This window comes from Pseudomonas sp. B21-009, from assembly GCF_024749345.1.
Classification (GTDB): domain Bacteria; phylum Pseudomonadota; class Gammaproteobacteria; order Pseudomonadales; family Pseudomonadaceae; genus Aquipseudomonas.
The window spans coordinates 1,175,755-1,232,528 of sequence record NZ_CP087199.1 but is presented as its reverse complement, the minus strand read 5'-3'; the positions used below and the strand labels follow the sequence as shown (position 1 = coordinate 1,232,528).

52 protein-coding genes (2 of these 52 only partly in view) are annotated in these 56,774 nt (G+C 63.7%); 17 read left to right on the top strand and 35 right to left on the bottom strand.

Annotation, left to right across the window (positions count from 1 at the left end):
• Positions 1-307, bottom strand: the 5' portion of a protein-coding gene (locus LOY34_RS05565; RefSeq protein WP_045193694.1) for a YaeQ family protein. Its footprint begins 233 nt before the window's first position; only the first 307 of its 540 coding nucleotides appear in the window; the start codon lies at positions 305-307; the stop codon falls past the left edge of the window.
• Between the two features lie 130 nt (positions 308-437).
• Between LOY34_RS05565 and LOY34_RS05560 the strand changes: the two genes are divergently transcribed.
• Together LOY34_RS05560 and LOY34_RS05555 are read left to right on the top strand one after the other, a co-directional pair.
• Positions 438-1,637, top strand: coding sequence for a CaiB/BaiF CoA-transferase family protein (locus LOY34_RS05560; protein ID WP_195885798.1), 1,200 nt, complete (start codon positions 438-440; stop codon positions 1,635-1,637).
• Between the two features lie 44 nt (positions 1,638-1,681).
• Positions 1,682-2,569, top strand: coding sequence for a TIGR02285 family protein (locus LOY34_RS05555; RefSeq protein ID WP_093386805.1), 888 nt, complete (start codon positions 1,682-1,684; stop codon positions 2,567-2,569).
• Between the two features lie 159 nt (positions 2,570-2,728).
• On the opposite strand, the gene LOY34_RS05550 is transcribed toward LOY34_RS05555, so the two are convergent.
• On the bottom strand, positions 2,729-3,025 hold the full coding sequence (locus LOY34_RS05550; protein ID WP_093386810.1) for a DUF3509 domain-containing protein: 297 nt from the start codon (positions 3,023-3,025) through the stop codon (positions 2,729-2,731).
• 138 nt (positions 3,026-3,163) lie between these two features.
• On the opposite strand from LOY34_RS05550, the gene LOY34_RS05545 reads away from it, so the two are divergent.
• Positions 3,164-3,826: a response regulator transcription factor gene (locus tag LOY34_RS05545; RefSeq protein WP_045193697.1), complete on the top strand. Its 663-nt coding sequence runs from the start codon at positions 3,164-3,166 to the stop codon at positions 3,824-3,826.
• 7 nt (positions 3,827-3,833) lie between these two features.
• Here the strand turns inward: LOY34_RS05545 and LOY34_RS05540 are convergent, their stop codons facing one another.
• The 9 genes from LOY34_RS05540 to xerD all read right to left on the bottom strand — a co-directional run bounded on the left by LOY34_RS05540 (position 3,834) and on the right by xerD (position 18,785).
• Complete coding sequence (locus LOY34_RS05540; RefSeq protein ID WP_195885797.1) at positions 3,834-5,054, bottom strand: EAL domain-containing protein; 1,221 nt, start codon at positions 5,052-5,054, stop codon at positions 3,834-3,836.
• 84 nt (positions 5,055-5,138) lie between these two features.
• Positions 5,139-8,735 (bottom strand): transporter substrate-binding domain-containing protein, encoded by a 3,597-nt coding sequence (locus LOY34_RS05535; RefSeq protein ID WP_408980901.1) that lies wholly within the window; start codon positions 8,733-8,735, stop codon positions 5,139-5,141.
• 89 nt (positions 8,736-8,824) lie between these two features.
• Positions 8,825-10,234, bottom strand: a complete 1,410-nt coding sequence (thrC, locus tag LOY34_RS05530) for a threonine synthase (RefSeq protein ID WP_045193698.1) — start codon at positions 10,232-10,234, stop codon at positions 8,825-8,827.
• Positions 10,235-10,339: 105 nt separating this feature from the next.
• Entirely contained in the window at positions 10,340-11,644 is a 1,305-nt protein-coding gene (locus LOY34_RS05525; protein ID WP_093386830.1) for a homoserine dehydrogenase, read from the bottom strand.
• A gap of 79 nt (positions 11,645-11,723) precedes the next feature.
• On the bottom strand, positions 11,724-12,452 hold the full coding sequence (dsbC, locus tag LOY34_RS05520; protein WP_195885796.1) for a bifunctional protein-disulfide isomerase/oxidoreductase DsbC: 729 nt from the start codon (positions 12,450-12,452) through the stop codon (positions 11,724-11,726).
• A 173-nt stretch (positions 12,453-12,625) separates the two neighbouring features.
• Positions 12,626-12,934, bottom strand: coding sequence for a hypothetical protein (locus LOY34_RS05515; protein WP_258664354.1), 309 nt, complete (start codon positions 12,932-12,934; stop codon positions 12,626-12,628).
• 222 nt (positions 12,935-13,156) lie between these two features.
• Positions 13,157-13,459, bottom strand: a complete 303-nt coding sequence (locus tag LOY34_RS05510; RefSeq protein ID WP_195885795.1) for a hypothetical protein — start codon at positions 13,457-13,459, stop codon at positions 13,157-13,159.
• A 1-nt stretch (position 13,460) separates the two neighbouring features.
• Entirely contained in the window at positions 13,461-17,783 is a 4,323-nt protein-coding gene (locus LOY34_RS05505) for an RHS repeat-associated core domain-containing protein (RefSeq protein WP_230090925.1), read from the bottom strand.
• A gap of 105 nt (positions 17,784-17,888) precedes the next feature.
• Positions 17,889-18,785 carry a site-specific tyrosine recombinase XerD gene (gene xerD / locus LOY34_RS05500; protein ID WP_195885794.1) on the bottom strand — a complete coding sequence of 299 codons (897 nt, stop codon included), beginning with the start codon at positions 18,783-18,785 and terminating at the stop codon, positions 17,889-17,891.
• A gap of 76 nt (positions 18,786-18,861) precedes the next feature.
• On the opposite strand from xerD, the gene LOY34_RS05495 reads away from it, so the two are divergent.
• A complete protein-coding gene (locus LOY34_RS05495; RefSeq protein WP_045196559.1) occupies positions 18,862-20,658 on the top strand; it encodes a sodium:proton antiporter in 1,797 nt (598 codons plus the stop codon).
• A gap of 74 nt (positions 20,659-20,732) precedes the next feature.
• On the opposite strand, the gene LOY34_RS05490 is transcribed toward LOY34_RS05495, so the two are convergent.
• The 6 genes from LOY34_RS05490 to ffh all read right to left on the bottom strand — a co-directional run bounded on the left by LOY34_RS05490 (position 20,733) and on the right by ffh (position 24,794).
• Positions 20,733-21,140 carry an acyl-CoA thioesterase gene (locus LOY34_RS05490; protein WP_045196557.1) on the bottom strand — a complete coding sequence of 136 codons (408 nt, stop codon included), beginning with the start codon at positions 21,138-21,140 and terminating at the stop codon, positions 20,733-20,735.
• A gap of 95 nt (positions 21,141-21,235) precedes the next feature.
• A complete protein-coding gene (gene rplS, locus LOY34_RS05485; protein ID WP_038996821.1) occupies positions 21,236-21,586 on the bottom strand; it encodes a 50S ribosomal protein L19 in 351 nt (116 codons plus the stop codon).
• Between the two features lie 43 nt (positions 21,587-21,629).
• A complete protein-coding gene (gene trmD / locus LOY34_RS05480; RefSeq protein ID WP_045196554.1) occupies positions 21,630-22,382 on the bottom strand; it encodes a tRNA (guanosine(37)-N1)-methyltransferase TrmD in 753 nt (250 codons plus the stop codon).
• Positions 22,383-22,385: 3 nt separating this feature from the next.
• The gene (rimM, locus tag LOY34_RS05475; protein ID WP_093386845.1) at positions 22,386-22,922 is read right to left on the bottom strand and encodes a ribosome maturation factor RimM; all 537 of its coding nucleotides are present in this window, start codon (positions 22,920-22,922) and stop codon (positions 22,386-22,388) included.
• A 5-nt stretch (positions 22,923-22,927) separates the two neighbouring features.
• Positions 22,928-23,179: a 30S ribosomal protein S16 gene (rpsP, locus tag LOY34_RS05470; RefSeq protein ID WP_028942918.1), complete on the bottom strand. Its 252-nt coding sequence runs from the start codon at positions 23,177-23,179 to the stop codon at positions 22,928-22,930.
• Positions 23,180-23,417: 238 nt separating this feature from the next.
• Positions 23,418-24,794: a signal recognition particle protein gene (gene ffh / locus LOY34_RS05465; RefSeq protein WP_195885793.1), complete on the bottom strand. Its 1,377-nt coding sequence runs from the start codon at positions 24,792-24,794 to the stop codon at positions 23,418-23,420.
• Between the two features lie 196 nt (positions 24,795-24,990).
• Here ffh and LOY34_RS05460 point away from each other — a divergent pair, with 196 nt between their 5' ends.
• The 3 genes from LOY34_RS05460 (at position 24,991) to LOY34_RS05450 (ending at position 28,603) form a co-directional block, all read left to right on the top strand.
• Positions 24,991-25,803: an inner membrane protein YpjD gene (locus LOY34_RS05460; protein ID WP_045196549.1), complete on the top strand. Its 813-nt coding sequence runs from the start codon at positions 24,991-24,993 to the stop codon at positions 25,801-25,803.
• Between the two features lie 13 nt (positions 25,804-25,816).
• Entirely contained in the window at positions 25,817-27,031 is a 1,215-nt protein-coding gene (locus tag LOY34_RS05455; protein ID WP_195885792.1) for a transporter associated domain-containing protein, read from the top strand.
• A 267-nt stretch (positions 27,032-27,298) separates the two neighbouring features.
• Positions 27,299-28,603: an MFS transporter gene (locus tag LOY34_RS05450; protein ID WP_093386854.1), complete on the top strand. Its 1,305-nt coding sequence runs from the start codon at positions 27,299-27,301 to the stop codon at positions 28,601-28,603.
• Between the two features lie 59 nt (positions 28,604-28,662).
• Here the strand turns inward: LOY34_RS05450 and purT are convergent, their stop codons facing one another.
• The 5 genes from purT to LOY34_RS05425 form a co-directional block, all read right to left on the bottom strand.
• Entirely contained in the window at positions 28,663-29,844 is a 1,182-nt protein-coding gene (gene purT / locus LOY34_RS05445) for a formate-dependent phosphoribosylglycinamide formyltransferase (protein WP_093386859.1), read from the bottom strand.
• A gap of 88 nt (positions 29,845-29,932) precedes the next feature.
• On the bottom strand, positions 29,933-30,400 hold the full coding sequence (locus tag LOY34_RS05440; protein WP_093386864.1) for a VUT family protein: 468 nt from the start codon (positions 30,398-30,400) through the stop codon (positions 29,933-29,935).
• Positions 30,401-30,463: 63 nt separating this feature from the next.
• Positions 30,464-30,667, bottom strand: coding sequence for a DUF1289 domain-containing protein (locus LOY34_RS05435; protein ID WP_045196539.1), 204 nt, complete (start codon positions 30,665-30,667; stop codon positions 30,464-30,466).
• Positions 30,667-31,191 carry a gamma carbonic anhydrase family protein gene (locus LOY34_RS05430; RefSeq protein WP_045196537.1) on the bottom strand — a complete coding sequence of 175 codons (525 nt, stop codon included), beginning with the start codon at positions 31,189-31,191 and terminating at the stop codon, positions 30,667-30,669. Before LOY34_RS05430 ends, LOY34_RS05435 begins: the two co-directional genes overlap by 1 nt.
• Positions 31,192-31,234: 43 nt before the next feature.
• The gene (locus LOY34_RS05425; protein WP_010220257.1) at positions 31,235-31,834 is read right to left on the bottom strand and encodes a CoA pyrophosphatase; all 600 of its coding nucleotides are present in this window, start codon (positions 31,832-31,834) and stop codon (positions 31,235-31,237) included.
• A gap of 134 nt (positions 31,835-31,968) precedes the next feature.
• Between LOY34_RS05425 and LOY34_RS05420 the strand changes: the two genes are divergently transcribed.
• The 4 genes from LOY34_RS05420 (at position 31,969) to LOY34_RS05405 (ending at position 39,452) form a co-directional block, all read left to right on the top strand.
• A complete protein-coding gene (locus LOY34_RS05420) occupies positions 31,969-32,523 on the top strand; it encodes an NUDIX hydrolase (protein WP_195885790.1) in 555 nt (184 codons plus the stop codon).
• A 21-nt stretch (positions 32,524-32,544) separates the two neighbouring features.
• On the top strand, positions 32,545-33,102 hold the full coding sequence (locus tag LOY34_RS05415) for a murein L,D-transpeptidase family protein (RefSeq protein ID WP_045196533.1): 558 nt from the start codon (positions 32,545-32,547) through the stop codon (positions 33,100-33,102).
• Between the two features lie 151 nt (positions 33,103-33,253).
• Entirely contained in the window at positions 33,254-34,951 is a 1,698-nt protein-coding gene (locus LOY34_RS05410; protein WP_195885789.1) for a ShlB/FhaC/HecB family hemolysin secretion/activation protein, read from the top strand.
• 28 nt (positions 34,952-34,979) lie between these two features.
• Positions 34,980-39,452, top strand: coding sequence for a hemagglutinin repeat-containing protein (locus LOY34_RS05405; protein ID WP_258664346.1), 4,473 nt, complete (start codon positions 34,980-34,982; stop codon positions 39,450-39,452).
• Between the two features lie 13 nt (positions 39,453-39,465).
• Here LOY34_RS05405 and gspN read toward each other — a convergent pair whose 3' ends face one another.
• The 12 genes from gspN to LOY34_RS05345 are packed head-to-tail and all read right to left on the bottom strand — an operon-like array spanning position 39,466 to position 50,106.
• Positions 39,466-40,113, bottom strand: coding sequence for a type II secretion system protein N (gene gspN, locus LOY34_RS05400; RefSeq protein ID WP_195885787.1), 648 nt, complete (start codon positions 40,111-40,113; stop codon positions 39,466-39,468).
• Entirely contained in the window at positions 40,110-40,496 is a 387-nt protein-coding gene (gspM, locus tag LOY34_RS05395) for a type II secretion system protein GspM (RefSeq protein WP_195885786.1), read from the bottom strand. The genes gspN and gspM overlap by 4 nt, the downstream gene beginning before the upstream one ends.
• On the bottom strand, positions 40,493-41,602 hold the full coding sequence (locus LOY34_RS05390; RefSeq protein ID WP_195885785.1) for a type II secretion system protein GspL: 1,110 nt from the start codon (positions 41,600-41,602) through the stop codon (positions 40,493-40,495). The genes gspM and LOY34_RS05390 overlap by 4 nt, the downstream gene beginning before the upstream one ends.
• Positions 41,602-42,189, bottom strand: coding sequence for a prepilin-type N-terminal cleavage/methylation domain-containing protein (locus LOY34_RS05385; RefSeq protein ID WP_195885784.1), 588 nt, complete (start codon positions 42,187-42,189; stop codon positions 41,602-41,604). Before LOY34_RS05385 ends, LOY34_RS05390 begins: the two co-directional genes overlap by 1 nt.
• On the bottom strand, positions 42,186-42,554 hold the full coding sequence (locus LOY34_RS05380; protein WP_258664344.1) for a type II secretion system protein GspI: 369 nt from the start codon (positions 42,552-42,554) through the stop codon (positions 42,186-42,188). The genes LOY34_RS05385 and LOY34_RS05380 overlap by 4 nt, the downstream gene beginning before the upstream one ends.
• Entirely contained in the window at positions 42,551-42,985 is a 435-nt protein-coding gene (locus LOY34_RS05375) for a prepilin-type N-terminal cleavage/methylation domain-containing protein (RefSeq protein ID WP_195885782.1), read from the bottom strand. The genes LOY34_RS05380 and LOY34_RS05375 overlap by 4 nt, the downstream gene beginning before the upstream one ends.
• 2 nt (positions 42,986-42,987) lie before the next feature.
• Positions 42,988-43,422: a type II secretion system major pseudopilin GspG gene (gspG, locus tag LOY34_RS05370; protein ID WP_195885781.1), complete on the bottom strand. Its 435-nt coding sequence runs from the start codon at positions 43,420-43,422 to the stop codon at positions 42,988-42,990.
• A gap of 14 nt (positions 43,423-43,436) precedes the next feature.
• Positions 43,437-44,639 (bottom strand): type II secretion system inner membrane protein GspF, encoded by a 1,203-nt coding sequence (gene gspF / locus LOY34_RS05365; protein WP_195885780.1) that lies wholly within the window; start codon positions 44,637-44,639, stop codon positions 43,437-43,439.
• 3 nt (positions 44,640-44,642) lie between these two features.
• The gene (locus LOY34_RS05360) at positions 44,643-46,091 is read right to left on the bottom strand and encodes a GspE/PulE family protein (RefSeq protein WP_195885956.1); all 1,449 of its coding nucleotides are present in this window, start codon (positions 46,089-46,091) and stop codon (positions 44,643-44,645) included.
• A gap of 5 nt (positions 46,092-46,096) precedes the next feature.
• Positions 46,097-48,049 (bottom strand): type II secretion system secretin GspD, encoded by a 1,953-nt coding sequence (gspD, locus tag LOY34_RS05355; RefSeq protein ID WP_195885779.1) that lies wholly within the window; start codon positions 48,047-48,049, stop codon positions 46,097-46,099.
• 3 nt (positions 48,050-48,052) lie between these two features.
• Positions 48,053-48,478 (bottom strand): pilus assembly protein PilZ, encoded by a 426-nt coding sequence (locus tag LOY34_RS05350; protein WP_093386916.1) that lies wholly within the window; start codon positions 48,476-48,478, stop codon positions 48,053-48,055.
• A complete protein-coding gene (locus tag LOY34_RS05345; protein WP_195885778.1) occupies positions 48,475-50,106 on the bottom strand; it encodes a lipoprotein UxpA in 1,632 nt (543 codons plus the stop codon). The genes LOY34_RS05350 and LOY34_RS05345 overlap by 4 nt, the downstream gene beginning before the upstream one ends.
• Positions 50,107-50,343: 237 nt before the next feature.
• On the opposite strand from LOY34_RS05345, the gene LOY34_RS05340 reads away from it, so the two are divergent.
• Positions 50,344-52,392 carry a PhoX family phosphatase gene (locus LOY34_RS05340; RefSeq protein WP_093386927.1) on the top strand — a complete coding sequence of 683 codons (2,049 nt, stop codon included), beginning with the start codon at positions 50,344-50,346 and terminating at the stop codon, positions 52,390-52,392.
• Between the two features lie 24 nt (positions 52,393-52,416).
• Here LOY34_RS05340 and gspK read toward each other — a convergent pair whose 3' ends face one another.
• Positions 52,417-53,382 carry a type II secretion system minor pseudopilin GspK gene (gene gspK, locus LOY34_RS05335; protein WP_195885777.1) on the bottom strand — a complete coding sequence of 322 codons (966 nt, stop codon included), beginning with the start codon at positions 53,380-53,382 and terminating at the stop codon, positions 52,417-52,419.
• A 143-nt stretch (positions 53,383-53,525) separates the two neighbouring features.
• Here gspK and tatA point away from each other — a divergent pair, with 143 nt between their 5' ends.
• The 5 genes from tatA to LOY34_RS05310 form a co-directional block, all read left to right on the top strand.
• A complete protein-coding gene (gene tatA / locus LOY34_RS27365; RefSeq protein WP_195885776.1) occupies positions 53,526-53,750 on the top strand; it encodes a twin-arginine translocase TatA/TatE family subunit in 225 nt (74 codons plus the stop codon).
• Positions 53,750-54,028 carry a Sec-independent protein translocase protein TatB gene (gene tatB, locus LOY34_RS05325; RefSeq protein ID WP_195885775.1) on the top strand — a complete coding sequence of 93 codons (279 nt, stop codon included), beginning with the start codon at positions 53,750-53,752 and terminating at the stop codon, positions 54,026-54,028. The genes tatA and tatB overlap by 1 nt, the downstream gene beginning before the upstream one ends.
• On the top strand, positions 54,028-54,807 hold the full coding sequence (gene tatC, locus LOY34_RS05320) for a twin-arginine translocase subunit TatC (protein ID WP_093386934.1): 780 nt from the start codon (positions 54,028-54,030) through the stop codon (positions 54,805-54,807). Before tatB ends, tatC begins: the two co-directional genes overlap by 1 nt.
• Before the next feature lie 92 nt (positions 54,808-54,899).
• Positions 54,900-56,411 carry a Fic family protein gene (locus tag LOY34_RS05315; protein WP_195885774.1) on the top strand — a complete coding sequence of 504 codons (1,512 nt, stop codon included), beginning with the start codon at positions 54,900-54,902 and terminating at the stop codon, positions 56,409-56,411.
• Between the two features lie 80 nt (positions 56,412-56,491).
• A protein-coding gene (locus LOY34_RS05310) for a GntR family transcriptional regulator (protein WP_123565693.1) crosses the window boundary here: on the top strand, positions 56,492-56,774 show its 5' end (the start). 449 nt of this gene lie beyond the right edge of the window; only the first 283 of its 732 coding nucleotides appear in the window; the start codon lies at positions 56,492-56,494; its stop codon lies beyond the right edge, outside the window.

Below are 56,774 nucleotides of genomic sequence, written 5' to 3'. Positions count from 1 at the left end.
TGGTGCGCTCGGTGCGACGCGAGCACCAGGTCAGACGATCGGCATCGGGCTGGCCGACTTCGATCCAGTGCAGGATGCGGTCGTCCAGGCTTTTTTCCCACACCGCCGCTTCGTCCACGTCCGACAGACCGCGGCCAAAAGACAGTTGCTCGTTGTACCACAGGGCGTAGGCCAGCAGACGCACGGCCATGCGTTCTTCGGTTTCCGACGGGTGACGGGCGATAGTCTGCTTGACGCTTTCGTACACGCCGCGGTCAAGGTCGGTGAGGTTCAGTTCAAACTTGTAGGTGGTGGATGGCTGGGCCATGGACGGGCTTCTTGCGGCAAGGAAAGTCGCCCAGTCTAACCGATCCGCATGTTCCTTGCGCCGCAGCAGTATCTGGGCGCGCCCAGCTATGATAAAAACGGGGGCCCTGACCCGCTGCCACGGACGCCTCATGCCTACGCCCAGCAAACCTCTCGCCGGCCTCAAAGTCATCGAACTCGGCACCCTGATCGCCGGCCCGTTCGCTTCGCGCATCTGCGCCGAATTCGGCGCCGAGGTAATCAAGGTCGAGTCGCCCGATGGCGGCGACCCGCTGCGCAAGTGGCGCAAGCTGTACGAAGGCACGTCGCTGTGGTGGTTCGTCCAGGCCCGCAACAAGCAGTCGCTCACGCTCAACCTCAAGCATGCCGAAGGGCTGGATATTCTCAAGAAGCTGCTGGCCGAGGCCGACATCCTGATCGAGAACTTCCGCCCCGGGGTGCTGGAAAAACTCGGCCTGGGCTGGGACGTGCTACACGCCCTCAACCCGAAGCTGGTGATGGTGCGCCTGTCCGGCTTCGGCCAGACCGGGCCGATGAAAGACCAGCCGGGGTTTGGCGCCGTCGGCGAATCCATGGGCGGGCTGCGCTACATCACCGGTTTCGAGGACCGCCCGCCGGTGCGTACCGGCATCTCCATCGGTGACTCGATTGCGGCCTTGTGGGGCGTGATCGGGGCGTTGATGGCCCTGCGTCATCGCGAAGTCAACGGCGGCCAGGGCCAGGTGGTGGATGTCGCCTTGTATGAGGCGATCTTCGCCATGATGGAAAGCATGGTGCCGGAGTTCGACGTGTTCGGCTTTATCCGCGAGCGTACCGGCAACATCATGCCCGGCATCACCCCCTCCTCCATCCACACCAGCGTCGATGGCAAGCACGTGCAGATCGGCGCCAATGGCGATGCGATCTTCAAGCGCTTCATGCAGGCCATCGGCCGCGATGACCTGGCCGACGATCCGGCGCTCGCCAGCAATGACGGCCGCGACCTGCGCCGCGATGAGTTGTACGGGGTGATCGACCGCTGGGCGCGGACCTTGCCACTGGATGCGCTGATGCAGGTGCTCAATGAGGCCCAGGTACCGGCCAGCCGCATCTACAGTGCCGAAGATATGTTCAGCGACCCGCAATTTCTCGCCCGCGAGATGTTCCTGCAAGCCAAGCTGCCCGACGGCACGCCGTTCAAGATGCCGGGAATCGTCCCCAAGCTCTCGGACACCCCCGGCTCCAGCGAATGGGTCGGGCCGGAGCTTGGAGCCCACACCGAGCAGGTACTGGCCGGGCTGGGTTATGACACAGCTGCGATTGCCCGGCTACGCACGCAAGGCGCAGTCTGAACACGGCACTACTCAAGTTGCGTGGCAACGGTGGAGACCTGGACATGACCCATCACTGGCAAGCGAGCATGCGTCGTGGATTGCCGCTGTTGCTAGGTCTGTTGCTTTGCCTGGGCCTGCCCGCTCCGGCCTCGGCCAAGGAGCGTTTGTTCTGGTTGTTGCGCGACTTGCCGCCGCTGACCATTTTCGAAGGCACCGGCAAGGGCCAGGGGGTGATCGACCGCTTGCTGCCGCTGCTGATCGAACAGATGCCCGAATACGATCACAGCATCGTCCGGGTCAACCGCGCCCGCGGCATCCAGATGCTCCAGGCGCCCACCTTCACCTGCGACCCGACCCTGCTGTGGACCCCGGAGCGAGCGCGCTATGTGCATTTCTCGATCCCCAGCCTGGGCGTGCTCAGCAGCGGCCTGGTGGTCCGGCGCAAGGACCAGCACCTGCTTGACCCCTACCTGCACAACCAGCAGGTCGACCTGCAGACGCTGCTCGGCAGTACCGCGCTCAAGCTGGGTGTGGTGGCTCAGCGCAGCTACAGCCCGGCGGTTGATGAACTGCTCAAGACCCTGCCCGACACTACCCTCAGCCGCCACTACGGCAATGACGCAGTGACCAGCCTGCTGCAAATGCAGCAGCATGACCGCCTGCAACTAGTGCTCGGCTACTGGCCGGAAGTGCGCTACCTGCTGCAACAGCAAGGCTGGCCCAGCGACGACTATGCCTTCTACCCGATCCAGGGAGTCGAGCAGTACCAGTTGCTGCGGGTCGGCTGCTCCGACACGCCGCTGGGGCGCGAAGCCATCAGCCATATCAACAAACTGCTACTGCCGCTGCGCAACGACACCTTGCCCGACCTGTACGCCCAGTGGCTGGCGCCGCAAATGCGCGAACAGTACCTGCACGACAGCCTGCACCTGTTTGGCGAGCACCCCTGAGGCCCGATCGCAGGCAAAAAGAAACCCCGAACGGTGGGGAGGCCGCCCGGGGCTAAACAAAAGCCCATAGGGCTTCGCACGACAGCTTCACGACATCGGAGCAAAATCCCGATCAGCTGTCCTTGTTAGGTCTGATTGCCTTGCCCGGCAAAGGTTCCGTCACACCCCGGCGCTGATCGAGCGGCCTTGCTGCAGATGGCGCTGCGCCGCGATGACGCAAGGCTGCAGGCGGCCCTCTACAATCAGCAGGTCACGCTGCAAGCCATCGACCAGGTCGACCAGCAGGCGCTGGTCCTGCAACTGGCTGGGCTTGACCGTGCGCTGCAGCACGCTGCGGTTGGTTTCGTCGGTCAGGCGCAGGTCGAAATCACAGCCGGTGCTCAGGCGCACCAGCCTGACCCGGTACGGTGCCAATGCTTGACCAAGCAACAATCTGATACATTCCATCTCATTCATTGTTCACCTACCTGTCGAGAAGGGGTCTTTCACTGACCCTGAGGCAGCCGGAAAAGTTCTCTCAGTGCGATTTCCTTTACCCAGCATGCCCGGCAAAAATGACAGATTGAAATCCAGCACGTTGAGCGGAGCCTGCCTGTGACAGCCCCTGCCCCCAGTGAACTGCGCATCATCCTGGCCGATGACCACCCGATCTTTCGCATCGGCCTGCGCGCCGTGCTCGAGCAGCTTCCGGGCATTCGCGTAGTGGGCGAAGCCGGCGGCCCGCTGGAGCTCACGACCCTGCTGCAAAGCCTGGAATGCGACGTGCTGGTGACCGACTTCATGATGCCGCTGGAGCAGCAGAACGATGGCTTGAAGCTGCTCGAACAACTGCGCCGGCACCATCCGCAGTTGCCGCTGCTGGTGGTGACCATGCTCAACAATGCCGGGCTGTTCCGGGCCATGCTGGCCCTGGGCGTCAATGGCCTGCTGAGCAAGGCCAGCCTGGCCGACGAATTGCCCCAGGCCATCGCCCGCCTGCGCAGCGGCAAGATTTACCTGGCCGATTCGGTGCAGCAGTTGCTGTTGCAGGACGGTGCCGTGCGTGAAGACCTGGCTCGCGACCAGACGGCGTTGTCGCCGCGCGAGCTGGAAGTCGCCCGCCTGCTCGCCGGCGGCCACACGGTCGGCCAGATCGCCACCCTGCTCAACCGCAGCAAGCAGACAGTGAGCAGCCAGAAGGTCAGTGCCATGCGCAAGCTGGGCCTGGCCAATGACGCCGCGCTGTACCTCTATTTGCAGGAGCACGGCCTGGGCTGAAGGCTGTTCACGCCCTGCGCCGCAGCCTGGCCTCGGCCGGCTCACGCTCGAGCATCCACCGGCGCAGGTCCTGCCCCGCCATCGGCCGGGCAATGAAATAGCCCTGCATGATCGGGCTGCCCAGGGCCTTGATCGCCATCAGGTCATCCACCGTCTCGACGCCCTCGACCACCACGTTCAGGTCCATGCGCCGGGCCATGATCAGCGCCCCCGCCACCACCGCCGCCTTACGGCCATCATCGGCCATGCCCCGGACAAACTCGCTGGGCAGTTTCAACTCGCTGAATGGCAGTTCGAGCAGGCGCTGCAGATTGGACACGCCCATGCCGAAATCATCGATCGACAGTTGGCAGCCCTGGATGCGCAGGTGCAACAGCCCTTCGAGCTGGTTGCTGTCGAGCTGGCAGCTGTGGGTTTCGATGACCTCCAGGGTCAGGGCGCTGGCCGGCACGTCATGGCGCTTGAGGGCCGCGACGACCTGCGCGGCGAAATCATCGCGGGTGAGCATCAGCGGGGCGATGTTGACCGCCACGGGTAATGGCTGGCCACTGGCGAGCCTGGCCTGGGCACTGAACGCCAGGGCCTGGTCGAGTACGTGCCAGCTGAGTGCCTCCAGCAACCCGGCGCCTTCAATCAAGGGGAAGAACTGCGCCGGGCTAAGCAAGCCAAGGCTCGGGTGTTGCCAACGTACCAACGCCTCCACCCCGACCAGGGCACCGTCGAAAGCCACCTTGGGCTGGTAATGGGCCTGCCACTGCGCCTGGCTCTGCGCCAACTCGGCAGGCGACATGGCCAACAGCTCGGCATGGGCCGGTGCGGCGAGCGCCTGGGGCGAATCGCCGGGCTCGTCGAGGTAGCGGCGCATCAGCTTGTGCAGGGAAACGCTGCAAGCCGGCTTCTGCAGACTGCCGAGCACCCGCAAGCCCAACTGTCGCGCCAGGTCGGCAACGCTATCGAGCACACCACGTTCGGCGCTGCTGAGGATAATCAAGGCCGCCGCCAGGCCGCTGTCAGCCAGGTGACGGATCAGCTCCAGGCCGTCCTGGCCGTCCATGTGCAGGTCGCAGATGGCGATATCGACCCGCCCGCGCCGGGACAGCGTCTGCCGTGCGCCGTCGACCGACTCTGCCGTCAGCACATCGAAGACGCCATTGGCATTGAGCATCTGATGCAAGGCCATCAGTTGGAAAGGATGATCCTCGAGAATCAGAACCTTAAGTGAGCGCATGAAAATTTCCCCGCAGTAGCCGATCTGAACGACAGCACTGTGCAACTCTAGGAAAATTGACCTAGGACGCCCATAGGACATGTCCTAAAGTTGAGGTGACATTTTCCACAGCTCTTGTTCAATGTCCTGATTCAACTGGTCGATTGCCGCCTGCAATGCTGCCCATCCCGGGTCGGCAGCCTGCGTCGAGCGCACCTGGCTGGCCTTTTCCAGTTGCGCGCACGCCTGCGCCAGGGGCAGCGCATCAATCAGGCAGGCGACGCCCTTGAGGCGGTGCAATGCCACGCCAATGGCTTCCCAGCCTTGGGTCTGGACGGCAGAGGCGAGCAAAGCGGACTCTTCCCGCAGGTTTTTGCGCAACTCCTCAAGCATGCGCCGCAGTACCGCATTGTTGGCCTGGGTCATCTTCTGCAGGGTGTCCATCCTGAAGCTGGGCCGCGCGGCCAGCCTGTCGATCACCGCGACAAGCTGGGCCAGCGCAACCGGCTTGACCAGACATTCATCCATGCCGGCCTCCAGGCAGCGGGCGCGCTCCTCTTTCATAGCGTTGGCGGTGCAGCCAACGATGGCGATGGCTGGGCGCTGGCTGTCGTGCTCCAGGCGGCGGATGCCACGGGCCAGCGCATAGCCGTTCATCACCGGCATGTTGCAATCGCTGAGCACCAGGTCGAAATCGCCGTCCTGCCAGGCCTGCAAAGCACTCTGGCCGTTCTCCACAGCCAGCACCTCATGGCCAAGGAATTCCAGTTGCTGGCTGAGCACCAAGCGGCTGGCCGATAGGTCATCAACCACCAGAATCCGCCGCGCCGGCCCGCCCGCCAGCCCACGCGTCGGCGCTGGCGCTACAGGCTCGGCAGCCAGCGCTTCGAGGGTCAGCTCGACACTGACCTCGGTACCCTTGCCCGGCACGCTACGCAGGGCAATGTTGCCGCCCATCAACTCGACCAACTGCCGGCAAATGCTCAGGCCCAGGCCCGAGCCGCCATATTCGGCACCTGCGCCTGCCTGGGCAAAGGGCTGGAACAGCGCGCTTTGCTGTTGCTCGCTGATACCGATGCCGGTGTCACGCACACACAGGCGCAAGCCAATGCCCTGCAAACTGTCGCAGCCCGTGCAGCTGACCTGCAGCTCTACCAGGCCCAGGTGGGTGAATTTCAGGGCGTTGCCCAGCAGGTTGGTCAGCACCTGGCGCAAGCGCAGCGGGTCGAACCAGTACACCCCTTCTGCCTCGCTGGCCAGTTGCAGGCGCAAGTCCAGGCCCTGAGCCAGGGCCTGGGCCTGGAACTGCTCGACGATAGCCTTGAGAAACGGCGCCAGTGCCCGGGCCTGGGGCTCGAGCTGCAGGCTGCCGGCCTCGATCCGGGCAAGGTCGAGGCTGTCACCGATCAGCGCAATCAGCTCACGGGCTGATTGATGGGCGGCTTCCAGCCGCCGGGACGGCTGCTCGCCGCGGTCCAGGGTGGTTTCCCGCTCAAGTTCGAGCAGGCCGATGATCACCGCCATGGGCGTGCGAATCTCGTGGCTCATGGTCGCCAGAAAGGTACTTTTGGCCTGGTTGGCCTGCTCGGCCTGCTGCCGGGCTTCGACCAGCGCCACCTCCAGTTGCTTGCGCTCGGTGATGTCGATCCAGCCCCCCAGCAGGCCTTGCAGCTGCCCGTCGGCACTGTAGAACGGCACGGTCCACTGGTAGGCATCGGTGCGCTGGCCGTCAAACTCGATACAGCGGTCGGCGAACACCGGTTGCGGATCTTCGAGCAGGCTCAGGTAATCGGCATGCAGTTGCCTGGCCAGCGCCTCGGGAATGACATCGATGTCTGTCAGCCGCCGGCCCTTGACATCTTCCAGGCGCATCGAGAAGGCCTGTTCGTAGCTTTTGTTGCAGGTGATCAGCCGCCCTTCCAGGTCGCGCACGTAGATCGGGTTGGGGATCCCGTCGAGCAGTGCACGCTTGAACGCCAACTGGTCGTTGAGGGCTTGCTCAGCCTTTTGCCGCTGGTTGATCTGCGCGCGCAGGCGACTGCTCCAGACCAGCGACACCAGCCCGAACAGCACCGCTGCCGCCACGGTCCAGTAGATCCATGGCGCAATCCGCTGCCAGGCCGGCGCGGGTGGCGCCAGCGCGCCCAGCCACTTCATGCGCACGGTGCGCAACTCGGCAACCGGGAAGGCTTCCAGAGCCTTGTTGAGGATGCTTTCCAGCTCCGGAGCGCTGCGCCGTACCGAGAACCGGTCCGGTGCCCACTTGCCCTCGACTCCACGCCCGACCTTGAGCACCGGGTCGTTGCCGATCACGCTGTAGGCGCCGATTTCGCTGTCGATGGTGGCCAGGGCTTCGCCGTTGCGGACCTTTTCCCGGGCTTGCTCCAGCGAGTCCACCAACAACAGGCGAATACCCGGGTGATCCTCGCGAAGGGTGCTCTCCAGCGCATGCTGCGCCGGCAGTGCCAGGGTCTGCCCGGCCAGTTCGTCCAGCGACGCCAGGCCCAGTTGCGGCGCACGAACGATGAACACCCAGCTCTGCCCGCCAATGGAATGAGTGAACCCGAGAAACTTGCGGCGCTCCGCGGTTTCACTGAGGGTTGTGCTCATGTCGGCCTGCCCGCTCCTGAGCAGCTCCAGGCTCTGGGCAATCGATTCGGACGGCGCATAGTCAAACTGCAGGCCCGTCATCTGCGCAATGGTCGCCAGCACATCGCTGTTAAGCCCCACCCAGGCGCCCTGGCGAGTGCGGAACAGGTAAGGCGGATACTGGCTACCAACCACGGTCACCCGCGGATGGCTGGCGATCCAGCGGCGCTCGGCGACGCTCAGCTCGACCCGGTGATGAGCCACGTCCGAGCCCAGGCCGGAGGTCCAGCGGCCAAGAATTTCGCGGCGCACCGACTCCTCGATACTGGCCAGCGCCTGGTTGAACATCTCCTGCAGTAGCCGGTCTTCGGCACGCACGGCAAAGGCGAAGCCAATCGGCGGCAAGGCGCTGGGGCCGACCACCTGCAGGCCCAGGTACGGACGCAGCGCGTTGAAGGCGCGGATGATGATCTCGTTGCCGACAAACGCATCCACTTCCCCCTGGTTGAGCGCCTCCAGGGCACTGCTGAGGTTGGGCGCCAGCAGCACCTGGCTGTCGGGATAAACCTGGTGCATGACCCGGGTGTCGGCATAACCGTCGAGCAGGACCACTTTCTTCCCCGCCAGCGACTTTGGCGGCACCGGCGCGCCGCCACGCACCACGACCATGGAGCGGTCCGGAATGTAATCGTCGGAGAACGCCAGGCCCGCCACGCTGCGTTCAAAGCCGTTGGCGCTGGTCAGGACATCGATGTCGCCATGGCGCAAGGCCTCGATCGCCTCCTCGCGCTTGGCGAAGGCCAGCACCTGGGTTTTCACCCCCAGGCGTTCGGCAACCAGGCTCAGGTAGTCGGCGCTGATGCCCTGGTAGCGGTTGCGGTCGATGGTGATGTCCACCGGCTCGTAGTCGGCAAACGAGATACCGACCCGCAACACCCGCGCCGGGCCCAGCCATTGTTGCTGGGCCGCGGTCAATGGCATCGGCCCAAGCTCGGTGAACGGCGGTACCAGGGTAAAGGGCAGGCTCTGGGCGGCCTGGGCCCAGGGCCCGATACCCAGCCAGAACAGGCAGGCCAGCAACAGCCCTGTTGTGCGTCGATGTCCGGTGCTCATTGATACCCTTGATCCGTTGCTGCAAACCATTGCCAGTGTAGAAATAAAAAAGCCCGTCAGAGACGGGCTTTGTTGTGCCGATCAGTCGATCAGAGCGGTTTGCCGCGATTACCGTGCTGGCTGACGAAAGCCTGAACGGCTTTCAGGTCATTGGCCAGTACCGTGCACTTCTCTTCGCGGGCGAACAGGTCAGTCAGGTGCGCCGGCAGTTCCAGAGCCTTGCCGACACCGGCCTTCTCCACCGCTTCCGGGAACTTGACCGGGTGCGCAGTGCCCAGCACCACCATCGGCGTGTCCAGGCTGCGGCGGCACTCGCGTGCGGCCTTGACGCCGATCGCGGTGTGCGGGTCGAGCACCTCACCGGTCTGGGCAAAGACGTCGGCGATGGTTTCGCAGGTTTGCGCATCATCGACCGCCAACGAATCGAACAGCTTGCGCGCTTCGGTCCAGCGATCCTGTTCGACGCTGAAACCGCCGCCCTGCTTGAAGTTGTCCATCAGCCCGGCGATAGCCGCGCCATTGCGACCGTGCAGGTCGAACAGCAGGCGTTCGAAGTTCGACGAAACCATGATGTCCATGGACGGCGACAGGGTTGCGTGCAAGGTTTCCTTGACGTACTGGTTGCCACTCATGAAGCGGTGCAGGATGTCGTTGCGGTTGGTGGCGACGATCAGCTGGCTGATCGGCAGGCCCATGTTGCGCGCCAGGTAGCCGGCGAAGATGTCGCCGAAGTTGCCGGTCGGAACCGAGAACGCCACTGAACGCGCCGGGCCGCCCAACTGCAGGGCTGCATGGAAGTAGTAAACGATCTGGGCCATGATCCGCGCCCAGTTGATCGAGTTCACTGCCACCAGGCGGGTGCCCTTGAGGAAGCCCTGGTCAGCGAAACTGGCCTTGACCATTTCCTGGCAGTCGTCGAAGTTGCCTTCGATGGCGATGTTGTGGATGTTCTCGCCGAAGATGGTGGTCATCTGCCGGCGCTGAACTTCCGACACGCGCTGGTGCGGGTGGAGGATGAAGATATCGACGTTGTCGCAACGGCGGCAGCCTTCGATGGCGGCGGAACCGGTATCACCACTGGTGGCGCCGATGATCACGACGCGCTCGCCACGCTTGGCCAGCACATGATCAAGCAGGCGGCCGAGCAGTTGCAGGGCGAAGTCCTTGAACGCCAGGGTTGGGCCATGGAACAGCTCCAGCACCCATTCGTTGCTGTTCAGCTGACGCAGCGGTGCAACCGCGGCATGGGCGAACTCGCCGTAGGTTTCTTCGAGAATCTTCTTGAAATCAGCATCGGCGATGCTGCCGGTGACGAACGGGCGCATCACCCGGAAGGCCAGCTCGTGGTACGGCAGGCCGGCCCAGGAAGCGATTTCTTCCTGGGTGAAACGCGGCAGGTTTTCCGGCACGTACAGGCCGCCGTCGCTGGCAAGGCCAGCCAGCAGCACGTCTTCAAAGTTCAGGGCCGGTGCCTGGCCGCGGGTACTGATGTAGCGCATTTTTGCAAACCTTCGGTTTGAGCTTCAAGCTTCAAGCTTCAAGCTGCAAGTCACCGCAGTCCCGCGGTGATCTTGCCGCTTGCAGCTTGCCGCTTGCCGCAGTTGTCAGTTGAGTTGTTCGACGCGGATACGCACGACGTTGCCGACCACATCCTGCAAGGCTTCCAGGGCGGTGATGGCGTCGTTCATGCGTTGCTCGATCACTCGATGAGTGAGCAGGATCATGGGCACCAGGCCGTCCTGTTCCTCGACTTCCTTCTGCATGATCGATTCGATATTGATGCCGCGCTCGGAAAGGATGCTCGCCACCTGGGCCAGCACGCCCGGGTGATCCTTGGCCTGGATGCGCAGGTAGTAGGCGCTTTCGCAGGCTTCGATCGGCAGGATCGGGTGGGCCGACAGCGAGTCAGGCTGGAAGGCCAGGTGCGGTACGCGGTTCTCCGGATCAGAAGTCATGGCGCGAACCACATCGACCAGGTCGGCAATCACCGACGAAGCGGTAGGCTCCATGCCGGCGCCAGCCCCGTAGAACAGGGTCGAACCGGCAGCATCACCGTTGACCATCACGGCGTTCATCACGCCGTTGACGTTGGCGATCAGGCGGTCGGCCGGGATCAGCGTCGGGTGCACACGCAGCTCGATACCGTTGGCAGTGCTGCGGGCCACGCCCAGGTGCTTGATGCGATAACCCAGCGCTTCGGCGTAGTTGACGTCAGCGGTGGTCAGCTGAGTGATGCCTTCGGTGTAGGCCTTGTCGAACTGCAGCGGGATACCAAAGGCGATGGACGCCAGGATGGTCAGCTTGTGCGCGGCATCGATGCCTTCGACGTCGAAGGTCGGGTCGGCTTCGGCGTAACCCAGGGCCTGGGCTTCGGCCAGCACGTCGGGGAACGCACGGCCTTTTTCACGCATTTCGGTGAGGATGAAGTTGCCGGTACCGTTGATAATCCCGGCCACCCAGTTGATACGGTTGGCCGACAGGCCTTCACGGATCGCCTTGATCACCGGGATGCCACCGGCCACTGCCGCTTCGAAGGCGACGATAACGCCCTTCTCACGGGCCTTGGCGAAGATCTCGTTGCCGTGCACGGCAATCAGCGCCTTGTTGGCGGTGACCACGTGCTTGCCGTTGTCGATGGCCTTGAGCACCAGCTCGCGGGCAATGGTGTAGCCGCCGATCAGCTCGATGACAATGTCGATTTCCGGGTTCGTTGCGACCTCGAACACATCAGCGGTAATGGGGGTACCGGTAATCTGGCAATTCGGGTTTGGCGAACGCATGGCAATCTGTGCCACTTCAATACCACGCCCGGCACGGCGGGCGATCTCCTCGGCGTTACGCTGAAGTACATTGAAGGTACCGCCACCGACGGTCCCCAACCCACAGATGCCTACTTTGACCGGTTTCACTGTGAACTCCCCATGAAACGACCGGCTGGCAGCCGATCGTGAAACTGCCGTCACCCCAAGGCAACGGCTTGCGATTGAATTACTTGGCCAGGGCCAGCTTGGCCACTTGCGGCGCCGGCTGGTAGCCCGGAATCACCTGGCCGTTTTCCAGGACGATGGCCGGCGTGCCGTTGACGCCGATCGACTGGCCCAGGGCGAACTGCTTGCCGACCGGGTTGGCGCACTTGGCGGCCTTGATTTCCTTGCCGTCGATCATCTTGTCCAGCGCCGCCTTGCGGTCGCTCGAGCACCAGACCGCCTGCAACTGCTCGTCACCCGGCGAACCCAGGCCCTGACGCGGGAAGGCGACGTAGCGCACTTCGATACCGCGACGGTTGAGCTCAGGCACTTCGGCGTGCAGCTTGTGGCAGTACGGGCAGGTGGTGTCGGTAAACACGGTGATGTGCGACTTGGTTTCGCCCTTGGCAGGATAAACCACCATCTCGGCCGCTGGAATGGCATTGATGGTCTTGGCGATGGCCTGCCGTTCGGTCTTCTCGGTCAGGTTGACCGGCTTGCCGTCCTGGATCTGGAACAAGTAGCCCTGCATGACGAACTGACCGTCGGCGCTGGCGTACAGCACGCGGCCGCCTTCGAGCTTGACTTCATACAGGCCGTTGAGCGGGCTGCTGCCAACGCTATCGACCGGCACGCCCAGTTCCAGGGACTGCAGGGTCTTGCGGATCGCCTGCTCGGCGTTGTCGGCGGCAGCGGCAAAGGTGCTGACCAGCGCCAGGGCGGCGGCGGCGAAAATCTGGGTCACGCGCATGGGATCTCCTGAAGGCGGACAGGGGGCCGGATGCAGCACGCCCGTACTGAAAACGGGGTGTCATTGCGGCCCTCGGTGCAAACCGGTCAAGCCTACCACAGAAGCGGCGACGGTCGGAGGCGTGCTCGATCGGGAGCGCAAGGCAGATAGCGCCAGGTGTCGGTGATCGACATTTACCGACAAATCTTGTCCAGATGGCCCAAGGCATAGCTGCACGTACGTTGGGCGCCGGGTTGTATGTTCTGTAAGTGGATGAAGAATTTGCGCGCCTGCTCGCTCATGACCCTGACAAATTCATCTTTATCGGCGGCGACAGACACCTCGCGGTGGCAATTGACGCTCACCTGCAGACGACCATTGGCATGGGTCAGTTTGACTTCGATTGGCTGGTCCGGAAAAAAGCAGCTGAACGATTGACCCTCGCTGACCTTCAGCAGTCCTTCTGACAAATAGCTCCACAGGTCGTCGACGTAATCAAACATGCTTTGATCAATAAGACGTTTACCATTGATAGATAGAACCAAAGCCCCTTCAATTTGATCCAGGTGGCGTACCTCGCCTTGAAACTCAAAAAGTCAACGAAACCGTCGGCGATTTTAATGTAGGTTTCAACGATGATTCTATTTTTCATGCTCACCCTTGAATGTAATCACCGACTGCAAGCATCTAGAGCGGATATTCACCAGCCGTTACAGATGAAACAGCTAAACCACCTCAACCACTGCAACGTACCGTCTGCCTTCATACACTTTCAAAGAACACCCTTTTCTTAGTAAAGAGGATGGCGCGTTCTCCACCAGAAAATAGGCTTTACCAAGACCGCTTCTGCTACCGACATCTTCTGTATTGCTTTCTATTTCCAACACTAGACTCCAGTTCGTCTCTATCCCTGATTCATTTCGAAGCAGGTCGGTCGTAACATAAAAAGGTGTTTTGTGAGGCAGCACGGCTTTCCCGCCTAATTGCTCATCGACCCAACGCACTCTGACATCAACAATTTTTTTCATTTTATTTTCCTCCACAAGCTATCCGGCGAGTCCATTTCGGTTTGACTTTAGCTTTATTGAGATCACTGATCTCTATGTACCTAGCTTTACCAATTGCATCTAGGTTTGCACTAGAGAATGCCGCGTTAGCAATTTTGTCAGGTACTTTTACCTGAACAATCCGGAAATCACCGCCATGCCCCATCGTTTTCCCCCACGTCACAGCGTCTTTATAGGACTCAGCGAACCACTTTCCTTCCATGGTTCCGTGAGATGACCATGTTCCGGTTTTCATTAGGCTGGAATATTCATCAAGGCTCATGGACCTGTACAGGGTCGTTTCCAATCCTAGCGGGTCGATCCACCGTACTGGATTCTGAGCGTATTGATAGAGATTGGAGCCTCCCAACAAGCCAATCGGGTCGGGTTGGGTGAACCGCCCGATATCCGGGTCATAAAACCGAAACGTGTTGTAGTGCAGGCCCGTCTCACGGTCCAGGTACTGGCCCTGAAACCTGAGGTTCTGTTCCTCGATGAAATGCGCCTCGCGCACTTCCTGCAGGGTATTGCCCCAGACCTGATACCGCGCCTGCCAGACCGCCTCGCCACTGTCGTCCGTCAGCTGTTCGGGCAGGCCATTGAGATCGTTATGGTAGTAGCGCACCTGCTGGTGCAGCCCCGTACCGTCAACCCGCGCCAAGGGTTCGTGGCTGTCTTCGACATACAGGTACAGGCTGGTCTGGCTGTATCGATGCTCCTGTAGCAAGCGCAGGCCATCCCAGGCGAAGCGGGTCTGGTCGAGCAGATTGCCCTGATCGTCGTATTCGCTTTTCTCGACACGCCGCCCCAGCGGGTCGTAGCGCATGTTCAGTACCCGTTCGCGCCCACCGTGCTGGCTGCGCACCTGGATCAGGCGGTGCTCGGCGTCGTAGCTGAAGTGCTGGATGCCACGCCGGCTGCTGCGTTTCTCGATCAGGCGGCCGAAGCCGTCGTAGCGATAGCGTTTGTCCTGGTAGGTGAGCAAGCGGTTATGGCGCACCAGGCCGATTCCGGCCTGGGGGCCGTCGAGCAGGTTGGCAGCAGCGTCGTAGGCGAAGGTTTCGCTCTGGCCTTGGCCAGCGTCCTGGCTGGCCATGATCCGCCCGCTGGCATCGTAATGCAGTAATTGCTGGTGCTGGCTACCGGGCTGCTGGTTGAAGCGGCTGATCAGGTTGTCTGCCGGATCGAAGTCAAAGCGTTGCTGCACCGCAGCCGGCAGTTGCGGCGGTTGGAGGTTGGGGCGGCGCAGCCGTGAACGCAGACGACCGCTGCGGTCGTACTCGCTGCGGGTACTGATTCGGCCTTGGGTGCGCAGCACTTCGCGGTGCAGGCGATCGCGCTCGAAATCGCTGATCACCTTGCCGTCGAGGTTGAGCTGGTGCAGATGACCGCTGCCGTAATACAGGCGGTTGAGCCAGCGGCCATCGGGCAGCTGAGTCTGGATCAGGTTGCCGTGTTCGTCGTAGTGATGCTGCAGCACTCCGCTGGCACTGTGTTCCTCCAGCAGTTGGCCAAGGGCGTCGTAAGCGAAGGCCAGCTGTTCGGTGTTGCACGCATTGTCGGTGAAGCTGATGGCCGTCAGTTGATCGAGAGGATCGTAGCTGTACAGGGTTTCGCCATCGTCGGTGTGCTTTTTGATCAAGCGCCCGACGGCGTCCCGGTGCAATTGATGGATGATCGCTTCAGCACCGCCTCGCGGGGTGGGGAGGTACTCAACGCAACTGAGGTTATCCAGCCGGTCGTAGTGATAGCGGCTTGCGCTACCGTCCAGGTCCTGCTGTTCAGCCAGGCGATCAGCCAGGTCCCAGCTGAACCTGTAGCTCTCGCCATTTTCGTTGCTTAGCGCCTGTAGGCGGCCGTAGGCGTCATAACTGAACTGCACCCGCCGACCCTGCGGGTCGATGCGCTGATGCACCTGACCACGCTGGTTATAGCGGTACTGGGTAGTGTGCCCGGCGGGGTCGGTATAGCTGCTGAGCTGGCCGTTGCGATCATGCTGATAGTGCTGGTTGCGCCCGTCCGGCAGTTGCGAACCGAGCAGACGGCCCTTCGAGTCGTGTTGATACTCGGTGCGTTCGCCGAGGGCATCGGTGACAGCCTGCAGATGCCCGCGCCGGTCATAACTGAAGCGGGTCGGATACCCCGAACAATCGACCTGTTCAATCAGCAGGCCCAATTCGTTCCAGCGCAGGTGCTTGTGCTTGCCCGCCGCATCGATGATCTCCACCACCTGGCCGCGCTCGTCATGGCGGTAGCGGGTGGTGCGGCCCAGTGGATCGGTTTCGCTGCTGCAGTTGCCGCGTTGATCGTAGCGGTAGCTCCAGCGCTTGCCGGCCTTGTCGGTCTGTACCCGGGGCAGCGACCAGTGTTCCAGCCACAGGGTTGACTCGCTGCGGCCCAATGGGTCGATGCTTTCGCAGAGGTTGCCGGATTCATCGTACAGATACTGCCATTGCCCGCCCTGCGGGTCGGTGGCGGCCAGCAGCTGGCGTTCGTCGTTCCACTCGAAATGCCAGGTGTGGCCGAGGGCGTCGGTGTACTGGGTGATCTGGTACTGCGGGTTCCAGTGGCGGCTGCTGACCCGCTGCAGGCCGTCGGTGACCCGGGTGATGCCGGCTTCGAGGTCGTAGTCGAAGCGGTATTCGTCGCCGTCGTCGGTCCAGTGTCGGGTCACGCGCCAGTCGTCTGCAGCACGAGTCCATTCGTAGAAGCAGCGCAGGCCGCTGGGCAACTGGTGCTCGACCATGCGCCGGCCCTGGTCATAGGCGAAGCGTCGTTGCACCTGGCCGCTGGCGTCGCGCACTTCCGCCAGGTCGCCGTTACCGTCGTAGGCATAGCTGACCAGCAGTTCGCTCGACTCGTCGCGGTACCATCGCTCGATATGGCTGACCCGGGCTGGCCATTGGCTGCTGTAAACCAACTGCACCTGGACCACATCGAAGGTGTCGCGCAGCCTGAGCAAGCGGCCGTGGGTGTCGTAGTCCAGGTAGATGCGGTTGTCGTTGCGGTCACCCAGTTGCGCCAGGCGCAGGCGCTGCGGATTGTTCGGGGTTGGCTGGAACAGGCGATAGAGACCGTCGACGCTTTCGATCAGCAGCTCGCCATTGTGTGCGCGACGCACGCTGAGGCCTTCGCCGGCGCTGAACACGGCATCACCACGAGGGATATGGCCCATGTCGACGACCCGTGCCTGTTCGTCGGTGAACAGCAGGCGCTCGCCGCCTTCAGGATGCGCTTCGATGGCGACGAAGACTTCGTAGTCGACACTCCAGCCAGCGCCAAACAGGCCGTCGCGGCGTTCATCCCGGCTGTTGTAGTAGCGCTGCCAGTCCAGCGGGATCAGTCCGGGCAGGCTGAAATCGAGTTCGGCTTCGCCGCTCAACAGTTTGGCGCCAGTGGGGCTGTGGACCGGGTTGGGTGAGCCGGCGATGGCGTTGGTGATTGCGCCGGTCACCTGGCTGGTGACGGCGCTGCTGATGCCGCCAATCGCCATGCAGCCGAACTTGCTGTAGAACTTGCCGCCGCGCCCGCGCAGCATCATCAAGGCGGTAATCGCCAGGCCGATGCCCGGGGTCTTGCCGCTGCGAATCTCGCGGACCACGATCGAGCCGCCGCCGATGCGCACGTTATCGGAGACCAGCCCGGCGTCGACGATCACCGCCTCGCAGGTGCTGCGATCACCGCTGCGACAGGCCGGATGGCCGTTGATAGTGACCTTGCTCGAGCCTTCGGCCAGGTACTGCGGCGGCATCGGCGGATGCTTGCTGCAGAGGATCTTGTCGTCGTCGGCAGGCTCGGTGTTCGGCGCGGGGCTGGCGACCGTGGGCCGCCACATCTGCGAGAAAAAGCCTTTGGCCATGTCGAGGAAGCTTTCTTCTTCCTCTTCGGCGGGTGGCTGGGCGGCATCACTGCCGGCGGGCGCCATGGCGGCAACGATCACACCTGCGGCGCGAGCGGCCGGCTTGCCATTGGTGTGGGTGTTCTTCGAGCCGGTGAGGATGTTGGCCTGCACCGAGGGCGGGAACAAAAAGTTGCCAATGCCCTCGCATAAACTGCTTAACCCTTTGTCGGCGCCGGTCTTGCTCATGGCCACGCCGACCACGATGCCCACCACCGCGCCGAGCACGAAGCAGCCGAGGCCGCCGGTGACTACGGTCAGGCCCAGCGCTGCGGTTACCGCCGCGGTGGCCAGCACGCCGATGGCGACGTTGGCGGCGACTTCCAGCACACCGCCGACGATGTCAGCCATCATCGAGGTGTGCATCAGCGCATCGCCCTGGCGGGCGGCCCACAGGGCGTCAGACATTACTGACCTGCAACCGCACGGCTGCAGGGCACTTGGACCTGGGCATGCTTGATTTCCCTATCGAGCGTTTGAGGTGTCGGAATCTGCTGGAAGAGCGTCCGAGCGTCAACCCCGAGGGTGATGCAAAGCGTGTAGTTCCTGCAGCCGCGCGCGGGCCACATGGGTGTAGATCTGGGTGGTCGACAGGTCGCTGTGGCCGAGCAGCATCTGCACCACGCGCAAGTCGGCGCCGTGGTTGAGCAGGTGAGTGGCGAAGGCATGGCGCAGGGTGTGCGGCGACAGGCTCTTGTCGATACCGGCCACCAGCGCCTGGTGCTTGATGCGGTGCCAGAAGGTCTGACGGGTCATCTGCTCGCCGCGCAGGCTGGGGAACAATACATCGCTGGGACGCCCGCCGAGCAGTTCGTTACGGCCGTCACGCAGGTAGCGCTCAATCCACACCACCGCCTCTTCACCCATGGGCACCAGGCGCTCCTTGCTGCCCTTGCCCATCACCCGCAGCACGCCCTGGCGCAGGTTGACCTGATCGAGGGTCAGGCTGACCAGTTCGGTGACACGCAAGCCACAGGCATACAGCACTTCAAGCATGGCGCGGTCGCGCTGGCCGATCGGCTCGCTCAGGTCCGGTGCCTGCAGCAAGGCTTCGACGTCGGCTTCCGACAGGGATTTGGGCAATGGCCGCCCCAGTTGCGGCATTTCCACCTGCAGGGTCGGGTCAATGCCGATCAGTTTTTCCCGCAGCAGGTAGCGATAGAAGCCTCGCACCCCGGAGAGAAAACGCGCGGTCGAGCGTGGCTTGTAGCCCTGCTCCAGGCGCCAGGCCAGGTGATCGAGGATCAGTTCGCGCCCGGCATTGGGCAGCTCGACGCCCTGCTCCGTGAGCCAGCCGTTGAACAGCGCCAGGTCGCTGCGGTAGGAATCGCGGGTGTTGTCGGCCAGGCCCTTCTCCAGCCACAGGGCGTCCAGGAACTGATCGATAAGCGGATGTTCAATAGCGGGCATGACAACTCTGCGGCAAGCGACGAAAACGACGAATTGCCGCTAGTCTTCCATAACACTGCCGGCATAGGGAGCCCGAATGAACGAACAACAGATATTGCTGGCATTTGGCGGGATAGGTTTGGCAGCGCTGTGCTGCCAATGGCTGGCCTGGCGCCTGAAGCTGCCGGCGATCCTTTTCCTGCTGCTCAGCGGCATCCTCGCCGGCCCGTTGCTCGGCTGGCTCGACCCACAGGAACTGTTCGGCCCATTGCTGATGCCGTTGGTGTCGCTGGCGGTGGCGCTGATCCTGTTCGAAGGCAGCCTGACCCTGCACCTGTCGCAATGGAAAGACATCGGCAGCGTGGTGCAGCGCATGGTCACCCTCGGCGCGCTGTCGACCTGGCTGGTAATCACCCTGGCCACTCACTGGCTGCTGGGCTTCGACTGGCTGCTGGCAACCTTGTTCGGCACCCTGACCCTGGTGACCGGGCCGACGGTGATCGTGCCGATGCTTCGAGTGGTACGGCCCAAGGCAACGATCGCCAACATCCTGCGCTGGGAAGGCATCGTTATCGACCCGATCGGCGCGCTGCTGGCGGTGGTGGTCTACAGCTTCATCATCGCCAGCGCCGCCGGCGACGGCCTGAGCCATAGCCTGGTGACCTTTGCCGGGGTGATTGTCTGCGGCAGCGCGTTCGGCGTGGCCGGCGGCTGGCTGCTCGGCCAGGTGATGCGTCACCAATGGCTGCCGGAGTATTTGCACAACCTGGCGTCGCTGGCGGCGGTGCTGGGGATTTTCATTGGTGCCAACCAGGTGATGCATGAGTCGGGGCTGCTGGCGGTCACCCTCATGGGCATGTGGCTGGCCAACATGAAGGGCGTGGATGTCCGGCAGATCCTGCACTTCAAAGAGAACCTCAGCGTGCTGCTGATCTCCGGGCTGTTCATCCTCCTGGCCGCGCGTCTGGACCTCAATGCCCTGATCGGCCTGGGCCCGGCGGTGCTGGCCCTGCTGCTGATCATTCAGTTCGTGGCCCGGCCGCTTAACGTCGCGCTGTCGACCTTCGGCTCGCAATTGAACTGGCGCGAACGCGCCCTGCTGGCCTGGATCGCCCCGCGCGGTATCGTTGCCGCCGCGGTGTCGGCGATCTTTGCCATCCGCCTGGATGAAGCCGGGCATGAAGGCGCACTGCTGCTGGTGCCATTGACCTTCGCGGTGATCATCGGCACCGTGGTGCTGCAGAGCGCCACTTCGCGGCCCTTGGCACGCCTGCTCAAGGTTGCCGAACCTGCCCCCAGCGGTTTTTTGATCGTCGGCGCCAACCCGCCGGCCCGCGCTGTGGCCAAGGCTTTGCAACAGCTCGATTGCCGGGTGCTGCTGGCCGATTCCAGCTGGGAGAACATCCGCGCGGCACGCATGGACGGCTTGCCAACCTACTTCGGCCACCCCGCCTCGCAGCATGCCGATGCCCACCTGGACCTGGTAGGCCTGGGGCATTTGCTCGGGTTGTCACCGGCAGGTGAGCTCAACACCCTGGCCTGCACGCGCTTTCGCCACGACTTTGGCCCGCAGCGGCTGTTTGTCCTGGCCAGTGGCCTTGAGGCCAAGCGCAGCGACAAGCACCGCGCCAGCGATGAGCACCGCGGGCAGACGCTAGGAAGCCAGCCGCTGACCTACGGGCAGTTGGCCGGATTGCTGAACAATGGCGCCGAGCTCTATAGCACCAACCTCACCGAAGGCTTTGGCTGGGCGGACTACCAGGCCCTGCATGGCGAGCGGGCGATCTTGCTGTTTGCCCGCGATGGCAGTGGCTGGGTGCACGTGTTCGGGCCGGACAGCCTGCTCAAGCCCGGGCCTGGGTGGACGCTGGTGGCGTTGATTCAGCCGCAGTAGGAGCGGGCTTGCCCCGCGATAAGGCCGGTGAAGTCTACACATTATCGCGGGGCAAGCCCGCTCCTACAGGATGGTCAGAACCCGGGCAATACCGGCACCGGGCGCTTGTCTTCATCGATGGCGACAAAGCTGAACAGGCCATGGATGGCCTTTTCGCGACTGTCGCAGCTCATGCTTTCGACAAACACTTCGACCTCGACCTTGAGGCTGGTGTTACCCACTGTCGCCACCCGCCCGACCAGCTCGACGATGGAGCCGGCGGCAATCGGGTGCTTGAAGTCGATACGGTCGGTCGACACCGTTACCAGCGGCAAGCGGCAGAAACGCGTGGCAGCAATGAACGAGACTTCGTCCATCCAGGCCAGCGCGGTGCCGCCGAACAGGGTGTTGTGGTGGTTGGTGGTGGACGGGAATACCGCCTTGGTCACGCGGGTCACCGACAGTTCGGTGCGGCGCTCGATTTCCTGCTCTCTTGAGGTCATGGGCTTCACATTGGACGACAAATTTCAGACAACAAAAAAGCAGCCCGAAGGCTGCTTTTTTCGCATGGTGGCCGTAGCCACCGGTCAAGCTGTCCTCAGGACAGTTTTTCCTTGATGCGAGCGGCTTTACCGGACAGGTCGCGCAGGTAGTACAGCTTGGCTTTACGCACGTCACCACGACGTTTCACGGCCAGGCTGTCGATTTGCGGGCTGTAGGTCTGGAAAGTACGCTCAACGCCAACACCGTTGGAGATCTTGCGAACGGTGAAAGCACTGTTCACACCACGGTTACGCTTGGCGATGACAACGCCTTCGAATGCCTGCAGACGCGAACGATCACCTTCCTTCACTTTCACCTGAACGACGATGGTGTCGCCCGGGGCAAAGGTCGGGATCTCTTTGGTCATCTGCTCTGCTTCGAGTGCAAGAATGATTTTGTTGGTCATGCTGTGCTCCTAAGGTAAATCAGCTGGATTTACCATCGATACGTTAACTATCGTCCCGCTCACGGAGGTATTCCGCCAGCAGCTTCTTCTCTTCTCCAGAAAGTGAGCGACTTTCCAGAAGATCGACGCGTCGTTCATAGGTCCGCCCAAGGGACTGCTGTAAACGCCATCGCCGGATGTGTGCATGGTTGCCACTAAGCAACACGTCGGGAACACGCTGATCCGCATACACCTCAGGTCGGGTGTAGTGCGGGCAATCAAGCAGACCATCGGTGAAGGAATCTTCCTGCGCCGAGTCCGCATGCCCTAAAGCTCCAGGCAGCAGTCGTGTAACCGCATCGATCAGGACCATCGCCGGCAGCTCGCCGCCAGACAGGACATAGTCTCCAATCGACCACTCTTCATCGACATGAGCTTCAATAAAGCGCTCGTCGATGCCTTCATATCGACCGGCTATCAGAATCAACGATTCGTGCTTCGCCAGGTCTTTGACCGCCGACTGAGTCAGCTTGCGGCCTTGTGGGCTCAGGTAAATCACCTTTGCCGCCTCTCCGGTTGCCTGCCTGGCATTCACCAGGGCGTCTTCCAGAGGCTTGATCTTCATCACCATGCCCGGACCACCGCCAAACGGCCGATCATCTACCGTATGGTGACGATCTGTGGTGTAGTCCCGCGGGTTCCAGCAGGTCAGTTGCAACAACCCCTGTTTCACCGCGCGGCTGGTAATGCCGTACTCACTGATGGCCGAGAACATCTCGGGGAACAGCGTGATGACGTCTACGCGCAGGCTGGCCATTGCTTAGAAGTCCGCGTCCCATTCGACCCTCATTTCGCCTGCAACCAGGTCGATCTTCAACACGCATTGCTCGGTATAGGGCAACAGGCGTTCTCGATCATCCAGGCTGCCCGCGCAGGGCTTGACCACCATTACATCGTTCGCGCCGGTCTCCAACAGGTGATCAATCGTGCCGAACAGCTGTTCGTCCTGATTGATGACTTTCAGACCCACCAACTGGTACCAGTAGTACTCGTCGGCAGACAGGTTGGGCAAAAGGCTACGCGAGATACAAATCTCATAACCGCTCAGAAGACGGGCTTCATCACGATCGTCGAGGCCTTTGAGCTTGGCGACCAGGTCCTTTTGAGTGGAACGGCCACTGACCAGCTCGACCTGTTTTACCTTCCCTTCGTGCCGAAGCGTCCAGTTACGGTAATCCAACAGGTTTTCAATCGGATCGGTAAAGGAAAAGACCTTTACCTCGCCGCGAACGCCGTGAACCGAAAAAATCTTGCCAACGACGATCAGGTCATCAGCTTTTTCTGGCGTCGCGCTCATACTATTCAGGCAGCAGCCTTAGCAGCATCTTTCAGCAGTTTTGCAACGCGCTCGGATGGCTGTGCGCCAACGCTCAGCCAGTGAGCAACGCGGTCTTGTTTAACGGACAGGCGAACTTCCTGGCCACGAGCGATAGGGTTGAAGAAACCAACCTGCTCGATGTGCGAACCGGTAACCGGGTTACGCGAGTCGGTCACGGTCAGGGTGTAGAATGGGCGCTTTTTAGAGCCACCACGGGCAAGACGGATGGTTAGCATTGAACATCGTTCCTGTAGTCGGTGCTGCAAATCATAATGCACAGCGGGCACACGGGTGCCCGAAAGGCCGCATATTCTCAAGGAATACACGGACTTTTGCAAATGCCTTTTTACGCCAGGTAAAAAGGACAGCCTGCAGATCTGCGCTTCGTACAGCCTCTATATAAAGGCTGCGTTGTTCCCGCCGGGGCGGGAGTCCGATCGTCGGCCCGTTTCCAGGCCGCCGATGCGAATAGGGTTACAGTTTGGGCATGCCGCCGCCGGGCATCATGCCACCCAGGCCGCGCATCATCTTGGCCATGCCGCCTTTGGCAGAAAACTTCTTCATCATCTTCTGCATCTGCTTGTGCTGCTTGATCAGACGGCCGATGTCCTGCACCTGGGTGCCGGAACCAAGGGCGATACGGCGTTTGCGCGAACCGCTGATCAGCTCAGGGTCGCGGCGCTCGGCCGGGGTCATCGAGTTGATGATCGCTTCCATCTGCTTGAACTGCTTCTCGGCGACGCCCTGGGCGCTGCCCATCTGGGCCAAGTTGACACCGCCGATGCTCGGCAGCTTGTCCATCAGGCCGCCCAGGCCACCCATGTTCTTCATTTGTTGCAGCTGGTCGCGGAAGTCTTCGAGGTCGAAGCCCTTGCCCTTCTTCAGCTTCTTGGCCAGTTTGTCGGCCTTGTCCTTGTCGAGGGTCTGTTCGGCCTGCTCGATCAGGCTGAGCACGTCGCCCATGCCCAGGATGCGCGAAGCGATACGGTCGGGGTGGAACGGCTCGAGCGCGTCGCTCTTCTCGCCCATACCGATGAACTTGATCGGCTTTCCGGTAATGGCGCGCACCGACAGCGCGGCACCGCCACGGGCGTCACCGTCGACCTTGGTGAGGATCACCCCGGTCAGCGGCAGCGCATCGCCGAACGCCTTGGCCGTATTGGCGGCGTCCTGGCCGGTCATGGCGTCGACCACGAACAGCGTCTCGATCGGCTTGACCGCAGCGTGCAGGTCCTTGATCTCGGTCATCATTTCGGCGTCGATGTGCAGACGGCCGGCGGTGTCGACGATGACCACGTCGATGAACTTGAGCTTGGCTTCGCGGATCGCCGCCTCAGCGATGGCCACCGGCTTCTGGCTGATATCCGACGGGAAGAAGGTCACGCCGATGTCGCCCGCCAGGGTTTCCAGCTGCTTGATCGCCGCCGGACGGTAGACGTCGGCCGAGACCACCATCACGGTCTTTTTCTTGCGCTCTTTAAGAAAGCGCGCCAGCTTGCCGGCGGTGGTGGTCTTGCCCGCGCCCTGCAGACCGGCCATCAGCACTACCGCAGGCGGTGCGGCGTTGAGCGCCAGGTCTTCGTTGGCGGCGCCCATCAGGCCTTCAAGCTCAGCCTGGACGATCTTCACGAACGCCTGGCCCGGGGTCAGGCTGCGCGACACCTCGGTGCCGACCGCACGCTCCTTGACCTTGTTGACGAAATCCTTGACCACCGGCAGGGCGACGTCAGCCTCGAGCAACGCCATGCGCACTTCACGCAGGGTGTCTTTGATGTTGTCTTCGGTCAGCTTGGCCTTGCCGGTGACATGGCGCAGCGTCTGTGACAGACGGTCGGTCAGGTTTTCAAACATGGTGATCCTTTCGGGCTCTGTAGAACCGAGGTTTATCAGCTGCCTCTGGCGTATTCGGCCGGCCTTGGGCAGGGGCAGGCCGGCGATTATAACGAAGACTTGGCCCAGCGCACACCATGCCGTCGGCTGGCAGTCTTCCTAGGCGGGCGCGATCTATGCCAAACTCAGTCCCTTTCGGGCTTGCCTAACAGGACTTATGCTCCCCTTGTCACCCAGCTTGCTACCCAATCTCATCGCCGCCTGCCTGTATGCCGCCGCGACCTTCTATCAAGGCTCACGCCTGGCCCAGGGCACCAAGGCCGACAAACGCCTGCTCGGCCTGCTTGGCGCGCTGGCGGTCATTGCCCAGGGCACTGCGCTGTTCTGGCAACTGCTCACGCCCCTGGGCCTGAGCCTGGACTTCTTTAGCGCCGCCAGCCTGATCGCCACCGCGGTGATCGCCCTGACCCTGCTGGCCTGCCTGCGCATCCCGGTGGAGAACCTGCTGCTGTTGCTGTTCCCGCTGGGCATGGCCACGGCGCTGATCGCCCAGTTCGCGCCGTCGGGCACGGTGCCGCTGATCAACGAAGAGCCGGGCATCCTCGCGCATATCCTGCTGTCGATCCTGGCCTATGGCATGTTCACCATCGCCGTGGTGCAGTCCCTGCTGCTGCTGTTGCAGGATCACCAGCTCAAGCACAAGCACCCCTCCGGGCTGATCAAGAACTTCCCGCCGCTGCAAACCATGGAAAGCCTGCTGTTCGGCTTCCTCTGGGCCGGCTGGGGCCTGCTGTCGCTGTCACTGCTGTCCGGCTGGCTGTTCCTCGACAACCTGTTCGCCCAGCACCTGGTGCATAAAACCCTGCTGGCGTGCCTGGCCTGGATCGTCTTCAGCGTATTGCTGTGGGGCCGCACCCGCCTCGGCTGGCGCGGGCACAAGGCGATCCGCTGGACCCTGGCCGGCTTCTGCCTGCTGATGCTGGCCTATTTCGGCAGCAAGCTGGTACGCGAATTCATCCTGCATATCTGACGGGCACAGGTAAATGGACGCTCTGCCGTTAGGACCGCTACTCGGCGTATTGGCACTGGCACTGCTGTGGTCGGCGCTGTTCACCGCAGTGGACGCCGCCCAGCAGCAACTCAACGGTGGCCGGCGCAACCCGCAGACCGGCGAGCACCCCGAACTTGCCGTAACCCCTCAGGCCCTGGTGCTGTGCTCGACCCTGGGCAAGCTGCTGGTATTGGCCCTGGCCTGCCTGATGGGCCAGCGCTACAGCGGCGAGCACGGTTTCTGGCTGGCCGGCCTGGGCGCTGCCGCCGTACTTTTGATCGTTGCCGAATACCTGCCGCGACAGCTGGCCAGGCGCAATCCGCAGGCCTTCATCGGCCTGGGCAACAGCTTGCTCAAAGTGCCGCTCAAGCTGTTGCAGCCCCTGGCCTGGCTGCTCGATGGCTGCGCGCGGGTGCTGCTGCGCCCGTTCCGGGTGCAAAGCCATGCGGTAGCGCTGCACGACAACGACGACAGCGACAGCTACGCCGCCGACGAGCCGGATGCCGACCAGCGCCTGAACCTGCCGGAAAGCCTGCTGGCGCTGGACAAAATCACCGTCAACGACATCCTCGTGCCGCGCAACGATGTCGACGGCATCAACCTCGACGAGCCGATAGAGGCAATCATCGAGCAGTTGATCATCAGCCGCCACACCCGCCTGCCGGTCTACCACAGCGATATCAACCAGGTGGAGGCGATCCTCAATACCAAGCTGATCAGCCACCTGCTGCCCAAGGCCGAACTGACTCGCGACACCCTGCAGGCGGCCTGCTACGAACCCTACTTCGTGCCAGAAAGCACCCCGTTGCAGTTGCAATTGCTGAATTTCCACAAGCAGCAGCGGCGCCTGGGCGTGGTGGTCGACGAGTACGGTGAAGTGCTCGGCATCGTCACCCTGGAAGACATCCTCGAAGAAATCGTCGGCGAGTTCGAAGACGAACACAGCCTCGACAACCCGCATATCCACCCCCAGGCCGACGGGCGCTTTGTCATCGAAGGCAACGTGTCGATCCGCGAGCTCAACCGCACCCTGGGCTGGCACCTGCCCAGCGACGGGCCGAAGACCCTCAACGGCCTGGTCACCGAAGCCCTGGAAAGCATCCCGGCAAGCGCCGTGTGCCTGAAAATCGGCCGTTATCGCCTGGAAATCCTCGAAACCGAGGACAATTGTGCCAGCCGCATACTGGTCTGGACGCTCAAGCGCTAGCTATACTGGCCACACGCTTACCCAGCCCCAGCCGTCTCGCCCGCTACCCGCACCGGCGTCACACGGCCAGTCAGCCTGACTGAACATTGCGCGCAATAGCGGTACTGGTTCACACCCCGAGCCTTGCCCGCGCCCGCCCCCATCCCCAACGGGCGTATGTTTCGTCACGCGACCATAACAATTTGCTTCGGCGCACGCCCGTGCCTGCCTGTTCGTACCCGGCCGGCGGCGATGCCCATGGAGCTCTCGACTGACAGGGATAATCGCATGACCACCAGCAGCACCTACCCCGAAACCGCCCAGGCCAGCCCCGGCAACTCGCCGGCACGGGTTGCCACCGCCAGCTTCATCGGCACCGCCATCGAGTTCTACGACTTCTACGTGTACGCCACCGCGGCGGCGCTGGTGATCGGCCCGGTGTTCTTCCCACAGACCTCCGGCACCGCACAGATGCTCTCGGCGTTCCTGACCTTCGGTATCGCCTTCCTGGCCCGGCCCCTGGGTTCGGCGCTGTTCGGTCACTTTGGCGACCGTATCGGCCGTAAATCGACCCTGGTCGCATCCTTGCTGCTGATGGGCGTGTGTACCACCTTGATTGGCGTGCTGCCTGGCTATGACAGCATTGGCGCCTGGGCGCCGATCCTGCTTTGCGTGTTGCGCTTCGGCCAGGGGCTTGGACTTGGCGGTGAATGGGGCGGCGCGGCGTTGCTGGCCACCGAGAACGCGCCCAAGGGCAAGCGCGCCTGGTTCGGCATGTTCCCGCAGCTAGGCCCTTCGATCGGTTTTCTGGCGGCCAACGGCCTGTTCCTGACCCTGGCCATGCTGCTGACCGATGAGCAATTCCGCAGTTGGGGCTGGCGCATTCCGTTCCTGCTCAGCGCCGTGCTGGTGATGGTCGGTCTGTATGTACGCCTGAAGCTCGAAGAAACCCCGGTGTTCGCCAAGGCCGTGGCTCGCCACGAGCGGGTGAAGATGCCGGTGGTCGAGCTCTTCGCCCAGTACTGGGCCCCCACCCTGCTGGGCGCGGCGGCCATGGTGGTGTGCTATGCGCTGTTTTACATCTCGACGGTGTTCTCGCTCAGCTATGGCGTCTCGACCTTGGGTTACAGTCGCGAGACCTTCCTCGGCCTGCTGTGCTTCGCGGTGCTGTTCATGGCCCTGGCCACGCCACTGTCGGCCTGGCTCAGCGACCGTTACGGGCGCAAGCCGGTGCTGATTGTCGGCGCTGTGCTGGCCATTGCCTCGGGCTTTACCATGGAGCCGCTGCTGACCTCGGGTTCGACCACGGGGGTGGCATTGTTCCTGGCCATCGAGCTGTTTTTGATGGGCGTGACCTTTGCGCCGATGGGCGCCTTGCTGCCTGAGCTGTTCCCCACTCACGTGCGTTACACCGGGGCGTCGGCAGCCTACAACCTGGGCGGGATCGTCGGCGCCTCGGCGGCACCGTTCTTTGCCCAGAAGCTGGTGGCCATGGGCGGTTTGAGCTGGGTCGGCGGCTATGTCTCGGCGGCAGCTGTGCTGAGCCTGATTGCGGTGTTGTGCCTGAAAGAGACGCGCCACTCGGAGCTGTAAAATCATCGCGGGGCAAGCCCGCTCCTACCGGTGTAGGAGCGGGCTTGCCCCGCGATTGCTTAGAACTCTACCTTGACCGCCTGCGAAGCACGGGTGGCCTTGGCCCGGGCGGCTTCGATCGACTCGTCGCGGGCCAGGCATACGCCCATGCGCCGCTGGCCGTTGACCTCAGGCTTGCCGAACAGGCGAATGGCGGTATCCGGCTCGCTCAGGGCAGCACCGAGGTTGGCGAAGGCGGTCTGCTGCGACTGGCCTTCCACCAGGATCACCGCCGACGCCGACGGGCCGAACTGACGGATCAGCGGGATCGGCAAGCCCAGGATCGCCCGCGCATGCAGGGCGAACTGCGACAGGTCCTGGGAAATCAGGGTCACCAGGCCGGTGTCATGCGGGCGTGGCGAGACTTCGCTGAACCACACCTGGTCGCCTTTGACGAACAGCTCGACACCGAACAGGCCGCGGCCGCCCAGCGCCTCGGTCACCGCTTTGGCCACCCGCTCGGATTCAGCCAGGGCCACCGGGCTCATCGCCTGCGGCTGCCAGGATTCCTGGTAATCACCCTTCTCCTGACGGTGGCCGACCGGCGCGCAGAAGGTGGTGCCGCCGACATGACGAACGGTCAACAAGGTGATTTCGTAGTCGAAATCGATGAAGCCTTCGATGATCACCCGGCCCTTGCCGGCACGCCCGCCTTCCTGGGCATAGTCCCAGGCCTTTTGCACGTCGTCAGTGCTGCGCAGCAGGCTCTGGCCCTTGCCCGACGAACTCATCACCGGCTTGACCACGCACGGGAAGCCGAGGTCGTCGACGGCCTTGGCGTATTCCTCGAAGGTGTCGGCGAAATGGTACGGCGAGGTCGGCAGGTCGAGCTCTTCGGCGGCCAGGCGACGGATGCCTTCGCGGTTCATGGTCAATTGCGCGGCGCGGGCGGTCGGCACCACGGTGAAACCTTCGTTTTCCAGCTCGACCAGGGTCGCGGTGGCAATGGCTTCGATTTCCGGGACGATGTAGTGCGGCTTCTCGGCCTCGATCACTGCCCGCAGGGCGGCGCCGTCGAGCATGTTGATCACGTGGCTGCGATGGGCCACCTGCATGGCCGGGGCATTGGCGTAACGGTCCACGGCAATCACTTCAACACCCAGGCGTTGCAGCTCGATCACCACTTCCTTGCCCAGCTCGCCGCAGCCACAGAGCAGTACGCGGGTCGCGGTCGGCGACAATGGGGTTCCGATACGGGTCATTTCAGGTCCTCAGAGGGAAGAACATCCTGGGCCGCCCCGTACTCGGTGCAACCCGGTGAAAAGGAGCGCCATTTTACATGAACCGTGCTCAGCCGGTGACCACGCGCTTGCGCGCACGCCAGGCCATGGCCAGCCAGACCACGGTAACCCCGGCGAATTTCGAGGCCATGGCGGTGCCGACCACGGCCGGGGTCAGGGCGCCGATCATGCCGAAGAAGATAAAGGTGTCGATCGGAATGCTCAGCGCCGAACTCAGCCACAGGCGATCGTGCAGCGGCCGCTTGGTGATGGTGAACACCAGCCAGTCGATCAGCTCGGACACCGCGAAGGCCGTGGCGCTGGCCAGGGCGATGGCCGGCTCCGAGGTGATATAGGACAGCACCAGGGCCGCCAGCATGGCCAGCAGCGCGCCGTGGCCGAAGCGGGTCTGGACCATGTCGCGCAGGATGAACACCAGCCCGCCCCAGGCGGACCAGATGACGTCCAGGTGCGGGGCACTGGAGAAGGCGTAGTTGATCAGCACTACGCTGCTGATATAGGCAATCAGAAAGAACATGGGATCGACCGCTGGGTAAGCGCTACAGGGTACTGCAGCGCTTGCCGGCGGCCAAGCGGCGGATCATGCGCCGACGCTGAAGATCAGCCCGGCCGCGACCGCGCGCTCGTGGCACAGTTTGAGCACCTGGCGCCGCTCGCTGTTGTCCATCCGCCCCCAGCGGGTGATTTCAGCGGCGCTGCGCTGGCAGCCGGTGCAGATATCGGCGTCATCCAGCGCGCAGATCTGCACGCAGGGCGAGGCGACCGGGCGTTCAGGCGTGCTCATCAATCCTCCTGCGGGGCCAGGTCGCGGGCATAACGCTCGGCGTTGTGCACGTAATGGGCGGCACTGGCTTCAAGCATCTTCTTTTGCGCCTCGGTCAGTTCGCGCACCACCTTGCCCGGCGAGCCCATCACCAGCGAGCCGTCAGGTATTTCCTTGCCTTCGGGGATCAGCGCGTTGGCGCCAATGATGCAGTACTTGCCGATCCGCGCACCGTTGAGGATCACCGCGTTGATGCCGACCAGGCTGTGGTCGCCGACCGTGCAGCCGTGAAGCATGGCGTTGTGGCCGACGGTCACGCCCTTGCCCAGGGTCAGCGGCGAGCCCATGTCGGTGTGCATCACCGTGCCGTCCTGGACGTTGCTGTTCTCGCCGATGTCGATCAGCTCGTTATCGCCGCGCAACACCGCGCCGAACCAGACGTTGGCGCCGGCCTGCAGGCGTACCTTGCCGATCAGCGTGGCAGTCGGCGCAACCCAGCTGCGCGGATGGGTTTCGACCCGCAGGTCGCCCAGACGGTATTTCATGCGTGGATCCTCACGGTGCGGCGTGGCTGGCGGGTGGTCCCGCTCAAATGGGGGTAAAGCGTTCAGGCGGCTGATGCAGGCTGATGTTGGCATCGTAAAGCAAGTTGACCAGCTCGACGATCATGATCGCCGACAGCCCCCAGATCTTGTACTCGCCATAGCGGTAGCTGGGCACGTACCAACTGCGGCCCTGATAATCGATACGGTGGGTATGGTCACGCGGGTCCTGGCGAAAGAACTCCAGCGGCACGGTGAACACCGCAGCGATCTCGGCGTCGTTGGCCTGGTATTCGACAAAATCCGGAATCAGGCCGACGAAAGGCGTTACTTTCAGCCCATGCAGCGAGATCAGCGGGCTCAACGGGCCGATGATCTCCACCAGGCCCGGCGGCAGGCCGATTTCTTCTTCGGCTTCACGCAGGGCGGTGAAGATCAGGTCGGGGTCTTCCGGATCGCGGCGACCACCGGGGAAGGCCACCTCGCCGCCGTGGGTCGACAAGCCCTTGGCGCGCAGGGTCAACACCAGCTCCGGCTCTTCGCTGCGGGTGATGGGCAATAACACAGCGGCCTCGGGAAAACGTCGGTCCGTCTCCAGGGTACTCGGCGTATGACTGCTCACGCGGCGAAGTAGCTCGTCCAGCATTGCTCTCTCTCGATTCCAAAGCCTGTCGTGCATGATGCACCAAAGCCGCGGGCCGCCCAAGTCCCGGCGACGATCCGGCTTGCGGCCGCAGGGACAGTGGCGCCAAGATAGGCGCACCTAACAGGAATAAAAGCATGAAATTCTGCAGTGCGTGCGGCAATCAGGTGATTCAGCGTATTCCCGAGGGCGATACCCGCCTGCGCTATGTCTGCGATCACTGCCAGACCATTCATTACCAGAACCCCAACATCGTCGCCGGGGTGCTGCCGACCTGGGGCAGCCGGGTGCTGTTGTGCCGCCGCGCCATCGAACCGCGCCGGGGCTACTGGACCTTGCCCGCCGGGTTCATGGAGAACGGCGAAACCATCGAACAGGCCGCGCGCCGGGAGACCGATGAAGAAGCCTGCGCCCGCGTAGGCAACATGAGCCTCTACCAACTGTTCGACCTGCCGCACATCAACCAGGTGCACGTGTTCTTTCGCGCCGAGCTTGCCGACCTGGACTTTGCCGTCGGCGTAGAGAGCCTGGAAGTGCGGCTTTTCGACGAAAGTGAAATCCCGTGGGACGAGCTGGCTTTCCGCACCGTCAGTCGTACCCTAGAATGCTATTATCGTGACCGCATCGAGCAGCGCTTCCCGATCGGCAATGAATGCCTGTCACCCATGCTCGTCTCGTCACCCAACACCTAGCTTTTTCAGGGATATTGTTTCATGCGCTGGTTGCTTGCCCTTTTCTGCCTCAGTGTGGCTTCGATGTCCCAGGCGGGTTTCACCGAAACCATCATCACCCGGCCGGTCGACCAGACCGCGCCTTCGCCACTGCAACCGCAAGCGCCCAAGCCTGCGCTGATCGACAAGATCCTGGTGATCAAGTCCGAACGTCGTTTACAGCTGATCAGCGCCGGCACGCCGCTGAAAACCTACCGCATCTCCCTGGGCAAGCAACCCAAGGGCGCCAAGCTGCGCGAAGGCGACAAGCGCACCCCCGAAGGCTTCTACTGGATCGACTGGCGCAAGCAGAGCGACCGCTACAACCTGGCCATGCACGTGTCCTACCCGAATATCACCGACGCCGCCCGCGCCCGTCGTGAAGGCGTTCCGCCGGGAGGGATGATCATGATCCACGGCACGCCGCTGAGCGAGGAATACCCGGAAGAAGTCTTCCACACCCTCGACTGGACCGAAGGCTGCATCGCCATGACCAACCGCGACATGCGTGAAGTGTGGAACATGGTCCCGGACGGCACCATGATCGAGATCCGCCCCTGATCGCCCCTTAAGGCGCTTCCGGCAAGCACGTCGGAAGCTTCCCTCGCAACTCAGGCCTCAGCCCTACCCGTCTACCGGCTCGGTAGCGCATCCATTCGAATAGTAGCGTCCATAGAATCCACGCATCTGGATACCACCTGGACGCTACTGCATGCCCTGTTCACTCAGCATTGTCGCTGCACGCCTTGTCATCCGGCCTTCGGCCCTCTTTGTTGTGCTGTTGATGGTGCGCCCCGCCAGTGCTCATGAACACCTGGGCATTCAGCCGCTACGCGACCAGCGTCTGCAACTGGAACAACTCGAGCAACGTCAACGCCTGCGCAAGCTGCAACGTGGCGATGAATTGGCCGAACCGGCCAGCCAAGCACCAGCCGCCACCGAGGCCTCGCCCTGCTGGCCGCTGAACGGCGTACGCCTGGCTGGCAACCGGCAACTCGACTCGGCAGAGCTGGCAGCCAGCGTGCGACCGCTGCTGACGCCATGCATGGACGTGGCACGGATCAACCTGATCCTCAAAACCATCACCGAGCAGTACTTGCAAGCCGGCTACCTGACCAGCCGCCCCTACCTGAGCCAGCCGCCGCAAGCAGGCGCGACCCTGGACATCGAGATCGTCGAGGGCTTTGTCGAGTCGATCGAGCTGGCCGACCCCGACTTGCCGCTGTCACTGCACAGCGCATTCCCGAGCCTGCTCGGCCAGCCCTTGCGCCTGAGCGAACTGGAACAGGGCATGGACCAGTTGAACCGGCTGCGGGCCTTCGACCTGGGTGCCGACCTGCTGCCCGGCGAGCTGCAAGGCGGCACCCGCATCCTCATCACGCCGCGGCAGATCAACCCGCGCTGGCGCCTGGGCAGCAGCTTCGACAACCGTGGCAGCGAGCTGACCGGGCGCGAACGTGCCGGCGCCAGCCTGACCCTGGACAGCCCCTTGCAGCTCAATGACTACAGCCAGCTGTCGTTAACCTCGACGCTCGGCTCCGGCGCCAGTTACAGCCGCGGCTACGGCCTGTACTACAGCATTCCCTACGGCCCCTGGACCTACGCGCTCAACCTCAACCAGCTGCAGTACCAGGCGCAACTGCCGGGCCGGCGCGAGCGTAGCAGTGGCCAGAGCGGGTTCTACGGCCTGAGCCTTGAACGCAACCTGTGGCGCAACCAGCACGGGCTGCTCAGCGCCAGCCTGCGCCTGGACCAGAAACGCCTGGACAACCGTCTGGCCGGGCAACGCCTGCACGTGCAAAGCCCGACCCTTACCAGCCTGGAAGCAGGCCTGAACCTGCTGTGGCTCGACGCCAACCTGTGGAGTGCCTACCTGGGCATTGCCCAGGGCCTGGACTGGTTTGGCGCCGATACTGCGCCGCTGGCCAGCAACGCGCCGCAACCGCAGTTTCGCAAATATCGCGCAAGCGCCCTGCACCTGCGCCAGGGCCGTGACCCGGCCTGGCCCTGGCGTTGGCAGAGCGAACTGAACCTGCAGTACAGCGCCGACGCTCTGCCGGCAGTCGAGCAATTGCTGCTCAGCGACACCAGTGCCGTGCGCGGCTTTCGCCAACAGGTGGCGGCTGGTGCTAGCGGCGCCGCGTGGCGCAACACCCTGAGCCAGCCGTTGGCCCTGAACCTGCCCGCCGGGCTAGTGATTCGCCCGCAACTGGGCCTGGACCTGGGCTGGAGCAAATTCGACCACGGCCGCGCCGCACAGCGCTTGGCCGGCGCCCATGCCGGCCTTGAACTGAACCTGCCCGACAGCCTGCTCAAGCTTGACTACCAACGCGCGCTGCACGCCAGCAACACCCGCCGCCAGGACCTGGAGCCCGGCTACTGGCTGCTGGAGTGGGTACTGAACATCTGAAGTCCACAACAAAAAAGAGAAGACAGTGATGCCCAAGACGCCCTCCCCCGCTGTACAACGGCGCAGGCTCAATCGCCTGCGCTGGATAATCGCCCTGAGCCTGATGAGCCCGGGCATTGGCCTTGCCGCCAACGGCCTGCAAGCGGCAGCCGGGGTTGCCGGTACGCCGCTGATCACCGATCGGCACGGTGTACCGGTGATCGATATTGTCGCGCCCAACGCCAGTGGCCTGTCGCACAACCAGTTTCTCGATTACAACGTCAACAAATCCGGGTTGGTGTTGAACAACGCCCTGCAGACCGGGCAATCGCAACTGGCCGGCGCCCTGGCCGCCAACCCGCAGTTCCAGGGCCAGGCCGCCTCGACCATTCTCAATGAAGTGATCAGCCGCAACGCCTCGCGCATTGCCGGCCCACAGGAAATCTTCGGTCGCCCGGCCGACTACATCCTGGCCAACCCCAATGGCATCACCCTCAACGGTGGCAGCTTCATCAATACCACCCGTGCAGGCTTTCTGGTCGGTACGGTCGAGCTGCAAGACCAGCGCCTCAAGTACCTCGATACCCGTACCGCCAGCGGCACCCTGGAGGTCCTCGGCGCCGGCCAGAGCAACCACTACGGAGCTCTCGAACTGATCGCCCCACGCATCGACAGCCGCGGCGCGCTCGCGGCGCGCGACGACTTGAGCCTGGTGGTCGGGCGCAACCGCATCGACGCCACCGACGGCCAGGTCATCGAGCACCTGGCGGCGCCGGCTGGCAGTATCGATGCCAGCCTGTTTGGCGCCATGCAGGCCGGGCGCATCCGTATCCTCAGCACCGCGGCGGGCGCCGGTGTGCGCATGGCCAGCAGCCAGTTGCAAGCCCGCGACGGGATCGACATAGACGCTGCCGGCACCCTGGAGATCAGCGCCGTACGCGCCCAGGCGCAACAGGTAAACATCAAGGCCGGCAAGAACCTCACCCTCGATGCCCAAGCGCGGGAAAACATCAGCCGCGAACAGCAGAACCGCAAAGAAAAGTGGGGGCTCATCACCACCGAAACCTACGAGCGCGAAAGCACCCGCACCGAGCGCCAACAGGTCGGCAGCCAGATCAAGGCCAGCCAGGACATCAACCTGCAGGCGGGCGGCGACCTGCGCATGGTCGCCACCAGCGTCGAGGCCGGTGGCGACCTGTCGGTCAAGGCGGGCCAGAACCTGACCATCAGCGCCGGCGTCGACAGCCTGCAGGTCGATGAAAAAATCCGCCACCGCAAACATCTGTGGCGCGGTGACAAGGACAGCAGCAGCTACCAGGAAAGCGCCAAGGCCAGTGTTCTATCCGGCCAGCAGGTTTCCCTGGCGTCCAAAGGCAACACGCAGATACTGGGCAGCGCCCTGAGCAGCGCCGGCGACATGAACCTTAAGGCCGGCAAGCTGGAGGTCGCCAGCATCGCACTGAGCAACGACGAAAACACCCGCAACTACAGTGGCGACCTGGTCTCCGGCAGCTTCTTCGGCAAGAACGGCCAGACCCAAGCCAAGGGCCAACAGGGTAGCGCCAGTAACCTTCAAGCTGAAGGTGCATTGACCGTGGTGGCTGACCAGGTGCAAATCAAAGGCTCAAAGGTTCAAGCCAAAGGCGATGCACTGTTGCTCAGTGAAAAAGCCCGGTTGTCGGTCGAAGCGACACACAATGAGTCCAGCGTCGAGCAACGCGAGAGCGATAGCAAACTGTTCGGCCTGATCGCCGAAAACAGCCAGCGCCAGGAACACCGCCAGCAAGTGCTAAGCAGCGACCTGGCCTCTGCAAGCAACCTGCGCCTGGCCAGCGCCGATGACCTGCAGGTGATCGGTTCAAGGCTTCAGGCCGGCAAGCAATTGCACCTGCAGGCGCAAAACGCCATCGATGTGCGCAGTGCCGAACAACTGCAGACCGTCAGCGAACAAAACCGGCAACAGGGCTTCACTGCCAGCGCCAGCCAGACCCAGGACGCCATCGACGGCAAGCCCGACTCGCGCCAGTACACAGCTTCGGTGGGTTACGCCGTGGTCAACACCGACACGCAGGCATCCCACCTCAAGCAGGTTGCCAGCGAGCTCAAGGGCGCAGGCGTTGCACTCGAAAGTGCTGAAGATATCGACATCACGGGCTCCAGCATTGAGGCGCTCGCCGGTGACCTTCAGTTGGATGGTCGCACTGTCACCATAAGCGCAGCTCGCGAGCTACAGTCGCAGCAGACCACCACCGGCGAAAGTGGCGGCGGCCTGCGCGTCAGTGGCGGCATCGATGCTGTTGGCAGCGCCTTCGAAGGCTACTACAGGCGCCAGGAGGTCGATGAACGCGCAAGCCAGGCGCAACGCAGCAGCCTGAGCGCCAGTGGCGATCTGCGCGTGACTGCCGACACGTTGGTCAACGAGGCTGCCCGCCTGACAGCTGGCCGGTCGCTGGAGCTGCAGGCCGGCAGCGTGGACAATCGCGCCGTCGACGATACCCGCGAATCAAAACAGACCCAGACCCACTGGCAAGCCAGCCTCGGCGCCAGCCTGGTGTACAAGGACCTGACCCGCCCGGTGGAGAACCTGGTCACCGGTAAAGAAGCCAGTCGCTTCCAGCAGGCATCAATCGAAGACGCCCTGGCCCCGCCAACGCTGGGCGCTGATCTTGAGTTCAAACACCTCAATCGCGAGCAAACCACGCGCAGCAGCACCGCGCAGGTCACCGAACTCACGGGCCAGCGTATCAACCTCAAGGCCGGCAGCCTCGACGATGCCGGCACCCAGTACCGGGCCAGCCAGGGGCCTTTGTCGATCCAGGCGCAAAACCACCGCTTCGTCGCCGCCCAGGACAGCACCAGCACAGGTGTCGAGCGCCTGGATGTGGACGCTGCGGTGCGCGTCGAAACCAGCACCGGCAGCGATATCAACCTGCGTCTTTCCGGCAAGGGTGGCTCGCTGCTGACCGACAACAGCACGCAAACCGCACGCCCTGGCAGCCTCTATGGGCAAACCGGCATCCAGGTGCAACTGGGCAGTGACGGCCTGTACGAAGGCACGCGCTTCAATGCCGGAGACGGCTCGCTCGCAATAGCCGCCAAGGGTGACCTGAGCCTTGCCCAGGCCAACGATCAACAGCGCCAACAGTTGAACAAACTCGACGGCAACGGCTGGTTCAAGGCAGGCAACGCACCGGCGGGCAGTGCCCTGGAGTTTCGCGGCTACCTTGACCAGAGCAAACTGGACAGTGTCGATACCCAGGCCCGCGTGGTAGAAATAGACGCCAAAGGCAAAGTGCAACTGCAGGCCGGTGGTGCCCTCGAGCTTGTGGGTGGGCGCATCGGCAGCAGCGCGGCCAAGGTCGCCGATATCGAACTGCAAAGCGCGGGTGCGCTGAAAGTCAGCGCTGCCACTGATACCCACAAGGCTCAAGGCAGCAACATCGGCGGCGGCCTGGAATTGCTCGGTAAAAGCACCAGCAATGGCAAAGGCGGTGGCCTGGGTGGCCACTTCGGCACGGGCCGGGTCGATGAAGCCAGTACCACGGCCAGCGGGGCCAACTGGTTTGCCAGGGAGCAACTGCTGTTGAGCAGCACCGCCAGTCAGGACGATGCGCTGACGCTGCAAGGCGTCAAGGCCTCGGCAAACCGGGTCGCCATCAGCGCCAGCGAAGGCGGCGTGCTGATCGAGGCCGCAGGCAGCAGCGAACGGCGCAACAACCTCGACATCACCGCCGGTGCCGGCCTTAACGCCGCGCCAGGGGCGACGTCGAAAGAGGCCAAACGCGGGCTGTATGCCCGCGGGCAGGTGAACATCGACAACGCCGACAATCTCACCTTCGCCAACAGCCAATGGCGCGCCGGCCAGATCAGCCTGGCCAGCCTGAGCGACACGCGCCTTGAAGGTGTACGCCTGGATGCCGGGCGCATCGACGGCCAGGTGGGCGGCGACCTGCACGTCGCCAGCCGCCAGGACCGGGTCAACCAGCTGAACGTGCAGGTGGATGCGCGCTTGAGCCAGGAAAAGAACCCACAGGGCTATATCAACGCCGCCAACGCGGTGGCCGGCCCGCTGGCTGACAAGGTCGGTAAACCGGTCGGCGGCGCGTTGCAGAAAGTCGACCCGAAGACCTCACCCACCGTCACCCTCAAGGTCGAGCACACCCAGCGCGACACCGTCGCCAGCCAGAGCGCGCTCAACGGCCGCGACGGCATCGACCTTGAGGTCGGTGGCGCCGTGCGCCTCTCCGGCGCCAGCCTGCAAGCGAACAAGGGCAAGGTGCAGTTGGGCGGTGCCGCCGTCACCGAGCAGAACGTGCAGGGGCGCGATTACTATCGCCAGGTGGGCATCAACGCCTCGAACGCACCGGTCGAGCTGGTCAGCGGCCTGATCGATGTCTACGGCTCCGGCGCCAACAGCAACGCAGGAGAAAAGCCGTTGGACCTCGGTTTCCTGCGCACCAGCGGGCATGACCGCAGCACCACTCTGGCCTCGAGCATAACGGAGGGCAGCAAGCCGCGCTGAGACCGCCTGCCGGTCACCACTTGAGGGTGCGGCTGATGCCGGTTGCATCCGCCTTGAGCCAGCCGGCCGCCAGCAACACCGGGTACAGGGCGGTACCCGGTGTCATCTCGCCCTGCAGCTTCGCGCGCCGGGCGAGCAGGTCGGCATCCAGCTCGGCCTGATGCTGCCCCTGCAACTGCAACCGCGCCAGCAGATGCATGCCTGCCGAGCAATCAATGCGCACCTGGCCCGCCCCAAGGGGCACCGACCAGGGCGCGTCCATGGCCAGACCGTCGACGCTGATCTCGCCCTGGCTGCCTCGGCACTGTCGACCGCTACCCTGCACGTCGATCCGCCCGCTCCACTCACCCGTCAGCCGATAGGACGAAGACGTCGTGAGTGTAGGCTGCATTGGCACTACTGCCGCCCGCCAGTTCCACGGCCAGCCAGCGACCTGTACCTGCCAGCTTTGCCCCTGGAACCCAAGCTCGACCTGCGCCTGCAGACGCCAGGGCTGCCAGTGCCAAGCGACCGGCCCCACCTGCCCCAGCCGTTGCGCCTGGCCTTGCCAGAGGCTGCCGGAGACGCCTTCAGCGGCAACGGGTGCGAGCAGCCAGTTCGCCGGCAAAGCGGCCGACAGGCTCAACACGAACACCAGGGAGAACCCGCCCGCGCGCGTCATTGTTGCAACTCCAGCTCGAAGCTCATACCTGACTCGCCCTGCTCCAGCGACCAGCGCAGCGGGCGCACGCCTTCGCGCTGTACAGCCAGTAGCCAGCGCTGCACACCTTGCTCATCGGCGGCACGGCCCTTGATCTGCCAACTGTGGTTTTCTGCCAGCACTCCATTGAGGGCAATACTGTGTGCCTGCGCCGATTGCTGCAGTTGCTCGGCACTGAAGCGCGTCTGCACCTGCAGGCTGGCCGCCGAGCGGGCCAGGGCTTGCCACTGCCGTGCGTCCTGCAAGCGCGCCGTGCCTTCACGAACGATCAAGGTGACAAGCAATACGCCTACCATCACCCAGGCTGCCGGCATCAACCAGCGGCGCTGCAGCCATGCACTCATGAGACAGCTCCCAGGTCGAACACCAGTTGCAGTTGGCCTTCGCCCGTGCTTGCTGCAACCGCCACGCCAACCTGCCGGGCGATGGCCTGCCAGGTTGCCGCCTCGGGTGCCTGGTCGCCACGCAGGCGCAGGGTCCAGCGTTGTCCGTCAAAGCCACTGGCGCTGACGTGCCAACCGGGTTGTGCCTGCAACCATTGCTGCACCGCCATCTGCAACTGCTCAATCTGACGCAGGCGCAAGTGGCGATCCGCCTCGGCCTGGCGCTGACGCTTGAGGAGCTGGGCTGCCTGGCGAGGTGAAGTGACCGGCCCGGTGACCGCCACCACTTGCGCCTTGTAGACCTCGTTCTGGCGCCATTGCTGGGCCAGCCACAGGCCGCTGCAGACCAGCCCCAACAGCGCGCAGGCGGCCATCAGGCGCCATTGCCCGGGGGCCATGGCAACGCGCAGCCGCATCTGCCGCGCCGGGTGCAGAGCAAACAGGCTGGGCAAAGGCTCCAACGCGGCCAACCGCGCTGGCCAGGCCCCTTCAAACATTTCGGGTTGCAGGCTTGGCCAGGGAGCCGGCAAGTTCGATCCCAGCAGCGTCGGCCAGGCCAGCCAATGCTGGCGTGAGAGTTCGGTTACCCCCTTGAGCAACAGCAGGTCCGGGCTGCGCTGCCAGCACAGGGCGGTACCCGCTGGAGTGTCTGCCAGCAACTGAAACTCGGCCCAGCAGCGCTCGACGTTCAGGCCCCATTCGGCGCACTGGCTCAACCATTGTTCGAGCAAAGCCTGATCGACGCTTACCAGCTCCAGTTGATTGCCCTGACGTGAAACACAGCCACAACGGATCGATTCGGCCGGTTGCAGCAAACGCTCTTCAAGCAGCAAAGGCCACTCATCACGCTTGAGCCCTGGCGGCGCCGCAAGCTGGCTATGGCTGCAGTGGTTACCGGGCAGAATCAGCGCCACACACGCGCCGTCCGGGCTGGGCGGTTCGCCCTCGCCGGCTTCGCGCCTGCCGTCGGCCAGGCGCAACCAGCTCCAGGGCGCTTGCCCCACACCAGGGCGCAGCAGCAACCAGTTGCTTTCGCGTGGCGTTTGCCAGCGTTCAAGCCATTTCATCAGGGTGCCTCCGGCAGGGCGAAGGTACAGACATAAGGTGCTCCATCACGCTTGAACTCAAGGCGCACACCGCGATCCGGGGCGGACCGCTCGGCAGAAGGAAAGGCCAGCCAGCGGCCCGATTGAAAAAACGCAACGCTTGGCGCCGTGACCTGATCGAGCTGTTCACGTTGACGCCATTGAGGCTTACCCACCGCATACAGGTCGGACGAGGTTTCCAGCAGCAGGCGTTGCCCGCGAGTGTCGTAGCTCAGGCGTTGACGCTGCAGGCGCGAGCCGCCCTCGGCTTGCGGCCAGGCACTGCGGGCCACCCATTGCAACTGCAGGGTGGCGGGTTGCCAGTCGAGCCAGTTGATCGCCAGGGGCAGACGTTGCTCATAGAGCTGGCGCAACACCGTAGAGTCGAAACGCCGCTCCAGGGCCAGGCAGAAATCCAGCACCGGCGAGCCCTGGGCAGGTTGCTGCAAGCGCTCGCGCATACCGGCCCAGGCATTGACCAGCGCCGCCAGCAAGATCCCCAGCACCGCGGTCAGGGCCAGGGCCACCAGCAGCTCAAGCAGGGTCAGGCCCTGCTGGCGGCGCTTCATGGGCGCACCAGAAAGATACGGTACTGGCCGAGCGGATCGCGTCCGTCTCGGTCGGCAAACAGGTGCAATTGCCCTCGGCGCAGGTTGCGCACGCCGGTCGAGGTCAACTGCAGTTGCCAGTGACACTGGCCATCGCCTTGCTGCAATTGCCCGGCGGCGCTGCTTTGCAGCGGCCAGAACCGCTCGACGGCAAACCGCGCCTGCAGCTCGCGCGCACAGAACACCCCCAGGCGGTGCTGCTGCACGCTCTGCTGCACCGCCAGGCGCTGGCGCAACACCTGGCTGGTCATGATTGCCAGGGCGGCGGCAATCCCCAGGGCCACCGTCACCTCAAGCAGGGTGAAGCCGCGTTGTGCGCGCTTCACAGCGGCGCCCTGTGCAACTGGCCGGCGCTGCTCCATTGCCAACGCTGGGTGCCTTCGGGCCAATGCCAGTTCACGGTGGCGCTGCGGGCAAGCCCGGAGGGCGTGAACACCAGGCGTGGCTCGCGGCTGGCAGGCCAGTCGGCTTGCAGCGTTGCCGGCCAGTCAGCGAAATCGACGGGCTCGACCTGCCAGCGCTCGGCGACCCGGCGGACAAATTCGGGGCGGCTGCCATTCCAGCGCAAGCCGCGAATCTCCCCCCCGTGCAGCGCCAGCTCAGCCTGCTGGCGGCTGGCCCCGGCCAGGCGCTCAAGGGCCTGCTGCACCGGCGCCTTGCCGCTGTCGAGCCAGGCAATGCTCAAGGTACTCATCAGCCCGGCGATCAGCAGCACCACAAGCATCTCCAGCAGGGTAAAACCACGCTCGTTGCGCATCCTTAAAGGTTCCAGTTACCCAGGTCGGCATCGATACCTTCGCCGCCCTCGACGCCGTCGGCGCCCAACGAGTAGATATCGATGCGCCCGTGCTGGCCGGGGGCGCGGTACTGATAGGCAGTGCCCCAGGGGTCCTGCGGCAGGCGGCGGATGTAACCGTCGGCGCGCCAGGCGCGTGGCAGCGGCTCTGCCGTCGGTTTGCTGACCAGCGCCGCCAGGCCCTGCTCGGCCGAAGGGAAACGCAGGTTGTCGAGACGGTACATGTCCAGCGCCTGCTCCAGGGTCGACAGGTCGGCCATGACCTTCTGCTTCATGGCCTTGTCCTGGCTGCCGAGCACGCTTGGGGCGACCACGGCGATCAACAGGCCGATGATGAAGATCACCACCATGATTTCCATCAGGGTAAAACCGCGCTGACGCGCGCGTGGGCTGTGCATGGTCTTGCTCCTTTTCAAAGTGTCAGGCCCTGGTTGAGCTGCATGATCGGCAACAGCACGGCGAGGACGATGAACAGCACCACCGCGCCCATCACCAGGATCATCAGCGGCTCGAACAAGGCCATGGCGCTGTCGACCTGGCGGGCGAAGCCACGCTCCTGGTTGTCGGCGACCCGTTCGAGCATGTCCGGCAAGGTGCCGCTGGCCTCGCCACTGGCGACCATGTTCAGCAGCAACGGCGGGAAGTGGCCGCTGGCATCCAGCGCCCGGTGCAGGCTGACCCCGCCCTGCACATCGCTGCTGACCCGTTGCAGGGCCAGGTGGATGCGCCGGTTGTTGACCGTGGCCGTGGCCACTTGCAGGGCTTCGAGCAGCGGTACGCCGCTGCCGCATAGAATCGCCAGGCTGCGCGACAGCCGCGCGCTCTCCAGCACCGCCAGCAAGTTGCCGATCCGCGGCAGGCGCAGCAGCAGGTCATCGCGGCGCAAACACCAGTGCGGACGGCGCAACAGCCAGGCGCCGAGCACCGAAGCCAATACACCACCGAGCAGCAACCAGGGCCCGAGCAGCACCAGCAGGTCGCTGATACCGATCAGCAGCGAAGTGATCCACGGCAGGCTCTGCCCGGAGTGAGCGAACTGCTCGGTAAGCTTGGGCACCACGAAGGTCATCAGGCCAACCACCACCGCCAGCGACACCCCCATCAACACGCAGGGGTAGATCAGCGCCGTACGTGCCTTGTGCTGCTGGCGTTGAACCTGTTCGAGGTGCTCGGCCAGACGCTCCAGCACCTGCGCCAGGCGCCCGGAACGCTCGCCGGCCTCGACCAGCGCGCAGTACAAGCCGGAGAACAGCCCGCCCTGGCGCGCCAGGCTGCGGGCCAGGCTCAGGCCTTCGGCGAGCGATCCGCGCACCGCCACCAGCAGGTTGCGCAGGGCCGGTTCCACCAGTTGCCGCTCCAGGGTCGCCAGGGCATCCACCAAGGGAATGCCGGCGCCGGTGAGGGTCGCCAGTTGCCGGGTCAGCTCGCACAACTGGGCGCGGTTGACCCGCTGGCGGCGCGGCTGTTGAGTGGCCGCATCGTGGCGTTGCAACTGCCGGGTGAACAGCCCTTGCTCACGCAACAGCTGGCGGGCATGGCGCTCGCTGTCGGCCTGGATGCTGGCCTTGCGTGCGCGGCCGCTGAGGTCGACCGCTTGGTAACGAAAGGTCGGCATGGGTTAGCCCTGCACCGCGCGCAGCACTTCGGCGAGGCTGGTATCGCCGCGGCGCAGGCACTCGCTGGCCATGCCGGCAAGGCTCTGGCGGCGCCCGGCCAGATGCTCGTGCATGGCCACTTCGCTGGCGCCGTCGTACAGCAGGGCGATCAGCCCGGCGTCCAGCTCGATGAATTCGTACAGACCGAGGCGGCCACGATAGCCGCTGCCCTGGCACTGCTCGCAACCGACGGCATGGAAGGTCTCGCTCAGCTCCGCCAGCTCCGGCCACAGCTGCCGCTCAGCCGCCTGCAAGGGTTGCGGCCGCGCACAGCTGCACAGGCGCCGCACCAGGCGCTGGGCCATGACCCCGCGCAGGCACGAGGCGATCAGGAACGGCTCGATACCCATGTCACGCAGGCGCGTCACCGCCCCCACGGCGCTGTTGGTGTGCAGGGTCGAGAGCACCAGGTGGCCGGTGAGGCTGGCTTGCACGGCGATCTGCGCGGTCTCGCGGTCGCGGATTTCGCCGAGCATGATCACGTCCGGGTCCTGGCGCAGGATCGCCCGCAGGCCGGTGGCGAAGGTCAGCCCGGCGCGGGGGTTGATGGCGGTCTGGCCGATGCCGGCGATGGCGTATTCGACCGGGTCTTCGACGGTGAGGATGTTGCGGCTGCCATCGTTGAGGCTATTGAGGCTGGCGTACAGCGTGGTGGTCTTGCCCGAGCCGGTCGGCCCGGTGCTCAGGACGATACCGTTGGGCCGCGCCAGGCAGCCACGCAAGCCCTGCTCCACCGCTGCCGGCATGCCGAGGTTGACCAGCGCCAGCAGGCTGGCCTGCTTGTCGAGCACACGCATCACCACCCGCTCGCCGTGGATACCGGGCAGGGTCGAGACCCGCACGTCCACCTCTCGCCCGGCTGCGCGCAGGGTGATGCGCCCATCCTGAGGCTGGCGTTTCTCGGCGATGTCCAGGCGGGCCATGACCTTGATCCGCGACACCAGCATCGCCGACAGCGCGCGTGGCGGGCGCAGCACTTCACGCAAGTGGCCGTCGACGCGCAGGCGCACCACCAGGCTCTGCTCGAAGGTCTCGATATGAATGTCCGAGGCTTGCAGGCGCAAAGCCTGGGCAAACAGGCCGTTGATCAGGCGAATCACCGGCGCTTCGTCGTCGCTTTCGAGCAGGTCTTCGATGCGCGGCATTTCGCTCATCAGGCCGTCGAGGTCGACCTGTTCACCGATGCCCTCGATCAGCGCGGCGGTGGCGCCTTCACCGGCCTGGTACAGCTGGCCCAGGCGGCTGTCGAAACTGGCGCTGTCGAGGTGGCAGACTTCGTCCGGCTGACCCTGCACGCGCAGCAGCTCCTGCAATTGATCGCTGTCGACATCGCTGCGCAGCCACAGGCTCCAGCCCGTCGCCAAAGGCGCCACGGCAAGGCCGGCCTGGCGGGCCAGGCGATAGGGCAACAGCTCCATCACCAGACACCCTCGTCCAGGCGCTGACGGCTGGCCGGAAAGGCTTGCAGCAGCTTGCCGTCATCGCTGATGGCCGGCAGCATCAGGGCAGTGTCCTGCTGCAGGTTGCGGTATTTCTCGGTGCTCAGGCTGGCCAGGCTCGGGCCATCGCGCAGGATGCGTGGGCGAATGAACACCATCAGGTTCTGCTTCACGCCCTGGTGGCCGGAGGAACTGAACAGCCGCCCCAGCCAGGGAATATCACCGAGCAACGGCACTTTCTGATTACTCGAGGTGACCTCGTCGCTGATCAGCCCGCCAAGGATCACCAGGCCGTTATCCTCGACCATGACCTTGGTCTTGATCTCGCGCTTGTTGGTGATCACATCGCTGGCCGAAGCGTTGTCGGCAATCGACGAGACCTCCTGGACGATGTCCAGGCGCACGGTGTTGTCGATGTTGATCTGCGGCTTGATGCGCAGCTTGACCCCGACTTCCTTGCGCTCGATGGTCTGGTACGGGTTGGTGTTGTCCTGGGTCACGGAGCCGGTGACGAAGGGCACTTCCTGGCCGACCAGGATCGACGCTTCGGCGTTGTCCAGGGTCAGCAGGGTTGGCGTCGACAACAGGTTGAAGCCGCTTTTGCTCTTCAGCGCATTGACCAGCACGGCGAAGTTGAAACCGCCGCCGAAGTTGCCAAAGCCTGCGGTCAGGCCGTTGGTGCCTGACAGCAGCTTGGCCAGCGCGGCGTTGTCCTTGCCCGCTGCAGCCCCGGCGATGGCGGCGATGCTCGGGCCGCTGCTGCCGAAGTTGACCGTGCCGGCGCCGAACTTCTCATCGGCGAACAGCCACTGCACCCCCAGCTCTTCGGCGCGTGAATCCGAGACCTCGGCAATGATCGCCTCGACCACCACCTGCGCGCGGCGCACGTCCAGTTGCTCGACGATGTTGCGATAAGCCGCCAGTTCGCTGTCGGGGCCGACCATGACCACGGCGTTGGTGCCTTCTTCATATTCCAGGCGAATCCCCGAGCTGCTTACCGGCATCGGCGCCTTGTCGTCCTTGCCGCCCTCGCCGTTGGCGGCTGGCAGGGTGTCCTGGCTGAGGCTACGCAGGACCTTGACCACTTCGCTGGCATTGGCGTGGCGCAGGTAGATCACCTGGGTGTTGGAGCTGCGCAGGTTATCGCCGGGGCGGTCCAGTTGCGCCAGCAAGGCGCGTACCCGCTCGCGGCTGTCGGCACTGCCGCGCACCAGCAACGCATTGCTGCGCGGGTCGGCCACCACCTGGGCGCTGTCGGCGCCCTGCTCGCGGGCCAGTAACTGGCTGATCAACTTGCTGGTGTCATTGGCGCTGGCATGCTGCAGCGGCATCACCTGCATCGGTTCGTCACTGACCTGATCAAGCTGCAGCAACAGGCTGTCGATGCGTTCCAGGTTGCTGCGCCAGTCGGTGATCACCAGCAGGTTGGCCGCAGGGTACGGGGTGATCACCCCGACCCGGGGATCGATCAGCGGCTTGAGGATGCCCAGCAATTGCTCGCTGGCGGCGTTGCGTACATTGAACACACGGGTGGCGACCCCGTCGCTGCCTTGCGCCGATTTGCCCGCCGTCTCCACCGGTACCGGCTCAAGCCGCGCGGCCTGGTCGGGGACGATCTTGACGCTGCCGTTGGGCAGGTCGACGGCGGCGAAACCCTGGGCGCGCAACTGGGCCAGGAAGATGTCGTAGATCGCGTCGCTGTCGTGGCGATCGACCGTGCGTACGGTGACCTTACCTTTCACCCGTGGGTCGACGATGAAGGTGGTGCCGGTAATTTGCGAGACGCTGTCGATGAACTCGCTGAGCTCGGTGTCGACGAAATTGACTTCGTACAACGGCGTCTCGTTGTCATCCAGCGCCACCGGCTCTTCGGCCCAGGCCAGGTTGAGGCCCAGGCTCAGCACGCTGGCCAGGCAGAGTCTTGCGATCATCATTCATCCTTGGCGCTTGAAGCCGGTCACGGCAGGCCGTGGCGGCCAGGGCAGGCGTTCGCGCCGCCCCTGGTTGTCGAAAATCAGGCCCTGGTCATCGATGCTCTCCAGCACGATGCCCGGCGCCAGGCGCTGGCCACGGCGCATGCTGCGCGTGGCCTGGCCGTAACGCAGCACCACCACCGTGGCGCTGAGCGGCACGGCCCGCAAGCCGCCCAGGTACTCCAGCGGTAAACGGGTCAGCGGCACCTCACCGCTGTCGGCCTGGGCCTGCCAGTGGCCGACCATCAGGCCCGGTAAAGGCGTTGCTTGCGGCACATCGGCCACCGCCGGCAGCGGCGTGCGGCTGAGCTGCAAAACACACTGGGCGGCAAGCCAGGCGGCCAGGGTCAGCAGCGCGCCGCTGAACAGGCGCGAGGCGCGGATCACGCGCTCAACTCACGGGGATGCCAACCGGGATGGCCCTGGACATAGCGCAGCTGCGGCAATTGCAACGCTGGCAATTGCCAGTCGGTCGGCTGCTGCGCCAGCCAGGCCTCGACCCGTTGCCACAGCGGCTCGCCACTGCTAGAGGCGTACTGCAGGCCGAAGGTGCGGCACTGCCCCTGGGTTTCGCTGAAGCCCGAGACGCGCTTGCCGCTCGGGCTGTAGCTCAACTGCCAGGGCTGGCCCAGCCAGCGCGGCAGGTCCTGGCTGTTGTCGAGCAATAGCGGGTCACCGAACAACTGCTCGGCGGCGTTTTCCAGCACCTGCTCGACTTGCCGCGCAGGCGCCTCGACCACCGGCGCCGGGTAGCTGCCGGTCAGGCTGATCAGGTGTTCGCGGGTGATGGCCTGGCCGGCAGCCAGGGGGCTGTCGTAGCGCAGGCCCGGGAGCAACACCGGGTAGCCGCTGTCGGCGGCCAGGGCCAGGTGCAGCAGGCGGTCCCAACTGCCACCGCGGGTATCACGGCGCCACAGTGCCTGCGGTGCGCGCGCCAGGGGTTGATCGAGCCAGGCGGCGTGACCGGCGCGTTGCTGCGCCAGCACACCACGGATCTGCGCGGCGCGGGCCTGGGCGCCAGGGGTAAGGCTGCTTTCGAAGGCCGGATGAAAATGCGCGCTGAATTGCCATTGCCCAGCGCTTCGCTGGCAGCGCACCTGGAAGGCGCCGCAAGCGCGATTGCCAGCGAACAGCACCGGCACGCGCTTGCCGCTGGCTTGCAGCACGGTCACAGGCTCAGGCCAGAAGTCCTGGCCACGGGCGCACAGCAGCAAGTCGGCATCGCTCAGGCGTTCGGCCAGCCACAGGCCGGGGCCGGTGCCGACATCGGCCAGGGCGATCACCAGGTCTGCCTGCCCGCGGGCTTGTTCGAAGGCCGGCAGCAGCGACTGGTACCACTGCTTGAGCGAGGCTTTCTGGTCCTGGGCATAGGGGTCGGTGATGCCGACCACGGCGACCCGCACACCACCACGGCGAAACACTGTAAAGGCTGCAACACCCAGCGCGGTGCCCTGCTCCGCAGCCAGGCCAGCGCCCAGCACGGGCTTGCCATATTGCCGATAAAGGCCGGTGCAACGCTGCGGCCACAGCACCCGCTCATCGCTGCTGACCCGCACGTCGCTGGCCAGCAACTGGCTGCCTTCAACACCGCTACCCCCCTGAGTCAGGTAGGCCAGGCCGCTGCCATTCCAGCCCTGACCGTTCTCCAGGGTCAGGCAGTTGTCGGCCCCGGCGCCTTGGCGCAGTTGCTCGAGCAAGGCCGCCAGCACCGCGTAGCCGCCGGTGCGCACGCCATCGGCGAGGCTGGCGTCGAGCAGCGGGTTGAGTTCGGCGCGGGCCTGGCGGGCGCTGGCGCCGGTCATCCAGGGCGCCTGGCCGAGGTGGGTGACCGGCCCCAGGCGCGTGGCCGGGACCACCGGTTTACCGGCCTGGCGGGCATCGAGGGTGTCAGCGAAATACAGCACATCGAGCGCCGCGTCGTTGCCGGCCGACGTCCCGCCCAGGCCCGCGCAGGCCGTGAGCAGCGGCGCCGCAGCGCCAACGCCGATCCAGTTCAACACTTCCCGTCTGTGCATGTTCAGCCTGTCCCGTCGCCTTCGCGCTTGTTGGTTGTCGGGCCGGGATATTGGGGCGCCTGGATTACAGTTTGATGGCAGTTAATCGACAGCCAGGGCAAAACCTCAGGCAAATCAGGTGGTAACGATTTATTTCCTTCAACGCCTTTTAACAAAACTGCCAATCAATCATCACACTTGCTCACTAAAGTCCCGGTTTCTTTCACGCCGCATCATTGAACAAAAGGAACTGAACTGATGAGTCGAGACACCGGCGACAACCTGAACCGCAACCAGAGTGGCAACCTGCCCATGGACAGCGTTCTGGAGTCTTACCTGAGCCGCCGCAGCGTGGTACGCGGTGGCCTGGGCGCCGCGATCGCGATGATTGCCGGGACTGGCCTGACGGGCTGCTTCGACAGCAGCGACTCAGATGACGATGAACCCGTAGTCGAGCCGCCAACCCCGCCGAAACTGAAGCTCGGCTTCACTTCAATCCCAGGCTCGCGCACCGACGCCTGCGTGGTCGCCGCCGGCTACACTGCTTACGTCCTGGCGCCCTGGGGCACGCCGCTGAACAGCAGCGCCAACCCATGGAAAGCCGACGGTAGCAACACCGCCGCCGACCAAGCCAACTCGGTGGGCATGCACCATGACGGCATGCACTTCTTCCCCATCAACGGCAGCTCCGAAGACGGTTTGCTGGCGATCAACCACGAATACATCGACGCCGACGCCCTGCACCCCAACGGCCCGACCAGCGACAGCAGCGGCAAGCGCCCGGTGGAGGAAGTGCGCAAGGAAATCAACGCCCATGGCGCCGGGGTGATCCGCCTGAAGAAAGTCAGCGGCCGCTGGCAGGTGGTCGACAACGACCCGCTCAACCGCCGCTTCACCACCGCCACGGTGATGAACATCGCAGGCCCCCTGCGCGGCAGCGAGCACGTCAAGACGCGCTTCTCGAAAAACGGCACCCAGGCCCGCGGCACCAACAACAACTGCGGCAACGGCTACACCCCGTGGGGCACCTACCTGACCTGCGAAGAGAACTGGCCGGGGATTTTCGTCAACACCAGCGCCACCCTGCCGGCCGACCAGAAGCGCATTGGCGTCGGCACCAAGGCCGGTAACTACAAGTGGGAAAGCGTGGCCGGTGACCCAAGCGAAGTGGATGGCGAATTCAGCCGCTTCAACGTCACCCCGAGCGGCGCCAGCGCCACCGAGGACTTCCGTAACGAAGCCAGCACTTACGGCTACATCGTCGAGATCGACCCGTACACGGCCAATACCCTTGCGGTAAAACGCACCGCGCTCGGGCGCTTCCGCCACGAGGGCTGCTGCCCGGGGCTGCCGGTGGTGGGCAAGCCGCTGGTCTGGTACATGGGCGACGACTCCAACAACGAGTACCTGTACAAATTCGTCTCCAGCGCGCTGTGGGAAGCCGCCGATGCCAACCCGGCCGACCGCCTGGCCACCGGCAACAAGTACATGGACCAGGGCAAGCTGTACGTCGCCCGCTTCAATGCCGACGGCTCGGGCGTGTGGCTGCTGCTCGACGTCAACACCCCGACCAGCAGCGGCAAGACCCTGGGCTCGATCTACGGCGACCTGCCGGGGATCATCCTCAACACCCGCGGTGCTGCCGACGCCCTCGGCGCGACGCCGATGGACCGCCCGGAATGGACCACGGTCAACCCGCTCAATGGCGACGTGTACCTGACCCTGACCAACAACAGCGCACGCACCGCGGCCAAGGTCGATGCCGCCAACCCGCGCGGGCCGAACCGCCACGGCCATATCATCCGCTGGCACGACAGCGACGATCAGTTGAGCTTCAGCTGGGATATCTTCGTGTTTGGCGCCAACGCCGCCGGCACTGCCGACATCAACCGCTCGGGCCTGACCGAACTCAACCAGTTCGCCAGCCCCGACGGCATGAGCTTCGATAGCCGCGGCATCCTCTGGTTCCAGACCGACAACGGTGAAAAAACCCTGACCGACTACACCAACGACCAGATGCTGGCGGTGATCCCCACCGACCTGGTCGATGCCGCGGGCAAGCAGGTGCCGGTCAACGCCAAGAACCAGGTCGACCTGCGCCGCTTCTTCGTCGGCCCCAACGGCTGCGAAGTCACCGGCATTGCCTTCACCCCCGACAACAAGTCGATCTTCGTCAACATCCAGCACCCGGACAACTGGCCGTCTACCGACGTCGCCACTGCCGTTACCGCGGCCGGCACCAAGGTGCGGCCACGGGCCTCGACCGTGGTGATCCAGCGTGCCGATGGCGGTGAAATCGGCGTGTAACCCAAGCCTCGCTCGGCGCAGCCCTTACCAGGGTTGCGGCGAGCGGCTGATCACCTGCACCTGCTGGACCGGCACCAGCGCGTGCCACTGCACGATCCCGCGTGCGCGCAGTTGAAACTCGCTGCGCATCTTCTGCCCGTCCTGTTCGAATTCCAGCTGCAAGGCAAAGTCACCGCTGTTGAGCAGCAAGCCTTCGCTCAACCGTGCGAATGTTGCGTCGTCCATCGCCCCCAGTGCCTGGCGCAACGCACCCGCATCGTGATAACCGCCAGCAGGCCGGCCGGTGATGATCCGGGTCAGCAGCGAACGTGACACCTCCCCTTCGTACAGCGCTTCAAGCAATGGCAACTGCTCCAGGCTCAAGGCATTGGCGTTCAGCCGCCAGCCGCTGGTCTGCGGCAGCGCGCACAACTGTGGATAGCGTTGCTGGCGGCTGGCATCGGGCTCAAGCAGCAGGTTCAGCTCACTCATGTCGACCATCATCTGGTTGGCCGCCAGGCGCGCGGGTGACTGGCGCAGGTACTGGTCGCTGTCGGCGCCGCTGAGCCGGGCCTGGCCGTCGCTGTCGATCCAGTCGGCCAGGGCATCGGTCAAACGTTGCGCGGCCATGTCATCGCCCAGCAGGTAGCGCAATTGCCGCGCGGCCCGTTCGCTCTCCTCGCCAATCAGCGCGTTGACGTTGAAACAGCTGTGCAAGTCGCGGATGCGCAAGGCCGCCGAGCCGCCGGCAAAGGCATAAGACAGCGGCTGCCCGCGCAGCGCCTGCCAGAACAGCGGGCTGACGCGCCAGGCCGGGTCTTTCAGGGCCTGCTCGGCAAAGGCCAGGCCGGCGGTTTCCATGGCCCTGGCCTGCACCCGTTGCTGCACCAGGCGCACGCTGTCGATCTGCTGGCGACCGTCCTGCACCAGCCAGGTCAGGCCGCCTGCGAGCATCGCCAGCACCACCAGCACCATCAACAGCGCCGCTCCTTGTTGCCGCTTCGCACCCATGAACTGCACATCCCTAACCAATGAGCCGTCAGTCAACACAACGGATGTTGCAGGCACATGGCAAATACAGCTGCACGTCACTTTTGCGTCACAAAGCGCAGGCAGGATAAGGCCTTCTTTTTCATGAGCTTGGAGCGTTTTTCATGGGTGGTATCGGGATCTGGCAGTTGCTTATCGTGTTGGTGATCGTGTTCATGCTGTTCGGCACCAAGCGCCTCAAGGGCCTGGGTGCGGATGTCGGCGATGCGATCCAGGGCTTTCGTAAATCCATGGGTAACGGCCCGGCCACGGACGAAGCCGTAAGCCCGGTCAAACCCCAAGCGCCGCTGCCGGTCGACAGCGTGCAGCAAGCGGAACACCAGCGCTGATGTTCGAAGTCGGTTTTACCGAACTGCTGCTGGTGGCCATCGTCGCCCTGCTGGTGCTCGGCCCCGAGCGCCTGCCGGCGGCGGCGCGCACCCTGGGCCGCGGCCTGGGCCAGGCCAAGCGCGCCATGGCCACGATCAAGACCCAGGTCGAGCGCGAACTGGACACCCAGGCCCTGAGCCAGGAACTCGATGCCCTGCCCTTGCAGCGCCTTGAACAGGACCTGCGCCGCGGCGTCAGCCTGCAGCCGGACCACAGCCCAACCAGCGGAAACCCCTGATGAACACAGCAAGCCAAGACCCCGGTATGCCGCTCACCGCTCACCTGCGCGAACTGCGCAGGCGCCTGGTGCGCTGCCTGCTGGCCATCGCCGTGGTATTCCTCGGCCTGTTGCCGTTTGCCCAGACCCTGTACACCCAGGTCTCGGAACCGCTGCGCCGCTACCTGCCCGAAGGCGCGAGCATGATTGCCACCAGCGTCACCTCGCCGTTCCTCGCGCCGTTCAAACTGACCCTGATGGCGGCACTGTTCGTCGCCATGCCGGTGCTGCTGCACCAGGCCTGGAGCTTCATTGCCCCGGCGATGTACCGCCAGGAACGGCGCATCGCCCTGCCGCTGCTGGTATCGAGCATCGTGCTGTTCTACTCGGGCATGGCCTTCGCCTTCTTCGTGGTCTTTCCAATGATGTTCGGCTTCTTTGCCAGCGTCACCCCGGATGGCGTGGCGATGATGACCGACATCGGCCTGTACCTGGACTTCATCCTCGCCCTGTTCCTGGCCTTTGGCCTGGCGTTCGAAATCCCGGTGGCGACCTTCATCATCGTCTGGGCCGGGGTCACCGACGTCGGTACCCTGCGCAAAAGCCGCCCTTACGTGATCGTCGGCTGCTTCGTGGTCGGCATGCTGTTGACTCCGCCGGACGTGTTTTCGCAAACCCTGCTGGCGGTGCCGATGTGGATCTTGTTCGAGGTCGGTTTGCTGGCCTGTGCTGCGGTCGAGCGCAAAGAACAGCGCACAATGCCAGTCAGCCTTCAGGCCTCAAATGAGCCTGGCAACTAAAGAAAAAATCGGCATACTCGAGAAATCTGAAGATTTTCATGGGCCAGTGAAGAAAATCCTGGCCTTGGATACCGAAAAACAGGATTTCCGGCATGCAAGCGGTTGGCTACGCCCATCTTCATCAGCAGCTTCAACTGACGGTAGTACCGCTGCAGCTACCGGCTGTCGTTCAGCCGGTTACGCGTATCCAGCAAATCGGTACCACCTTGGCCGTACCCGCCGCCATTGCGCCTGCGGCCAACGACTTGCTGGGTCATGCGCTGTTTGCCCTGAAGCACGAAGGGATCAACCTTGCGCTATTGGCCCAGGCGTTGCCGAAGATCCCCGCCGAAGCATTCGAAGATGCCCTGCGCTCAACACCCAACGGGATATACATCCGTAAGGCCTGCTATTTACGCGAGGCGTTCTCTGGCGAGTTGCTTAAGCAGCAAGCTCCGGTCCGTGGCCCTTTCGTGGACCTTTTCGATCCTGAACACTACATCACCAAGCCTGGGGAGCGAAGCTCCAGGTGGCGGGTCGAGTTCAATGGCCTCGGTTCACTGGCTTACTGCGCCACAGTCGAACGTACGCCGCACATCAAAGCCCTGCTCGACTATGACATTCCAGCACGCGCCAGGGCGTTCATGCAGTCGCTGCCGCCCATCATGATGGACAGCGCCATCAACTGGGCGTACTTGCACGAAACCAAGGACTCTTTCGCCATCGAACGGGAAGCGCCCAGTGAAGACAAATCGCGCAAGTTCATACAGTTGCTGCGCCAGGCCCACGAACGCCAGCCGCTAACCGAGGACTATCTGGTCGCCTTGCAGAACGCCACGATCAGCAACCCGTATGACATGGCTGGCGCCTTCAGACATGAACAGAACCATCTTGCCGGTGCCCTGCAAGGCGCTGCGGGTGTGACCTACGTTCCTCCCCCAGCGGAGCTCTGCCGGGAGCTGATGGAATCATTGATGCACTTTGCCAATGAAGATGCAGCCCGCACCGATCCTCTGGTGGCAGCCGGGATCATCTCCTTCGGCTTTGTCCTGCTCCATCCCTTCATGGATGGTAACGGTCGGCTTTCTCGCTTCCTGATCCATCAGACATTGTGCCGGGCCGGCGCGCTGGACAACGGCCTGTTACTTCCCGTGTCGGTTGCCATGAAACGGAACGAGCGAGGATACCTGCAAGCACTGCAGAGCTTCTCCCGACCCGTGAGGGATTTTTGGGATGTCCAGTGGATTGACTTCGGGCAGTTGAACTTCCAGTTCCGTGGTGATGCGGCCGTCTACCGTTACTGGGATGCGACGCCTTGCGTGGCCTTCACCCTGGAAATGGCCAAGCATGCGCTTGAAGTGGAGCTGCGCGAAGAAACGACCTTCCTGGCCTGTTTCGATAGCGTTTACAAAGCCGTCGACGAGCAATTTGACGTGCGCGGCAGCGAGCTTTCGAATCTGGTCATGATGTGCCTGACCAATGGCGGTGTCATGTCCAGGCACAGGCGTAAGCAGTTTCAATACACGGTTCCCGCCCACGTATTCGATTTTATCGAACAGGCGGCACGACAAGCCCTGGCTGGCCAGCAGTCTGAGGTTGAGTCGAATGATGACGACGCAAAATGAAACAGGCTGACAAGTGGTATTGACGTGGTATTCAAGTGGTATTAAATTTTTAATACCACTCGCCACCTGAAGCTACCGCCATGCCTCCGTTGACCGCCCTGCGCCCCGACGACACCCTGGCCACGCCCTTGTACCTTCAGTTGGCGCGCAACCTGGAACAGGCCATCCACGCCGGGCAATGGAAAGCCGAACAGGCATTGCCGTCGGAGCGCAGCCTCAGCGAAGCCCTGGACATCTCCCGGGTGACTGCACGCAAGGCCCTGGAAGTGCTGCTCGAACAAGGCCTGATCCGCCGTATCCAGGGCTCCGGTACCTTCATTACCCCGCGCCTGGAACAACCACTCTCGCGCCTGTCGAGCTTCA

Excerpts from the sequence above, each read along its gene's own strand:
- LOY34_RS05375 (WP_195885782.1), bottom strand. The coding sequence starts at position 42,985 with ATGCGCAACGAGCGTGGTTTTACCCTGCTGGAGATGCTTGTGGTGCTG.
- LOY34_RS05510 (WP_195885795.1), bottom strand. The coding sequence starts at position 13,459 with ATGAAAAAAATTGTTGATGTCAGAGTGCGTTGGGTCGATGAGCAATTA.
- tatC (WP_093386934.1), top strand. The coding sequence starts at position 54,028 with ATGAACACAGCAAGCCAAGACCCCGGTATGCCGCTCACCGCTCACCTG.
- LOY34_RS05495 (WP_045196559.1), top strand. The coding sequence starts at position 18,862 with ATGAACGAACAACAGATATTGCTGGCATTTGGCGGGATAGGTTTGGCA.
- rpsP (WP_028942918.1), bottom strand. The coding sequence starts at position 23,179 with ATGCTAACCATCCGTCTTGCCCGTGGTGGCTCTAAAAAGCGCCCATTC.
- LOY34_RS05535 (WP_408980901.1), bottom strand. The coding sequence starts at position 8,735 with ATGAGCACCGGACATCGACGCACAACAGGGCTGTTGCTGGCCTGCCTG.
- gspG (WP_195885781.1), bottom strand. The coding sequence starts at position 43,422 with ATGCACAGCCCACGCGCGCGTCAGCGCGGTTTTACCCTGATGGAAATC.
- gspF (WP_195885780.1), bottom strand. The coding sequence starts at position 44,639 with ATGCCGACCTTTCGTTACCAAGCGGTCGACCTCAGCGGCCGCGCACGC.
- LOY34_RS05505 (WP_230090925.1), bottom strand. The coding sequence starts at position 17,783 with ATGTCTGACGCCCTGTGGGCCGCCCGCCAGGGCGATGCGCTGATGCAC.
- tatA (WP_195885776.1), top strand. The coding sequence starts at position 53,526 with ATGGGTGGTATCGGGATCTGGCAGTTGCTTATCGTGTTGGTGATCGTG.
- purT (WP_093386859.1), bottom strand. The coding sequence starts at position 29,844 with ATGACCCGTATCGGAACCCCATTGTCGCCGACCGCGACCCGCGTACTG.
- LOY34_RS05490 (WP_045196557.1), bottom strand. The coding sequence starts at position 21,140 with ATGACCTCAAGAGAGCAGGAAATCGAGCGCCGCACCGAACTGTCGGTG.
- LOY34_RS05555 (WP_093386805.1), top strand. The coding sequence starts at position 1,682 with ATGACCCATCACTGGCAAGCGAGCATGCGTCGTGGATTGCCGCTGTTG.
- LOY34_RS05515 (WP_258664354.1), bottom strand. The coding sequence starts at position 12,934 with ATGTTTGATTACGTCGACGACCTGTGGAGCTATTTGTCAGAAGGACTG.
- LOY34_RS05460 (WP_045196549.1), top strand. The coding sequence starts at position 24,991 with ATGCTCCCCTTGTCACCCAGCTTGCTACCCAATCTCATCGCCGCCTGC.
- LOY34_RS05435 (WP_045196539.1), bottom strand. The coding sequence starts at position 30,667 with ATGAGCACGCCTGAACGCCCGGTCGCCTCGCCCTGCGTGCAGATCTGC.
- LOY34_RS05450 (WP_093386854.1), top strand. The coding sequence starts at position 27,299 with ATGACCACCAGCAGCACCTACCCCGAAACCGCCCAGGCCAGCCCCGGC.
- LOY34_RS05345 (WP_195885778.1), bottom strand. The coding sequence starts at position 50,106 with ATGCACAGACGGGAAGTGTTGAACTGGATCGGCGTTGGCGCTGCGGCG.
- gspN (WP_195885787.1), bottom strand. The coding sequence starts at position 40,113 with ATGACGCGCGCGGGCGGGTTCTCCCTGGTGTTCGTGTTGAGCCTGTCG.
- LOY34_RS05385 (WP_195885784.1), bottom strand. The coding sequence starts at position 42,189 with ATGAAGCGCCGCCAGCAGGGCCTGACCCTGCTTGAGCTGCTGGTGGCC.
- LOY34_RS05415 (WP_045196533.1), top strand. The coding sequence starts at position 32,545 with ATGCGCTGGTTGCTTGCCCTTTTCTGCCTCAGTGTGGCTTCGATGTCC.
- LOY34_RS05340 (WP_093386927.1), top strand. The coding sequence starts at position 50,344 with ATGAGTCGAGACACCGGCGACAACCTGAACCGCAACCAGAGTGGCAAC.
- rplS (WP_038996821.1), bottom strand. The coding sequence starts at position 21,586 with ATGACCAACAAAATCATTCTTGCACTCGAAGCAGAGCAGATGACCAAA.
- LOY34_RS05405 (WP_258664346.1), top strand. The coding sequence starts at position 34,980 with ATGCCCAAGACGCCCTCCCCCGCTGTACAACGGCGCAGGCTCAATCGC.
- LOY34_RS05315 (WP_195885774.1), top strand. The coding sequence starts at position 54,900 with ATGCAAGCGGTTGGCTACGCCCATCTTCATCAGCAGCTTCAACTGACG.
- LOY34_RS05440 (WP_093386864.1), bottom strand. The coding sequence starts at position 30,400 with ATGTTCTTTCTGATTGCCTATATCAGCAGCGTAGTGCTGATCAACTAC.
- LOY34_RS05550 (WP_093386810.1), bottom strand. The coding sequence starts at position 3,025 with ATGAATGAGATGGAATGTATCAGATTGTTGCTTGGTCAAGCATTGGCA.
- LOY34_RS05390 (WP_195885785.1), bottom strand. The coding sequence starts at position 41,602 with ATGAAATGGCTTGAACGCTGGCAAACGCCACGCGAAAGCAACTGGTTG.
- thrC (WP_045193698.1), bottom strand. The coding sequence starts at position 10,234 with ATGCGCTACATCAGTACCCGCGGCCAGGCACCGGCCCTGAACTTTGAA.
- trmD (WP_045196554.1), bottom strand. The coding sequence starts at position 22,382 with ATGGCCAGCCTGCGCGTAGACGTCATCACGCTGTTCCCCGAGATGTTC.
- ffh (WP_195885793.1), bottom strand. The coding sequence starts at position 24,794 with ATGTTTGAAAACCTGACCGACCGTCTGTCACAGACGCTGCGCCATGTC.
- LOY34_RS05425 (WP_010220257.1), bottom strand. The coding sequence starts at position 31,834 with ATGCTGGACGAGCTACTTCGCCGCGTGAGCAGTCATACGCCGAGTACC.
- gspK (WP_195885777.1), bottom strand. The coding sequence starts at position 53,382 with ATGGGTGCGAAGCGGCAACAAGGAGCGGCGCTGTTGATGGTGCTGGTG.
- LOY34_RS05455 (WP_195885792.1), top strand. The coding sequence starts at position 25,817 with ATGGACGCTCTGCCGTTAGGACCGCTACTCGGCGTATTGGCACTGGCA.
- gspM (WP_195885786.1), bottom strand. The coding sequence starts at position 40,496 with ATGAGTGCATGGCTGCAGCGCCGCTGGTTGATGCCGGCAGCCTGGGTG.
- LOY34_RS05420 (WP_195885790.1), top strand. The coding sequence starts at position 31,969 with ATGAAATTCTGCAGTGCGTGCGGCAATCAGGTGATTCAGCGTATTCCC.
- LOY34_RS05410 (WP_195885789.1), top strand. The coding sequence starts at position 33,254 with ATGCCCTGTTCACTCAGCATTGTCGCTGCACGCCTTGTCATCCGGCCT.
- dsbC (WP_195885796.1), bottom strand. The coding sequence starts at position 12,452 with ATGCGCGTGACCCAGATTTTCGCCGCCGCCGCCCTGGCGCTGGTCAGC.
- gspD (WP_195885779.1), bottom strand. The coding sequence starts at position 48,049 with ATGATCGCAAGACTCTGCCTGGCCAGCGTGCTGAGCCTGGGCCTCAAC.
- rimM (WP_093386845.1), bottom strand. The coding sequence starts at position 22,922 with ATGAGCGCGACGCCAGAAAAAGCTGATGACCTGATCGTCGTTGGCAAG.
- LOY34_RS05430 (WP_045196537.1), bottom strand. The coding sequence starts at position 31,191 with ATGAAATACCGTCTGGGCGACCTGCGGGTCGAAACCCATCCGCGCAGC.
- LOY34_RS05540 (WP_195885797.1), bottom strand. The coding sequence starts at position 5,054 with ATGCGCTCACTTAAGGTTCTGATTCTCGAGGATCATCCTTTCCAACTG.
- tatB (WP_195885775.1), top strand. The coding sequence starts at position 53,750 with ATGTTCGAAGTCGGTTTTACCGAACTGCTGCTGGTGGCCATCGTCGCC.
- xerD (WP_195885794.1), bottom strand. The coding sequence starts at position 18,785 with ATGCCCGCTATTGAACATCCGCTTATCGATCAGTTCCTGGACGCCCTG.
- LOY34_RS05560 (WP_195885798.1), top strand. The coding sequence starts at position 438 with ATGCCTACGCCCAGCAAACCTCTCGCCGGCCTCAAAGTCATCGAACTC.